Origin of the sequence: Streptomyces sp. NPDC085927, from assembly GCF_044540975.1 — a bacterium.
GTDB lineage: Bacteria > Actinomycetota > Actinomycetes > Streptomycetales > Streptomycetaceae > Streptomyces > Streptomyces hirsutus.
In genome coordinates, this window is record NZ_JBITSN010000017.1 from 1 (window position 1) to 57,671 (window position 57,671).

Below are 57,671 nucleotides of genomic sequence, written 5' to 3' on the forward strand. Positions count from 1 at the left end.
TTATTTCCCGCGGGGGGCCCCGGGGGGGGGCGCTCCCCCCCCCGGGGCCGGGGGTGGGGGCCCCCCCCCCCCCCCGCGGGCCGCCCCCCCCCCCCCCGCCGGGGGGGGGGGGCCGGCGCCCCCGCCGCCCGGCACACACCGTGGGGTGTTACACCCGCGGCTTCTCGCGCATCTCGTAGGTCGCGATGACGTCGTCGGCCTTGATGTCGTTGAAGTTCCCGAGGTTGATACCGCCCTCGAAGCCTTCGCGGATCTCGGTGACGTCGTCCTTGAAGCGACGCAGACCGACGATGTTGAGGTTCTCCGCGATGACCTTGCCGTCGCGGATGAGGCGCGCCTTGGTGTTGCGCTTGACCTCGCCGGAGCGGATGAGAACACCCGCGATGTTGCCCAGCTTGGACGAGCGGAAGACCTCGCGGATCTCCGCCGTGCCGAGCTCGACCTCTTCGTACTCCGGCTTGAGCATGCCCTTGAGGGCCGCCTCGATCTCCTCGATCGCCTGGTAGATGACCGAGTAGTACCGGACATCCACGCCTTCGCGCTCGGCCATCTGCTGTGCCCGCCCAGCGGCGCGCACGTTGAAGCCGATCACGATGGCGTCCGAGCCCATCGCCAGGTCGATGTCGGACTCCGTGACCGCACCGACGCCGCGGTGCAGGACGCGGATGTCGACCTCTTCGCCGACGTCCAGCTGGAGCAGCGAGGACTCGAGGGCCTCGACCGATCCGGACGCGTCACCCTTGATGATCAGGTTCAGCTGCTGGATCTCGCCGGCCTTGAGCACCTTGTCCAGGTCCTCCAGCGACACGCGGCGCGTGCGCTTGGCGAACGCGGCGTTGCGCTCACGGGCGGCGCGCTTCTCGGCGATCTGACGGGCCGTACGGTCCTCGTCGACGACGATGAAGTTGTCGCCCGCACCCGGGACGTTGGTCAGGCCCAGGACCTGGACCGGCGTCGACGGGCCGGCCTCGGCGACGTTGTTGCCGTTGTCGTCGAGCATGGCGCGCACGCGGCCGTAGGCGTCGCCCACCACCATCGTGTCGCCGACCCGCAGGGTGCCTCGCTGGACGAGGACGGTCGCCACGGCACCGCGGCCGCGGTCGAGCCGGGACTCGATCGAGATGCCCTGCGCGTCCTGCGTCGGGTTGGCCCGCAGGTCGAGCGAGGCGTCGGCGGTGAGGACGACGGCCTCCAGGAGGCTGTCGATGTGCAGACCCTGCTTGGCGGAGATGTCGACGAACATGGTGTCGCCGCCGTACTCCTCGGCCACGAGGCCGTACTCGGTCAGCTGACCGCGCACCTTGGTCGGGTCGGCACCCTCGACGTCGATCTTGTTGACCGCGACGACGATCGGAACCTCGGCCGCCTTCGCGTGGTTGAGCGCCTCGACCGTCTGCGGCATGACGCCGTCGTTGGCCGCGACGACCAGGATCGCGATGTCGGTCGACCGCGCACCACGGGCACGCATGGCGGTGAACGCCTCGTGACCCGGGGTGTCGATGAAGGTGATCCTGCGCTCTTCGTCGTTGACCTCGGTCGCGACCTGGTAGGCACCGATGTGCTGGGTGATGCCGCCGGCCTCGCCCGCGATGACGTTCGTCTTGCGGATGGCGTCGAGGAGGCGGGTCTTGCCGTGGTCGACGTGACCCATGACGGTGACGACCGGCGGACGGACCACCAGGTCGTCCTCGCCGCCCTCGTCCTCGCCGAACTCCAGGTCGAAGGACTCGAGCAGCTCGCGGTCCTCCTCCTCCGGGCTGACGATCTGAACCGTGTAGTTCATCTCGCCGGCGAGGAGCTGGAGCGTCTCGTCGGAGACGGACTGGGTCGCGGTGACCATCTCGCCGAGGTTCATCATGACCGCGACGAGCGACGCCGGGTTGGCGTTGATCTTCTCCGCGAAGTCGGTGAGCGAGGCACCGCGCGACAGGCGAATGCTCTCGCCGTTGCCGCGAGGCAGCATCACGCCGCCGACCGACGGGGCCTGCATGGCCTCGTACTCCTGGCGCCTCTGCCGCTTCGACTTGCGGCCACGACGGGCCGGACCGCCGGGACGACCGAAGGCGCCCTGCGTGCCACCACGGCCACCGGGACCGCCGGGACGGCCACCGAAGCCGGGACGGCCACCGCCGCCACCGAAGCCACCGCCGCCACCGGGACGACCGGCGAAACCGCCGCCGCCACCGGGACGACCGGGAGCACCGCCGCCGCCACCCGGGCGACCGGCGAAGCCACCGCCGCCGCCGGGACGACCGCCGCCGGGACGACCGGCACCGGCCGGACCACGGCCACCGCCGGGACCGCCACCGGGACGGGGGCCGGCAGCCGGACGCTGCGGCATCATGCCGGGGTTGGGACGCGGACCGCCGGGGCCGCCACCGGGACGGGGACCGCCCTGCGGACGCGGCATCGAGCCCGGGGAGGGACGCTGCCCGCCCGGAGCCTGCGGACGCGGACCGCCACCGCCCTGGCCACCGGGGGCCTGGGGACGGGGACCGGCGCCGGGGGCACCGGGACCGCCGGGACGCGCGCCCTGCGGGCGGGGGGCCTGCGGGCGGGCCATACCGGTGGAGCCACCGGAGGTGAAGGGGTTGTTACCCGGACGCGGACCGGCCGGGCGTCCACCCGGACGCTGACCGCCGCCACCGGGGCGCTGGCCCTGACCGGCCGGACGGCCGCCCTGACCACCCTGGCTGCCCTGACCGCCCTGGCCGGCGGGACGACCGCCGGGCTTGGGGGCGCCGGGGCGCGCGCCGCCGGGCTTCGGTCCGGCCGGAGCCGGAGCCTGAGCCTGGGACGGAGCCTGAGCGGCGGCCGGCGGGGCCTGAGCGGCGGCCGGCGGGGCCTGGAACTCCGGGGCCGCCGGTGCCGGACGCGGCGCGGGGCGCGGCCCCGGCGTCGGACGCGGACCGGAGGTCGTCGGAGCGGGCGCCGACGGGGCCGCGGGCTGCTGCGCCGCGGGGGGCTTGGGTGCGGCCGGCGGCCGCGGTGCTGCCGGACGTGCCTGCGCCGGGGACGGCGCGGGCCTGGGCGCGGCCTTCCTGGGCGCGCCGGGCTTGGCACCGGACTTGCCGTTGCCCCCGCCCTGCTGGAACGCGTCGGTCAGCTTGCGTACTACAGGCGCTTCGATCGTCGAAGACGCCGAACGGACGAATTCACCGAGCTCTTGGAGCTTGGCCATGACGACCTTGCTCTCGACACCGAACTCCTTGGCGAGTTCGTAGACCCGGACCTTAGCCACTTCGCTCCTCTGAGGTCCGGGTTGCGTCCGGACCGTCGCTAGTTCATGGGCGTACTCATCGCGTACTCATCGAGTGCTCATCGCAATCTCGACCTGCTTTCGACTCGCGAGGTACCAGACCGCACGGGGGGTTCCGCACGGCATGTCTTCTTACGGATTGCTGTCGCAACCCTGTGCCTGCTCGACGTAGTGGCGCAACGCCTTTACGTCGAGCGGTCCCGGGACGCGGAGCGCCCGCGGAAACGCCCTTCGGCGCACCGCCTGGTCAAGACAGACCGGGGCGGGATGCACATACGCACCCCGGCCGGGCAGCGTACCGCGTGGATCGGGGACGCACGCATCCTCGATCGTCACGATCCGCAGCAGCTCGTTCTTGACCGCTCGCTCCCGGCAGCCCACGCAGGTGCGCTCGGGGCGCGCGTGGGTAGGTGTCCGGCCAGACACTCCTAAGTCTACCTCCCCGGACCGACCTCACCCCTTTGGGGCAAGTATCGAACACGTGCCGCACACAAGACTGTCGTGATCTCAGCGAACGGCGGCTTGGATCTATTCCCCGGGCTGTTCCGTGTCCGGCCGGATGTCGATGCGCCAGCCGGTCAGACGGGCGGCCAGGCGGGCGTTCTGCCCCTCCTTGCCGATCGCCAGGGAAAGCTGGTAGTCCGGCACGATCACCCGGGCGGACCGGGCCGCCAGGTCCACGACCTCCACCTTGGTGACGCGGGCCGGGGAGAGCGCGTTGGCCACCATCTCGGCCGGGTCGTCCGACCAGTCGACGATGTCGATCTTCTCGCCGTTCAGCTCGCCCATCACGTTGCGCACGCGGCCGCCCATGGGGCCGATGCAGGCGCCCTTGGCGTTCAGCCCGGACCGGGTGGAGCGGACGGCGATCTTCGTACGGTGGCCGGCCTCGCGGGCGATGGCGGAGATCTCCACCGAGCCGTCGGCGATCTCCGGCACCTCCAGGGCGAAGAGTTTCTTCACCAGATTGGGATGTGTGCGCGACAGGGTGACGGACGGGCCGCGCACTCCCTTCGCCACCCGGACGACGTAACTGCGCAGCCGCAGTCCGTGCGAGTAGGTCTCGCCGGGCACCTGCTCCTGCACCGGCAGGATGGCCTCGAGCTTGCCGATGTCGACCAGGACGTTCTTCGGGTCGCGGCCCTGCTGGACCACGCCCGTGACGATGTCGCCCTCACGGCCGGCGTACTCGCCGAGCGTCGCGTCGTCCTCGGCGTCGCGCAGGCGCTGCAGGATGACCTGCTTGGCCGTGGTGGCGGCGATGCGGCCGAAGTCGGACGGGGTGTCGTCGAACTCACGGGCCTCCTGGCCCTCGTCGAGGTCCTCGGGGTCCTCCTTCGCCCACACCGTCACATGCCCGGTCTCCCGGTCGAGCTTCACGCGCGCGTGGCGGCGGCTTCCCTCGGTGCGGTGGTAGGCGATGAGGAGGGCCGACTCGATGGCCTCGACCAGCAGGTCGAAGGAGATCTCCTTCTCCCGTACCAAACCCCGCAGGGCGCTCATGTCGATGTCCACGGCTACGCCTCCTCTTCCGTCTCGTCGTTCGTGTCGTCGGTTCCGGTCACGTCCTGCGCGGCGGACTTGTCGTCCTTGCGGCTGAACTCGACCTGGACGCGCGCCCTGTCGATCTCGTCGAAGGCGAGCCGGCGCGCGGTGGGCTTGCGGCCCTTGACCCCGGGCACCTCGAGGTCGAGGCCGTCGTCGTCGGTCCGCAGGATCCGGGCGACCAGTTCGTCGCCCGCCGTCAGCCGGAAGCCCACCAGGCGGCCCGTGGCGCGCACGTAGTGCCGGTGCTCGGTGAGGGGACGTTCGGCGCCCGGGGTTCCGACCTCGAGGGTGTACTCACCGCTGCCCATCGCGTCGGTCTCGTCGAGCTTCGCCGAGAGCTCGCGGCTCACATCGGCGATGCGGTCCAGATCCGCGCCGGTGTCCGAATCGACCACGACGCGCAGCACCCGCTTGCGGCCGACCGTGTCCACGGCGATCTCCTCGAGATCGAGGCCCTGCGAGCTGACGAGCGGTTCCAGAAGTTCTCGAAGCCTCTCGCTCTGGGTGCTGCTCATCCGGGTGACTCCTCGGCCGCGTGTGCTGTTGTGGGATGGGGCGCGTGTCTGGTCAAAGGGTATCCGGTCGCGGGGGGTGATGCCGTCCACCCGGTGCCGGAGGGTGCCGCTGAGCGCCGGCGGGGAGATGCACGGGTACCGTGATCACGGGCCTAGGCCCTGTCGTCGAACTCCCCTCGTCCGCCGAAGGGCGGGCCGGACGGCGTCAGGTGCGTGTTCCCGGCGCCCCGGGTCCTGAACCTCGTACCGGGTGTACTCGGGTCAGGGTCCGGCGCGGTGGGAGCGCGTGCGTGGCGTCGCCCGGCGGACGGGGGTCCGGCGGCAGGGCCCGGGGGCCCTTCTCACGTTTCCGTCGCCACGTTCCGTACGAGCCCCCGAGGACGTCTGCCGTGCCGTTTCCCCCTGCTCCGCGCGCCCGTACGGGGCCGCGCAGAAGGAGCCTGTTCGCCGTCGTCCCGACGGCCCTGCTCGCGGCGGGCTGTTCCGCCGGGTCCCGGGATGCCGGTCCCGCTGCCGGCAGCCCTCCTCCTCCCCCGGCCGCCGAACGGGCACGCGCGCGTGCGGCGCGCGACAGCCGCGAGCTGGCCGAGCGGTACGACGCCGTGATCGCGGCGCACGCCGGGCTCGCGCGGCGGCTGGGTCCGTTGCGCGAGAACGCCGTGCGGCACGCCAAGGCCTTCGAGAGTCTCGGGACCGCGGCGGGTTCGGCCCCGGAGTCGCCGGAGTCGCCGGTGCCCACCGGGGCGGTGCCGTCCGCCTCGTCGCCGGTGCCGTCCGCCTCGTCGCCGGTGCCGGTGCCCACGAAGGAGAAGGACGCCCTCTCCGGGCTCGCCGCCGTCGAGCGGGAGATCGCCGACCGGCGCCTGGAGGCACTGCTCGATGCGCCGGCCGAGCTGGCCAGGCTGCTGGCGTCGGTGGCGGCGGCCGGCGCGGCACATGTGTTTCTGCTGACGGAGGGCTGACGGGTGAGCGAGGCGAAGGACCGGGAGTTGCGGGCGCTCCAGGCGGCTCTGGCGGCGGAGCACGCGGCGGTGTACGGATACGGGGTCGTCGGCGGGCGGATCGCCGCCGACCGGCGCGCGGACGCGCGCTCGGCCTACGACGCGCACCGCGCGCGCCGGGATGCGCTGGTGCGCGAGGTGAAGGACGCGGGCGCCGATCCCGTGGCCGCGGCCGCGGGGTACGCGCTGCCGTTCCAGGTACCGGACACGGCTGCGGCCGTGCGGCTCGCGGCGGAGCTGGAGAACCGGGTGGCCGGGGTGTACTCGGACCTGGTGCGTGCGAGCGGGGGCGAGCGGCGCCGTGCGGCGGCCGAGGCGCTGCGGGAGGCCACGGTGCGGGCGGTGCGCTGGAGCGGGGAGAGCGTAGCCTTCCCTGGGCTCGTCGAGCGGGCCGGGCCGTCCTCGGAGGCTCCGTCGGTACCGGCGGTGTGAGGGGACCGCACGCGAGGGCGTGCCGGAGCGGCGTGAGGGGGCGGCGGCAGGTGCCGCGTACGGCACGAAGGGAACGAAGGGAACGGCTCGCGCATGGTCTTCGAACCGCCGCAGCGTCTGGTGAGGGCGCTGGGTGAGACGGCTCCCGGCGACGGTGCGGACTGGCTGGAGAAGCTGCCCGGGGCGGCGCGCGAAGCCGTCGCACTGCGCGGGCTGACCGTGGAACGGGTGCAGGTGCCCGGAGGTCGCAGCAGCCTGGTGGTGCTGGTGCGGACGGCCGACGACACGCCCGCCGTGCTGAAACTGGCCCCCGCGCGGTCCCGGCCGGAGAGCGAGCGGGCCGCGCTGGCCCACTGGAACGGGCTGGGCACGGTCCGGTTGCTGGAGCCCTCCTCCCCGGACGGGGCGCTGCTGCTGGAGCGACTGCATCCGGATGTCTCGGTACGGTCGTTGCCGGAGGCGAAGGCGCTGCTGGAGGCTGCCGCGACGCTGCGGCGGCTGTGGGTCGAGCCGCCCGCCGGGGACGCCGCTCACGCCTTCGAGACGGTGGCCGAGCGGACCGGCCGGCAGGCCGAGGCGATGCGGGCGGGTGCCGCGGGCTCCCCCGAGGTGGCACCGCTGGTGTCCGCGGCGCTGGCGGCGCGCGAGGAGCTGCTGGCCGCGCCGCCCGAGCACCGGCTGCTGCACGGCACGTTCCGGCAGAGCAAGGTGCTCTCCGCCGGGCGGATGCCGTGGCTGGCGGTGGGCCCGGACCCGGTGGTGGGCGAGCACGCCTTCGACCTGGCCCGGCTGGTCCGCGACCGTGTGGAGGACCTCATCGCCCAGCCCTCCGGCGCGGCGACGACCCGCCGCCGGGTGAAGCGCCTCGCGGAGTCCCTGGAAGTCGACCGGGAACGCCTGCGCGGCTGGGCCCTGTTCCGCGCGGTGGAGTCGGGGGTGCGGGCCCGTCGGGTCGGCCGCGAACGGGACGCGGAACTGCTGCTGGAGTTCGCGGGCTGGCTCCAGAGGGACGTCTGACGCATCGCGGCGGACCGGCGCGCGGCGTCCGGTGCCGGGGGCACCTCCCACGCCCTCCGGGCGGTGGGGGGACACCGCAGGGCGGAGGGTCGTCCGCGTACGGGATGCAGACGGGTGGCGGGAGGGATGCAGGCGGGGACGGAAGGCGGGACGCGCTTCACCGTCGCGGGAGTTCGTGCGGCCGCGTGGTGCGGGAGGCCGTGCGGATCCGCGGAGGTGGTGGCCCGCTCATCGGCGGTCGGGCGGACGCGCCCCCTGCCGGTTGTGACGGCAAGGGGCGCGGTGGTCCGGTCGGCGTGCCTCCCGGGCTTGCTGACCGGAGTCCCGTGCACGGCCCACCCGGGACACGCCGCGGACCCGGGGCGGGTCCACGGACCGTCCACGGCCTGCCCCGGCTCTCCGAAGCCCGGCCGCGGGTCCCGTCAGTGAGCGGTCAGGCGGGCGATCGCCTCTTCGACGGTCAGTTCCTCGCGCTCGCCCGTGCGGCGGTCCTTGAGTTCCACGACGCCCTCGGCCGCGCGGCGGCCGGCGACCAGGATCTGCGGGACGCCGATCAGCTCGGAGTCGGTGAACTTCACGCCCGGCGAGACACCCGCGCGGTCGTCGACCAGGACGCGGACGCCGGCGGCGGCGAGCCGGGCGGAGACGTCGAGGGCGAGCTCGGTCTGCAGGGCCTTGCCCGCGGCGACCACGTGGACGTCGGCGGGGGCGACCTCCTTGGACCAGCACAGGCCCTTGTCGTCGGCGGTCTGCTCGGCCAGGGCCGCCACCGCGCGGGAGACGCCGATGCCGTAGGAGCCCATGGTGACGCGGACGGGCTTGCCCTGCTGCCCGAGGACGTCGAGCTTGAGGGCATCGGCGTACTTGCGGCCCAGCTGGAAGATGTGGCCGATCTCGATGGCGCGGTCGAGCCGGAGGCCGGTGCCGCACTTGGGGCAGGGGTCGTCCTCCTCGACCACCACGACGTCCACGTACGCGCCGACCTCGAAGTCACGGCCTGCGACCACGTTCTTGGCGTGGGTGTCGGCCTTGTTGGCCCCGGTGATCCAGGCCGTGCCCGGGGCCACGCGCGGGTCGGCGATGTAGCGGACCTTCTCCAGGCCCTGCGGGCCGACGTAGCCGCGCACCAGGTCGGGGCGGCCGACGAAGTCCTCGGCGGTGACCAGTTCGACGGCGGCCGGGGCGAAGTGCGCCTCGACCTTGCCCAGGTCGACCTCCCGGTCGCCGGGAACACCCACGGCGACGATCTCGCCGTCGACCTTGACCAGCAGGTTCTTCAGCGTGGCCGAGGCGGGGACGCCGAGCGAGGCGGCGAGGGTCTCGATGGTGGGGGTGTCGGGCGTCGGGATGTCCTCGGCGGCCGGGACGGCGGAGCCGTCGACGGGCTTCAGCTCGTAGGAGATCGCCTCGGTGTTCGCGGCGAAGTCGCAGTTCGGGCAGTCCGCGAAGGTGTCCTCACCGGCCTCGGCGGGGGCGAGGAACTCCTCGGACTTGGAGCCGCCCATCGCACCGGCGGTGGCGGCGCAGATGCGGTAGTCGAGGCCGAGGCGCTCGAAGATCCGCTGGTACGCCTGGCGGTGCAGACCGTAGGACCGGGTCAGGCCCTCGTCGTCGAGGTCGAAGGAGTACGAGTCCTTCATCAGGAACTCGCGGCCGCGCAGGATGCCCGCGCGGGGGCGGGCCTCGTCGCGGTACTTGCTCTGGATCTGGTAGAGGATCACCGGCAGGTCCTTGTAGGAGGACGCCTGGTCCTTCACCAGGAGGGTGAAGATCTCCTCGTGGGTGGGGCCGAGGAGGTAGTCGCCGCCCTTGCGGTCCTGGAGGCGGAACAGCTCGGGGCCGTACTCCTCCCAGCGGCCGGTCGTCTCGTAGGGCTCACGCGGCAGGATGGCGGGGAGCAGTACCTCCTGGGCGCCGATGGCGTCCATCTCCTCGCGCACGACGCGTTCGACGTTGGCGAGGACCTTCTTGCCGAGGGGCAGCCAGCTCCAGATGCCGGCGGCGGTGCGGCGCACATACCCCGCGCGGACGAGCAGCTTGTGGCTGAGGACCTCGGCGTCCGCCGGGTCGTCGCGCAGCGTTTTCGCCATCAACTGGGACATGCGCTGGACCGGTGCGTTCGCCATGGTTCTCGTACTCCTGCTGCGTCTGGGTGATGACTGGAGGTTAGCGGGGCGGGACGGGCCGGTGGAAATCGGTTACGGCCCCTGCGGCCCTACTGCCCCTTCCGGCCCTGCGCGCGCCGGAGCGGCAGGGGGGCGCCCATCACGGCGTACGGCTTGGCGGCGCTGGGGAAGTGGACGCGGCGGGCGAGGTCCTCGTAGCCGAGGGAGCGGTACAGGCCTCGGGCGGGGCTCTCGATGTCGATGGCGGAGAGGATCGAACGGGGTTCGTCGGCGCCGTCGGTGATCGTGGTGATCAGGGAGCGGCCGATGCCGTGCTTCTGGTAGCGCGGGTGGACGTGCAGTTCGGTGATGACGAAGGAGCCGTCGAGCCAGTCGTCGAGGCCCCGGGCACGCAGGTGGGGTTCGACGACCGTGGACCACCAGTGGGCGCGGTCGTTGGGCATGCCGTAGACGAAGCCGACGAGACGGCCGGTGACGGTGGCACCGAAGGCTCTGGCTCCCGGCAGGGTCATGTGGCGCAGCACGATCTGCCGGCGTACGGCGACCTCGTCGGGGCCGAGGCCGAACGCCTTCGCCTGGACCGCCAGCGCCTCGTCGACGTGGGCGGCGAGGTCGAGGGGGCCGATCACGATGTCGTCGGGACGGAAGTGCCCGTGACCGGGAAAGCGCAGCATGCCGGGGAGACTACAGGGGGCGGTGGGAGACCGTGAGGTCAGAACAGGATGCTCATGAACTCGCCGACCTCCTGGAACCCCACTCGCTGGTAGGTCCGGCGTGCGGCGGTGTTGAAGTCGTTGACGTAGAGGCTCGTCACGGGGGCGACGTCCGCGAGGGCGTAGCGGAGCACTGCCGCCATGCCGGGGGCGGCGACGCCCCTGCCCCGGTGTTCGGGTGCCACCCATACGCCCTGGATCTGGCAGGTGCGGTCGGTGGCGGCGCCGATCTCGGCTTTGAAGACGACCTTGCCCTCGGCGTCGAAGCGGGCGAAGGCTCGCCCGGCGCCGACGAGTTCGGCGACCCGGGCCTGGTAGAGCAGGCCGCCGTCGCCGGCCAGCGGGGAGATTCCGACCTCCTCGGTGAACATCGCCACGCAGGCCGGCATGATCTTTTCCATCTCGTCCTTGCGGACGCGGCGGACGTAGGGGTCCGGGGTGATGTTCTCGGGCAGGCGGTCGGCGACCATCAGGGGCTGGTGGGCGCGGACCTCGCGGGCGGGGCCCCACTGGGGTTCGAGCAGCCGCCACAGTGCGGCGGTGGGGGTCGCGGGGCCGACGACGGAGGAGCAGCGGCGGCCGGCCCGGCGGGCACGGTCGGCGAAGGCGCGGACGGCCCGGGGGGTGGCGCAGATGGGGACCAGGTTGGCGCCCGCGTAGCACAGGGACGTGAGCATGCCGTCCTCGTACCAGCCCCACATCTCGCCGCCGAGCCGCCACGGGTCCAGGCCTGCGACCTGCACCCGGGATGCCACGAAAGCGTTCGCCACCGGCTCGCGGTCGAGGATGGCGAGGGCGGCGTCCAGGTCGCTCGGTTCGAGGACCCGGGAGGTGGTCTGCGTCAACACGTGCGGGGGGCCTCACACACTTGGGTCTGCTGGTTTCCGCACTGTACCCGTCGAATTTGTGTGCTGCCGCTCCGCGGGAGGGAAACGGTCCTGCCCGGAGGTTCTCCGGGCAGGACGGGCCGGGCGACCGGCCCGAGCGGGCAGACGGGCCTGACGGGTCCGACGGGCTTCGTCAGCCGGCGACCGAGATCTGGGGTTCGCCGGAGGCCACGCCGTCGGCTTCCATCTGCTCGGCGATCTTCATGGCCTCCTCGATGAGGGTCTCCACGATCTTCGACTCCGGAACGGTCTTGATCACCTCACCCTTCACGAAGATCTGCCCCTTGCCGTTGCCCGAGGCCACCCCCAGATCCGCCTCCCGCGCCTCCCCCGGACCGTTCACCACACAGCCCATCACCGCGACCCGCAACGGCACGTCCATCCCCTCCAGACCCGCCGTCACCTCGTCCGCCAGCTTGTACACATCGACCTGCGCCCGGCCACAGGAGGGACACGACACGATCTCCAGACCCCGCTGCTTCAAATTCAGCGACTCCAGGATCTGCAGCCCCACCTTGACCTCCTCCACCGGCGGCGCCGACAGCGAGACCCGGATCGTGTCACCGATCCCCTGCGAGAGCAGCGCCCCGAACGCCACCGCCGACTTGATCGTGCCCTGGAACGCCGGACCCGCCTCGGTCACCCCCAGATGCAGCGGATAGTCGCACTGCGCGGCCAGCTGCCGGTAGGCCTCCACCATCACCACCGGATCGTTGTGCTTGACCGAGATCTTGATGTCCCGAAAGCCGTGCTCCTCGAACAGCGACGCCTCCCACAGCGCCGACTCCGCCAGCGCCTCCGGCGTCGCCCTGCCGTACTTCTTCAGCAGCCGCCGGTCCAGCGAGCCCGCGTTCACCCCGATCCGGATCGGCGTGCCGTGCTCCCCGGCCGCCTGCGCGATCTCCCTGACCTTGTCGTCGAACTGCTTGATGTTGCCCGGGTTGACCCGCACCGCCGCACAGCCCGCCTCGATCGCCGCGAACACGTACTTCGGCTGGAAGTGAATGTCCGCGATCACCGGAATCTGCGACTTGCGCGCGATCGTCGCCAGCGCATCGGCGTCGTCCTGGGTGGGACACGCCACCCGCACGATCTGACAGCCCGACGCCGTCAGCTCCGCGATCTGCTGCAGCGTCGCCCCGATGTCCGAGGTCCGCGTCGTCGTCATCGACTGCACCGACACCGGCGCGTCCCCACCCACCGCCACCGACCCGACCTGGATCTGCCGGCTCCTGCGCCGCGGAGCGAGTGTGGTCGGAACGGACGGCATGCCGAGAGAAATCGCAGTCATCTGCTGTGCAACCCCAAGTCGTGGATCAAGGTCCGGCTCCCGGTGAGCAGCGGGCTCCGCGCTCCGAGATTACGGCACGGCCATCGGCCCCGGCACATCCCGGTCGTAAACCCACCCAAAGGGCGATGGCCCGGAACGAAAGGGTTCCAGGCCATCGTGAACGGCAGGTGTCCGGCGGATGCCCACCGGACAGGCCCTACGAGATCCGTATCGGGTTCACCACGTCCGCGACGAGGACGAGGAGGGTGAAGCAGACGAAGACACCGGCCACCACATAGGCCACCGGCATCAGTTTCGCCACGTCGAACGGGCCCGGGTCGGGGCGGCGCAGCACCCTGGCGAGGTTGCGGCGCAGCGATTCCCACAGGGCGCCCGCGATGTGCCCGCCGTCGAGGGGCAGCAGCGGGAGCATGTTGAACAGGAACAGGGAGAGGTTGAAGCCCGCGAGCAGCATCACGAACATGGCCATCTGCTGCGAGGCCGGGATGTCGAGCGTGGCGATCTCGCCGCCGACCCGGGCCGCTCCGACGACGCCCATCGGGGAGTCCTGCTCGCGCGGGCCGTCGCCGAAGGCGGCGTCCCACAGGGCGGGTACCTTGGACGGCAGGGCGGCCAGGGAGTCGACCGCGTCGCCGACCCGGTCGGTCATCCAGACCACGGAGTCGCCGAAGTCCTGCTTGACGACGCCGGTGGCCGCGCTGAAACCGAGGAAGCCGGCTTTGACGTACTCGCCCTCGACGTAGAGCCCGTCGGAGTCCTTCTTGGCGACCAGGTTGGTGGCGATGTCCGCCTGGAGGGTGACCTCCTGGCCGTCACGGTCGACGACGATCGGCACGGCCTTTCCGGCGCTGTCGCGGATGAGGTCGGAGAGCGTGCCCCAGTCGTCGGTCCGGACGCCGTTGAACGCGACGATCCTGTCGCCCGCCTTCATCCCGGCCGCCTCGGCCGGGGACCGGGGGTCGGACTTCTCGCACGTGTCGCGGTTCTCGCTCTGCGAGATGACGCAGGGGGAGACCGAGCTGACGGTGGTGGTCTGCTGCTGGACGCCGAAGCCCATCAGCACGGTGAGGAACAGCGCGACCGCGAGGATCAGGTTCATGAACGGGCCCGCGAACATCACGATCACCCGTTTCCAGGGTTTCCGTGTGTAGAACAGGCGCTTCTCGTCGCCGGGCTGCAGTTCCTCGAAGGCGGCGGAGCGGGCGTCCTCGATCATGCCGCGCCACGGTGAGGTGGAGCGGGCTTCCAGGCGTCCGTCCGCGCCGGGCGGGAACATGCCGATCATGCGGATGTAGCCGCCGAACGGGATCGCCTTGATGCCGTACTCGGTCTCGCCCCTGTGCCGGGACCAGATGGTCGGGCCGAAGCCGACCATGTACTGGGGCACACGGATGCCGAACATCTTGGCCGTGGACAGGTGGCCCAGCTCGTGCCAGGCGATCGAGACCAGCAGGCCGACCGCGAAGACGACTATGCCGAGGATGAACATCAGGGTCGTCATGCACGCGCCTCCGCGCTCGCCGTACGGGCTGTCAGTTCCCGGGTCCTCGCTCGCGCCCAGGTCTCCGCTTCGAGGACGTCCGGGACCGTCAAAGAGGTTCCCGGCCGGGGGGTGCCGTGCTCCTCCACCACCCGGATGACCGTATCGATGATCCCGTTGAACGGCAGCGCGCCGGCGCGGAACGCCTCCACGCACTCCTCGTTCGCCGCATTGAACACCGCCGGGGCGGTTCCCGCGAGCCCGCCCACGTGCCGGGCCAGGTTCACCGAGGGGAAGGCCTCGTTGTCGAGGGGGTGGAACTCCCAGGTGGACGCCTTGCTCCAGTCGAAGACCGGGGCGGCGTCGGGGACCCTTTCGGGCCAGCCGAGGCCGATGGCGATGGGCCCGCGCATGTCGGGGGGCGTCGCCTGGGCCAGTGTCGATCCGTCCGTGAACTCAACCATCGAGTGGACATACGACTGCGGGTGTACGACCACCTCAATGCGATCGAAGGGAATGTCGTACAGGAGGTGTGCCTCGATGACTTCGAGGCCCTTGTTGACGAGGGTCGCGGAGTTGATCGTGATCACCGGGCCCATGGCCCAGGTGGGGTGGGCCAGGGCGTCCTCGACGGTGACGTTCGCCAGTTCGTCCCTGGTGCGGCCGCGGAAGGGGCCGCCGGACGCGGTGACGACGAGCTTTCGGACGTCCGCGCGGGTTCCGGCGGCCAGCGCCTGGAACAGCGCGGCGTGCTCGGAGTCGACCGGGATGATCTGTCCCGGCTTCGCCAGCGCCTTGACCAGCGGGCCGCCGACGATCAGCGACTCCTTGTTCGCGAGCGCGAGGGTGCGGCCCGCCTCCAGGGCGGCGAGGGTCGGGGCCAGTCCGATGGAGCCGGTGATGCCGTTGAGGACGGTGTGGCAGTCGGAGGCGGCGAGCCGTGTGGCCGCGTCCGCTCCGGCCAGGATCTCGGGCAGCGGCTCCCCCGCGCCGTACCGCGCGGCCAGCGCGTCGCGCAGCGCGCCGACGACGTCCTCGCGGGCGACGGCGACCGTGCGCACCCGCAGCCGGTGGGCCTGTTCGGCGAGGAGCGCGACGCGGCCGCCGTTGGCTGACAGGCCGGTGACGCGGAAGCGGTCGGGGTTGCGCAGTACGAGATCGATGGCCTGGGTGCCGATCGACCCGGTGGAGCCGAGGATCACCACGTCCTTGGGGCCGTCCCCCGCCACGGGGTCGTACACCAGGTGCGGGTCGGCGAGCGGAGCTGGAGCGTCGGTCATGGACTCCATTGTGTCCGGTCGCGGGGACTGCCGGGGCCCCGCCCCGGCAGCTTGTGCGCCGTGGTCCGTGCCGGGGTCCCGCCGTCGGGGCCGCCCCCTCCGGCCCTGTTCCTTCCCTTCTTCCTCCCGGCTCCTCCCGGCCTCCCCGGCATCACCCGCGCCGGCCGCCACGGGCCACCGCGGCCGGCCGCCTCAGCGGATCGGCCGGTGCTGGTTCTTCCGGGCGCTCGGGCCGGGCGCGGCGTCCGCGATCCAGGGGCCGTCGCCCGAGGGGTCGACGACGCCCTGCTCCAGCCAGGTGTACGTGCCGGAGAGCACGCCCTTGACGACCCGGCGGTCGATGTCGTCGGTGTTGGTCCACAGCCGGCCGAAGAGTTCCTCGACGCGGACACGGGACTGGCGGCAGAAGGCGTCGGCGAGCTGGTAGGCCTCGCGGCCGTTCTCGCCGCGGGTGCGCAGGAGCTCGGCGCGGACGCAGGCGGCGCTCATCGCGAACAGTTCGGCGCCGATGTCGACGATCCGGCCCAGGAAGCCCTGCTTGGTCTCCATCCGGCCCTGCCAGCGGGACATGGCGTAGAAGGTGGAGCGGGCGAGCCTGCGGGCCGCGCGCTCGACGTACCGCAGATGCGGCGACAGGTCGATGCCGTGCTTGAACTCGCCGTAGGTCCCAGGGAGCTGTCCGGGGCCCGTGACGAGCCTGGGCAGCCACTTCGCGTAGAAGAGGCCGGCGTTCGCCCCTGCCCTCGCCTTGTCGCCCAGGGTCTTCTCGGGGTCGATGAGGTCACCGGCGACCGACAGGTGGGCGTCGACGGCCTCCCGCGCGATCAGCAGGTGCATGATCTCGGTGGAGCCCTCGAAGATGCGGTTGATGCGCAGGTCGCGCAGGATCTGCTCGGCGGGGACCGCCCGTTCTCCGCGCTCCCCGAGGGAGTCGGCGGTCTCGAAGCCGCGTCCGCCGCGGATCTGGACCAGTTCGTCGGCCATCAGCCAGGCCATCTCCGAGCCGTACAGCTTGGCGAGCGCGGCCTCGATGCGGATGTCGTTGCGGTTCTCGTCGGCCATCTGCGAAGAGAGGTCGAGCACGGCCTCCAGGGCGAAGGTGGTCGCCGCGATGAACGCGATCTTCGAGCCGACGGCTTCGTGCAGCGCCACCGGCTTGCCCCACTGCTCGCGGGCCGCCGACCATTCGCGGGCGATCTTCAGGCACCATTTCCCGGCGCCGACGCACATCGCGGGCAGGGACAGCCGTCCGGTGTTCAGCGTGGTGAGCGCGATCTTCAGGCCCTGCCCCTCCTCGCCGATGCGGTGGGCGGCGGGGACCCGGACGCGGTGGAAGCGGGTGACGCCGTTCTCCAGGCCGCGCAGGCCCATGAAGGCGTTGCGGTTCTCGACGGTGATGCCCTCGGAGTCCGCTTCCACGACGAACGCGGTGATGCCGCCCCGGTGGCCCTCGGACTTCGGCACGCGGGCCATGACGACGAGGAGATCGGCGACCACGCCGTTGGTCGTCCACAGCTTCACGCCGTCGAGGACGTAAGCGTCGCCGTCCGGCACGGCGGTGGTGGCGAGCCGTGCCGGGTCGGATCCGACGTCGGGCTCGGTGAGCAGGAAGGCCGAGATGTCGGTGCGGGCGCAGCGCGGCAGGAAGGTGTCCTTCTGCTCCTGGCTGCCGAACATCTTCAGCGGCTGCGGGACGCCGATCGACTGGTGGGCGGAGAGCAGGGCGCCGATCGCGGGGCTGGCGGAGCCGACCAGGGCGAGGGCCTTGTTGTAGTAGACCTGCGTCAGGCCGAGGCCGCCGTACTTGGTGTCGATCTTCATGCCGAAGGCGCCGAGTTCCTTGAGGCCGGTGACCACCTCGTCGGGGATGCGCGCCTCGCGGTCGATCAGGGCTCCGTCGATCCGCGTCTCGCAGAAGTCGCGGAGCTTGGCCAGGAACTCCTCGCCGCGTTCGGCGTCCTCGCCGGCCGGGAGGGGGTGGGGGTGGATGAGGTCGAGCCGGAAGCGGCCGAGGAACAGTTCCTTGGCGAAGCTGGGCTTGCGCCAGTCCTGCTCCCGGGCGGCTTCCGCGACCTGGCGGGCCTCACGTTCGGTGACGGTGGGTCGGGACGGAGACTCGGGTGTTGCGGACATGAGGCTCACCTCGCCGCGTATCGGAGGGTATGGGGAATGTAAGGGGTTCGGCACCGGCCCCGGGGATCGTTTCGTGCGATCTTGGGGGTGTACGTTACCGACTGGTGCTACTCGTACGTATGTACCTGATTCGTAGCGACCTCGCCACCCTTCGTGCACCCGTTCGGCGGACCCGCCGCGGCCCCCGGGCCCTGCCGGGCCCCGTGGGAGTGACGGCGGCGCGGTCGTGGCAACCTGGGTGCCACGGGGTCCGGCCCGCACCCCGCCCACGTCGCGACGGGCACATCGGCACCCTCTTCTGTCGAAGCGCTTCGACAGCGGTATGGACACGCACCCGTGCTGGTATTAGGGTCGAGTCACCGGTCGAACCACCCTCAACCGCCCCATCGTCCTGGCGCACTGTCGAAGCGCTTCACAACAATTGGAGAGCTGGATGGTCACCCTCGCTGAGGTCGCCCAGCACGCCGGAGTCTCGGCGAGCACGGTGAGTTATGTCCTCAGCGGCAAGAGGTCCATCTCCGCGAACACCCGGCAGCGGGTCGAGGAGAGCATCCGCGAGCTCGGGTACCACCCGAACGCCGGGGCCCGCGCCCTGGCCAGCAGCAGGTCGAACATCATCGCGCTGATGGTCCCGCTGCGGACGGACATGTACGTGCCCGTGATGATGGAGATCGCCATCGCCGTGGCCACCACGGCCCGTGCCCACGGGTACGACGTCCTGCTGCTCACCGGCGAGGAGGGCCCCGACGCGGTGCGCCGCGTCGCGGGCAGCGGACTCGCCGACGGGATGATCCTGATGGACGTCGAACTCGAGGACGAGCGGCTGCCGCTGCTGCGCGGCGGGGACACCCCCGGTGGAGCGCGGCCGGGCGTACGCGCCGACCAGCCGGCGGTGCTGATCGGACTGCCCGCCGACACCTCCGGCCTGACCTGCGTCGACCTCGACTTCCGGGCCACCGGTGCGCTCTGCGTGGAGCATCTGGCGAAGCTGGGGCACCGCGACATCGCCGTCATCGGCGAGGCCCCCGCCGTGTACGAACGGCACACCGGCTTCGCCGAGCGCACCCTGGACGGCCTGCGCTCCGGTGCACGGGAGCTGGGGGTGCGGCTGCTGCACCGGCCGTGCGAGGGCGGGTACGACGCGATGGCCCTGACACTCGCCCGGATCCTGGACGAGCGTCCGGGCACCACCGGGTTCGTCGTGCAGAACGAGTCGGCGGTCGAGCCGCTGCTCGCCCTGTTGCGGCAGCAGGGGCGGGCCGTGCCGGAGGATGTCTCGGTGGTCGCCGTCTGCCCCGAACAGGTCGCCGTCCAGGCCTCGGTGCGGCTGACGTCGGTCGCCATTCCCGCGCAGGAGATGGGCCGGTACGCCGTGGAGCACCTGGTCGCCAAGCTCGACGGGCGGGACGGGGACGAGGTCGTCCTGATCGCTCCCGAGCTGACGGTCCGGGCGAGCTCGGGTCCGGCGCCCGCCCGCGCGTGACCCGCGCCGCCCGGTTCCCGCCCCGCCGCGCCGTCGCTCCTCCGTGGGGCGGGCGCCCGGTCGGCCGCCCACCCCACGGAGGCCTGGTTCAACTGCTGCTGACCGTCAGGTTGTCGGTCCGGAAGTCCAGTCCGCCGGACGACGAGGTGATCTCGTAGCCGAACTGCACGTCGCCGATGGTCTCGTTGCCCATCCAGCCCTTGGTGTCCTTGATCCAGTCGAGGATCGGCAGGATGTTGACGGTCCCGGACGTGGAGTTGGACGTGCGCAGGAACGAGAAGACCTCGTTGGCGCCGTTGTCGCCCTTGTAGACGTTCCAGGTGTGGCCGCCGAGGGCCACCGTGCCCTGCGGGCTGCCGAGCGGGCCGACGGGGCCGTACTGGTTGACCCAGAGCATGATCTCGTAGTCGTAGTCCGTGTCCCAGATGTCGTACGACGTGTTGTACGCGCCCGCGGACGGGACGGCGACGTTGTAGCTGCTGGTCAGCGAACGCAGCGAGTCGATGGGCTTGTTGATCACCTTCTTGGCGTTCGGGTACGACTTGATGCCCCCGGTGTTGGGGTGGTTGGCCCAAGCGCCCCAGTTGGTGCCGGAGTTGGCCCAGACGCACTGGCTGCCGGCGCCGGATCCCCAGATGTTGTTGTAGAGGATGTAGCCGTTCAGCGTGGTGTTGCCCCACTGGTCGCAGGAGCTCCAGACCGCGGCCTGGGCGGGGGCGGAGGCCACGCCGACGGTGAGGCCGAGGGCGACGGCGGGCACTGCCAGGACCTTGCCGATCCTGCTCGTGATGCTTGGTGCCATGGGGTTCCTTCCATGGGTGGGGGGAGATCGCCGATGTCACCGCGCCTTCAGGGTGAGGACGCGGTCTTCGTGGGCGACGAGGTCGAGCGGCTCGGCGCCGTCGGAAGTCCTCAGTTCGATGCGGACGGTGCGGGTGGGGCGCAGCACGGCGGTGGCGCCGTCCTCGCTCCAGGTGAGGTCGAGGACGGCGCCGAAGCGGGTCCGTACGCCGTGCAGCGCCCCGCGCGGGTACTCCGCGGGCGGGGCGGGCAGCAGGACCAGCCGGCCGGGGGTGGACTGCACGAGCGCCTCGATCAGCACGGCCGGGAGGGTATGGGCGGCGTCGGCGTTGTAGACGTCGCGGTGGGGGTAGTGCGCGCTCATCAGGGAGGCGTGGAAGAAGTCGCCGTCGAGGACCCTGCCGAGGGCGCTCGTGACCCGTTCGGCGTCGCGGAGACGGGCGGCGATCAGGGCGTGGTGCAGGTGGCCGTGGGCGGAGTCGTTCTCGGGGCCGCGCAGTTCGAGGGCGCGGTGGGCGGCGGCCGCCAGGTCCGGGGTGTCGTAGGGGGTGATCTCGTGCAGCGGCCAGACGGCGTAGAGGTGGCTGAGGTGGCGGTGGTCGTAGGCGTCGGTGAGGTCCGGCCGGGCCCATTCGGCCAGTGCCCCGTCCGCGTTGATCCGGTGCGGCGGGAGCCGGTCGGCGAGGGCCCGCCAGCGGTCGGCGTGCTCGGGGTGGCGGTCGGCGGCGGTGCGCAGCGCGTGCCGGGCGGCCGAGAGGTCCATGGCCGCGTTGACCGTGCCCCAGCCGGCGTTCGCGGGGCGGTTCTCGGGCGAGTAGGAGGGGACGACGACCAGCCGGCCCTCGTCGTCGGTGCGGGTGAGGAAGTCCTCGTAGAACAGGGCGACTTCGGCGAGGACGGCGGTGGTGCGGGGATCGTGCTCGCCGCGGGTCTCGTCGTGGTCGACGAGCGGTCCGAGGAGCCAGTCGGCGCCCGCCGTCCACAGGTGCAGCGGGTATGCGCGGTTGAAGTGGTAGGAGTGTCCGGACTCGCCGTCGGAGTGCGCGGGTGCGACCACGCCCCGGGTCCCGAAGACCTCACGGGCGTTGTCCCGCCAGTGGGGCAGCTGGCGTTGGACGAGTGACGCCAGTGCCTCGGTGACCTCGGGGAGGGCCGCCGCGGCGGCGGAGGCGGTCTGGAGGTTGAGGTTGGCGTCGTTGGTGAAGGCGCCGGACCAGGCGGTGTCCCAGTCGCCGGTCCACAGACCGGTGAGACGGGGCGGGAACAGGCCGCCGGAGGACAGCAGGTGGTAGCGGCCGGCTGCGAAGAGGCGTTCGAGCAGGGCGGCACTGCGCGGCCGGGCCAGCAACTCCGATCCTGGCCGGGCGCGTTCGGCCGGGTCGGCGGCCAGGTCGAGGGTGACGCGATCGTAGGCGGTGCGGTGGAGGGACAGGTGGCGGGTGAGGAGGGCCTCGTACGCCTCGGCGAGGGACCCGGGTGCCGCCGAGACCTCTTCGGTCCCGCGATTGCCTTCGTCTTCGCCTTCGCCTTCGGTGAGCAGGTCCCGCAGGGCGCGTCCCTCGGCGACCACGTCCGTCTCCCCGGTGTGCCGGCGTACCCGGGTGAGCAGGAGTACGGAGCGCGCGCCCTCGACCCGCACGCCCGGCGGGGCGAGCGTCGTCGCGCCGCCGGTGACGGCGACCAGGGTGACGCCGGTGTACGCGAGGTCGCTGTCCGGGTAACGGGCGCGCAGGCTCAGCAGGGCGCCCTCGGCGGTGAGGACGGCCCCGTGTCCGATGCCGAGCGCGCCGGGGGCGCCGGGGAGGCGGGGGTCCAGGCGGATGTCGAGGGTGAGGTCCGGCCCGGTGACGTACTGGACGATCACGTCGTCGGCGCGGGAGACGAAGACGCGGCCGGTCCGATCGGCGCGGACGGCCTCCGCCACGCCGGTGCGGAAGCCGACGGCGCGGCGGTGGAACGGCGGGGCCCCGGTGTCGTCCCGGGCGTCGCCGGGCCGGCGCAGGCGCACCTGGAAGGCCGGATGGAAGGGCCGTACCCACTGGAGCGGGCGGCCGTCGGTGAAGGTCTCGGCGGCGCGCGTGTCCCCGGCGAGCAACCGGTCCTGGAGGGCGGGGAGTTCGTCGGCCAGCCGGGGCGGCAGCCGGTCCTCGTCGGTGCCGACCGGACGGACCAGGGTGTGATGGGTGACGACGACCCGTTCGTCGTCCGGGTCACCGAACACAAGGGCGCCGTGGTGGCCGTTCCCGCTCAGGAAGGCGTCCTCCCAGCGGGCGGCGGGCCGCGGTTCCCAGGTCCCGTGGACGGGTGCGGTCCCGTTCACGGGCGTGCCCGGGGGCATGTCCAGGGGTGCGTTCACGGGTGCGTTCATGGCCGCAGCACCGCCGCGCCGTGGCGTTCGAGGGTGACCCGGTCGGTGACGTCGGTGCCGGTGAGCAGGTCGTGACGGGTGCCCGGCAGGTCGACGGCGACCGGTTCGCGGCCGTGGTTGAGCAGGAACAGCAGGTCGCCCCGGCGTACCGCCTCGACCTGGTCGGGGAGCCCGTCGAGCACGGGCCGCACGCCCGCGCCGGCGGCGATCCGGGTGAGCAGGTCGCGCAGCGCCTCGGGCTCCGGGAGCGTCGAGACGTACCAGGCACGCCCCTTGCGCAGGACGGCGGGCAGTCCGTCGAGTTCGCCGCCCTTGTAGGGCGTGGTGGCGTCCGCGGTGCCGTCGGCCTCCAGTTCCTCGGACCACAGGGTGCCGCGGAAGCCCTCGCAGGCGACGGTCTCCCCCGCGTCCAGCGGCCACCACTCGTGCAGGGTGCGGATGCCGAAGAGGTCCCTCAGCCGGGCGTCCATGCCGCCGGGCCGTACCCGGTCGTCCTCGTCGGCGACGCCGGTCAGGAAGCCGCAGACGAGGGTGCCGCCGCCGCGTACGTAAGCGAGGAGGTTGTCGACGGCCGTGTCCGTGAGCAGGTAGAGCTGGGGGACGACGACCAACGGGTAGGCCGACAGGTCGTGTTCGGGGTGGGCGAAGTCGGCGGTGAGGTGGGCCTGCCACAGGGCGCGGTGCCAGGCGCGCAGCATGCCGGGGTGGTCGACCTCGCGGGACGGCCGGGCGTCCTGGTCCCCGGCCCACCAGGAGTGCCAGTCGTGCAGTACGGCGACACCGGCGGTGCTGTGCGTGCCGGTGACGTGCGGGGCGATCCGCGCCAGGTCGGCGCCGAGCCGCGTGACCTCCTGGTACGTACGGCCCCGCTCGCCCGCGTGGCTCACCATCCCGGAGTGGAACTTCTCCGCGCCCTGCCGGGACTGGCGCCACTGGAAGTAGCAGACGGCGTCCGCGCCGCGTGCCACCGCCTGCAGGGACCACAGGCGGTTGAGGCCGCGGGGCTTGGGGTGGTTCACCCCGCGCCAGTTGACCGGTCCGGCCGCCTGTTCCATGAGCATCCAGGGTCCCCGGGCCTGGGAGCGCGTCATGTCCTGGACCAGGGCGCCCTCCTGGGCGCCGAAGGGGTCGCGCGGGTCGGGGTAGAGGTCGACGGAGACGACGTCCTCCTCCTCGGCCCAGCGCCAGGCGTCCTGCCCCACCCACAGCGGCATGAAGTTGGTGGTGACCGGGAGGTGCGGGGTGTGCCGGCGGACGATGTCGCGTTCGGCGGTGCAGCACTCCAGGAGCATGTCGGAGGTGAACCGTTTGAAGTCCAGCACCTGGGCGGGGTTCTTCAGGTAGTGCGGGTGGCGGGGCGGCATGACCTCGGCCCAGTCGCCGTAGCCCTGGCTCCAGAAGGCGGTGCCCCAGGCGGTGTTGAGGGCGTCGAGGGTGCCGTGGCGGTCGCGGAGCCAGTCGCGGAAGCGGGCGGCGGCCTCGTCGCTCCAGTCGTAGGTGCAGTACTCGTTGTTGATGTGCCACATGGTGAGGGCCGGGTGGCCGGCGTAGCGGGCGGCCAGGTCCTCGGTGATGGCGGCGGCGTAGCGGCGGTAGGTGGCGCTGGAGTGCGAGAAGTGCTGCCTGCCGCCCCACCACTCGGTACGGCCTTCCTCGTCACGGGGCAGGGTGTCCGGGTGGAGGTGCCCCATCCAGGGCGGTGGCGAGGCCGTCGGGGTGGCGAGGACGACGCCGATACCGGCCTCGTCCATCAGGTCCATGATCCGGTCCAGCCAGCCGAAGTCCCTTTCACCTGGACGGGGTTCGATCTTCGCCCACGAGAACACGCCCAGCGTCACGGTGTTGACGCCGGCCTGCCGCATCAGGCGGACGTCCTCGTGCCAGGTCTCCTCGGGCCACTGCTCGGGGTTGTAGTCGCCGCCGTAGAGAATGCGCCCGCGGGTGGCGTCGCCCAGTCCGGGCATCAGACACGCTCCCCGCGGGTGGGGAACGTACGGGATGTGCGGGACGCGTGCATGACCTACCTCGTTCTGCGGGTGTCGGGGAGCGGGACGGCCGGCGGGGAGCCGCGGCGGTCGGCCGGGCCCCCTTGGTCAGCCCTTCACGGCGCCGGTGAGCATGCCCTTCTTGAAGTGCTTCTGGACGAAGGGGGACAGCACGGCGACCGGGAGCAGAGCCATGACCATGACGGCCATCTGGACGGCCAGTCCCGACAGTTGCCCGGTCTTGATGGCCTGGCCGAGGCCGACGGGGGCCTCCTGTTTCTGGACGAGCTGGATCATGACGTTCTGCAGCGGCAGCATGTTCTGGTCGTTGAGGTACAGGGAGGCGTTGAACCAGGCGCTCCAGTAGCCGACGGCGTAGAAGAGCGTGATGACGGCGATCACCGCGCGGGACAGCGGCATGACGATCTGCCACAGGATCCGGAAGTCGCCCGCGCCGTCGATGCGGGCGCTGTCGATGAGTTCCTGCGAGATGTTCATGAAGAAGCCGCGCAGGACCAGGATGTTGAAGACGCTGATCGCGCTGGGCAGGATCAGCGCGAGGTAGGTGTCGGTCAGGCCCAGGGACTGCACCAGCAGGTAGGTGGGGATGAGTCCGGCGCTGAAGAACATGGTGGCCAGCAACGCCATCAGGATCCAGCGGTGGCCGAGGGATCCGCTGCGGGACAGGCCGTAGGCGCACAGTACGGACACCGCCATCGAGAACAGCGTGCCCATGGCCGTGATGACGATGCTGACGATCGTGGCACGGGTCACCTGGCCGCCGCTGAGCAGTTCCTGGTAGGCGATGAAGGTGATGTCCTTCGGGATCATCACCAGCCCGCCGGCCTCGTCGATGGTCTTGCGTGAGGACAGGCTGGTGACGACGACGATCCACAGGGGGAACAGGATCGCCAGGCAGGCGAAGAGCAGTACCAGCCCCTTGGCCGCGAGTCCGGCCCCGCTGGGCTTCTCCTCCCACACCGGCCGGGGCGGGGCCGCCCACCGGCTCGGGGTGCGTACGGGCTTGTCGGTCACGGCGGTCATTTCTTGTACACCCCCTGCTCGCCCATGAGGTGGGCCACCTTGTTCGCCGCGAGGACCAGGCCGAGGCTGATGACGCCCTTGACCAGCCCCGCCGCGGCGGCGTATCCGAAGTCCTGGTTGCGCACGCCGTTCCACCACACGAAGGTGTCCAGCACCTCGGCGGCGCCCGGTCCCACGGCGTCCCGTTGCAGCAGGATCTGTTCGAAGCCGACGGTCAGCGCGTCGCCGACGCGCAGCACCAGCAGCAGCGCGATCACGGGCCGCAGCGCGGGCAGCGTGACGTGCCACATCCGGCGCCGGCGGCCGGCACCGTCCATCGCCGCGGCCTCGTACAGGTCGGGGTTGACCGAGGCCAGCGCGGCGAGGAAGACGATGATGCCCCAGCCCGCGTCCTTCCACACGCTCTGCGCGGTGATCAGGAATTTGAAGGTTTCCGGGTCGGTCATGATGTCGAGCCCGTCGTACCCGTGCGCGCGCAGCAGCTGGGACAGGATTCCGGCACCGCCGAAGAGCTGCTGGAAGACGGCGATGACCAGCACCCACGAGAAGAAGTGCGGCAGGTAGAGGATGGCCTGCGAGATCGCCCGGACGCGGGGCCTGACCACGCTGTTGATGAGCAGCGCGAGCAGGATGGGGATCGGGAAGTACAGCACCAGCTGGAGGACGAACAGCACCAGCGTGTTCCGCACGGCGTTCCAGAAGGTGGAGTCCTCGATGATCCGCTGGAAGTTCTCCAGACCCACCCAGGGGCTGTGCAGGATGGAGACGATCCCGTTGTCGCTGATGTAGGGGTCGTACTCCTGGAATGCGACGACGTTGCCGAGGATCGGAACGTAGTTGAAGAGCAGTACCAGCAGCACGGCCGGCAGCGTCATCAGCAGCAGCAGGCGGTCGCGTCTGAGCCTCACCCGCAGGCTCTGCCTGCCGCTGGGTGGTTTCGGCGGGGACGCCCCGGTGGCGGTCTCCGCCACCGGGGGGTTCTCCGTCGCGTCGGCCTCGGCGTCGGTCCGAGGCACCGTGCTGTGGGACACGGCGGTTCTCCTTGCCTCAGTACCCGGTCAGCCGGCCGCCGGACCGTTCTCGTCGAGGATCTCCCGGTACCAGTCGCGCAGCTTGTCCCCGCCCTTGCTCTTCCAGTCGGAGACGGCCTGCTGCATGTCGCCGATCTTCTTGCGGCCGCGGATGATGTCGTCCTCCAGCTGCTCGAAGTCGTTGGAGAGGTTGGTGTAGCGGGAGGGCTCGGTGATCTGCATGCCGTAGAAGGCGGACTTCTTGGTGAACGCGCCCATCCGCTGCTGCCACTCGACCTGTCCCTTGGCGACCTCGGGGAAGTCGGGGTGGGCGATGGTCGCGGCGGGGCTCGCCACCATCACGAAGGCGTTCATCACGTCGATGTTGCCCTGATCCGTCTTGGTGGGCACCCCGTCCTTGACGGTGTAGTGGGTGCCCTCCACCCCGTAGTTGGTGGCCATGTACTCCTTGGTGCCGTACGGCGCGGCGGTGACGTTGGCGACGGCCAGCACGTCGCGGATCACTGCCTCGGAGGCCTTCTTGTTGACGAAGGCGAAGATGCCGGCCGGGTTCTTCGCCCACAGCGTGGGGTCACCGCCGTCGTGGCCGAAGACGTCCATGCCCCAGATCTTGAAATCGGGGTTCTGGGTGGCCTGTTCGGCGGTACGGCTCCACCACTGCGAGGAGTCCTGGTTGTAGATCAGGAACTCGCCGGCGGCGAACTTGGGCCCGGGGTCGGTGGCGTTGCTCTTGCCCATGTTGGCGTCGGGGTGCACGACGCCGGCGGCGAACAGCTTGCGCGTCCACTCCAGGGCCTCGAGGTACTCGTCGGTCTCTATGCGGTAGAGCAGCTTGCCGTCGGCCTGGTTCCAGCCGAGCGACTTCTCCTCGCCGGAGAGCACACCGAAGGCGTTGAAGGCGGTCCACTTCATGTCCAGGCAGGCCCAGCGCTTGGCCTTGGCGTTGGTGGCGTCCTTGGCCAGCGCCATGAACTCGTCGCAGGAACGGGGGACCTCGTAGCCCTCCTTCTCGAAGATGTCCTGGCGGTAGAGGGGCACGATGCCGGTGACGTACGAGGACGGCATGGGCAGACCGCGCAGTCTGCCGCCGAATATGGACCGCTGCCAGGCGTCGGTGGGGATCGCCGCGAGGTTCGGGTAGTCCTTGACGGCGTCGCCGGAGAGGTACGGGCCGAGGTCGGTGAACTTGCCGATGATGGCGCTGGGGATCTTGCCCGTCATGTTCCAGCCGGGCACGACCACCACGTCGGGCACGTCGCTGGAGGCGAGGACCGCGCCGAGCTTCTGGTCGTAGGTGTTGCCGTCCTGGTTCTGCCAGACCACGTCGACGCCGATGAGGTCGTTCATCGTCCTGTAGTAGGCGTTGCCGTCCTTGGGCGGGGAGCCCCAGAACGGCGACATGACGGTGACCTCGTTGCCCTTGCCGAGCTTCTCGGGCACCGACGTCTTCAGGTCCGCGAGGTCGAGCTTGCCGGTGAAGCCGACCGCGGAGCCGTTCTTGCTGGGGATGTCGGGTGTGACGACGTTGCTGGCGACGTACGTCGGCAGCAGCTTCCTGGCCTCCTTGCCCGACGTGGTGCCGTCCCGCGAGCCGCCGTCGTCCGCACCCCCGCACGCGGCGAGCAGCGGCATTCCCCCCGCCACCGCTGCGGTGGCGACCGCCGTGGAGGCGAGGAAGCTTCTCCGGCTGGGCCCGGAGGAGGTGGAGGCGTTCGGCGTCATTGCGTCAACCCTTCATGGCGCACCAGGACACCCGGCGGCGGCCGTCGGCTGCGGTGTCTTCACTGGAACTGGCTGAGCCGAAGCGGTCGTTCGGAGGGAACGTGCCGGGGAGGCGGCCTCGCAGTCGAAGCGCTTCGATGTTGCTGCGAGGTTAAGTGAACACCCAGGGACGCACAAGAGTTGCTCACAAGATTCCTCGGAGGTGCGCCGAGGAACCGCACGAGCACCACGCACGCGCAATGTGCGCGCAGTCTTCAAGGAAATGTCCGCGAGATTCCGCCGGGCGTCCGATCGCCCGCACCCATGTCCTTGACACCCGCCCCTCCCCGGAATCAGCATCGAAGCGCTTCGAAAGCGCTTCGTCGTTCCACCACAAGGGGATGCCCACGTGACCGCACCAACGCCGCCCACGCCGCCTTTCCGCGATCCGCACCTGCCGTTCGCGAAGCGCATCGACGACCTTCTGTCGCGGCTGACCCTCGAGGAGAGGATCGGAGCTCTGCACCAGTTCACGCCCGCCGTCGAGCGGCTGGGCATCGCCGCCTTCCGCACCGGTCAGGAGGCACTGCACGGTGTGGCCTGGATGGGTCCGGCGACGGTGTTCCCGCAGGCCGTCGGGCTGGGGGCGACCTGGAACCCGGAGCTGGTGCGCCGGGTCGGCGAGGCGGTGTCCAGGGAGACCCGCGCGATGCGCGCCCGGGACGAGCGGGTCGGTCTCAACGTCTGGGCACCGACCGTCAACCTGCTGCGCCACCCCCTGTGGGGCCGCAACGAGGAGGGCTACTCGGAGGACCCCCGGCTCACCTCGGCGATCGCCACCGCCTACACCCGCGGCCTGCGCGGTGACCATCCGGTGTACTGGCGGACGGCACCGGTGCTCAAGCACTGGCTCGCGCACAACAACGAGACGGCCCGGGACACCACGTCCAGCTCGGTCCGCCCGCGGGTGCTGCACGAGTACGATCTGCGCGCCTTCCGGGACGCCGTCGAGGCCGGTGCGGTGGCCGGCGTGATGCCCGCGTACAACCTGGTCAACGGCCGCCCGAACCATGTCTCGCCGTATCTGCGCGAGCAGTTGCGCACCTGGACCGAGGAGGAGCTGCTGGTCTGCTCGGACGCCGGCGCGCCGTCCAACCTGGTCGATTCCGAGCACTACTTCGACACCCACGAGGAGGCCGTCGCGGCCTCGCTGCGGGCCGGGGTCGACAGTTTCACGGACCACGGCACGGACAGCTCGGTCATCGTGGGGCGCCTCGAAGAGGCGCTGCGGCAGGGGCTGCTGACGGAGGCCGAGATCAACGGCGCTGTCCGCCGGCAGCTCTCGGTGCGCTTCAGGCTCGGCGAGTTCGACCCGGGCGCGGACCCGTACGGGGACGCCGGTGCCCCGCAGGCGGAGGGGGCGGCCGACGAGCACGCCTTCGACACCCCGGAGCACCGGGCGCTGGCGCGGGAGGCCGCCGAGCAGGCGGTCGTCCTGCTGAAGAACGACGGCCTGCTGCCCCTGTCCCCGGCGCACACCCGTGTCGCCGTGGTCGGCCTGCTGGCCGACGAATGCAAGCTCGACTGGTACAGCGGCACCCTGATCCACCGCTCCACTCCCCTGGAGGGGCTCTACGAGCGGTTCGGCGCCGAGCGGGTGGAGTTCACGGAGGGCGTGGACCGCGTTCTGCTGAAGACCTCCGCCGGCGCCTTCCTGCACGTCCCGCCGGCGCCCGACACCCCTGACACGGCGCGCGGCGCCGAGGGCGCGCTGGATCCGGCGCTGCTCGCCGGCCGTACCGACCTGGCCCCGCTCACCGCCGGGCCGGAGGGCACCGAACTCGCCCTGGTCGACTGGGGTGAGGGCGTGCTGACCCTGCGCGCCCCGGACGGCCGGTATCTGTCGGTCGCCGAGGACGGCTGCCTCCGCGCCTCCGCCGACCAGCCGGGCGGCTGGGTCGTGCAGGAGACGTTCCGGCTGGAACCGCACGGTGGCGGTCACCTCCTCAGGCACGTGGGAACAGGGCTCCCCGTGCAGGTCGCCGCCGACGGCGTGAAGGTTGCCCCGGAGAACCCCTCTGCCGGGGAGGGCGCCGCCGCCGGGCAGGACGCGGCGGCCGGGGCGGGTCCCGAGGTGTTCGAGCTGATCGTCACCGAGCACGGTGAGGAGGCGGTGGCGCGGGCCGCGGCACGGGCCGACGTGGTCGTGGTGGTCGCCGGCAACGACCCGCACATCAACGGCCGGGAGACCGAGGACCGGACGACGCTCCGGCTGCCCGTCCAGCAGGAGCTGCTGCTGCGCGCGGCCCGCGCCGCCAACCCGAGCACCGTGCTGGCGCTGGTCTCCGCCTACCCGTACGCGGTCGATCCGACGGACCTGCCGGCGATGCTCTGGACCGCGCACGGCGGGCAGGCCGCGGGCACCGCGCTGGCCCGGGTGCTCGCCGGCGACGTCTCCCCCGCCGGCCGGCTTCCGCAGACCTGGTACGCCGACGACGCCGACCTCCCCGGCCTGCTCGACTACGACGTGATCGGCTCCCGCCAGACCTACCTGTACTTCGGGGGCACTCCGCTGTTCCCCTTCGGCCACGGCCTGTCGTACGCGGCCTTCGCCTACGGCGACCTGACGGCGCGGGCCGGGGAGCAGGGGGTGCGCGTCTCGTTCACGGTCACCCACACCGGTGCCGTCACGGCCGACGAGGTCGTCCAGCTCTACACGCGGGCCGTGGACCCGTCGGTGCCGCGTCCGCTGCGCGAGCTGGTGGCCCACCGGCGGCTGACCCTCGCACCCGGCGAGACGGCGGACATAGTCTTCGAACTCCCCCTGTCCGCCTTCGCGTTCTGGGACGTGACGGCGGGCCGGTGGCGGGTGGAGCCGGGCCGGTACGAGCTGCTGGCCGGCGCGTCCAGCGCGGACGTCCGGCAGCGGACCACCATCACGCTCGACGGCGAGACCGCCGTCCCCCGCGCGGTGCTCGAACACGGCCTGGACGCGGCCGGCTTCGACGAGCAGAGCGGCACCGAGATCGTCGACCGGACCAGGGAGTCGGGCGACGCGGTGACACCGGTGGCCGGACAGGAGGGCGAACTGGTCTTTGGGCACTGTGACTTCGGGAACGGGGCGAGGGAGGTGACCGTCGAGGTGTCCGGCGGGGGCACCGTCGAACTCTCCCTCGACGACGGCCCGGTGCTCGCCGCGCTGTCCCCGTCGGCCCCGACGTCGGGCCCGTACGACTACGTCACGCTCGGCGCGCCCCTCGCTTCCGCCGGGGCCCCGGTGCCCACCGCCGGGGTGCACGAGGTGCGCCTGCGGCTGCGCGGCGCGCTGCGGCTCGCGCGGGTCGGCTTCTCCGGCTGAGGACACGAAGAAGCACGAAGAGGTACGAAGAGGTACGAAGAGGTACGCACAGCCACGGAAACGAAGGGGCCCGGCACCGGAAACCGGTGCCGGGCCCCTTCGCGGGCGGCGTTCCCGCGTCATCCGCGAGGCCGCCCGGAAACGGTTCCCGGAAAGCGGGAGCCGGCCGCCCGTCTCAGAGGGCGAGGCCGGTCAGGACCATCACCCGCTCATAGGTGTAGTCGTCCATCGCGAACTTCACGCCCTCGCGGCCCACACCGGACTGCTTGACACCGCCGTACGGCATCTGGTCGGCACGGTAGGAGGGCACGTCGCCGATGACGACGCCGCCGACCTCCAGGGCGCGGTGGGCCCGGAAGGCGGCCTGGAGGTCGTGGGTGAACACTCCTGCCTGGAGGCCGTACTTGGAGTCGTTGACGGCGGCGAAGGCTGCCGCCTCGCCGTCCGCCTTCGTCACCGTCAGGACGGGGCCGAAGACCTCCTCGCGGGCGATCGTCACCCCGGCCGGTACGTCGGCGAGCACGGTCGGCGCGTAGGAGGCGCCGTCGCGCTTGCCGCCGGTGAGGACGGTGGCGCCGGCCTCGACGGCCTCCTGCACCCACGTCTCGACGCGTTCGGCGGCGTCCTGGCTGACCAGCGGGCCGACGTCGGTCGCGTCGTCGGCCGGGTCGCCGGTGACCTGGGCCTCCACGGCGGCGACGATGCGCGGCAGCAGCCTGTCGTACACGGCGGTGTCGGCGATGACCCGCTGCACGGAGATGCAGGACTGGCCGCCCTGGTAGTTGGAGAACGCGGCGATGCGCTGCGCGGCCCGGTCCAGGTCCTCGTCGCTCGCCCAGTCGGCGAGGACGACAGCCGCGCCGTTGCCGCCGAGCTCCAGGGTGCAGTGCTTGCGCGGCACCGAGTCCATGATCGCGTAGCCGACCTTCTCGGAACCGGTGAAGGAGATCACCGGCAGCCGCTCGTCCTGCACCAGGGCGGGCATGCGCTCGTTGGGCACCGGGAGGATGCTCCAGGAACCGGCCGGCAGCTCGGTCTCGGCGAGCAGCTCACCGATGACCAGCCCGGACAGCGGGGTCGCCGGGGCGGGCTTGAGGACGATGGGGACGCCGGCGGCGATGGCCGGGGCGATCTTGTGGGCGCACAGGTTCAGCGGGAAGTTGAACGGCGCGATGCCCAGGACGACGCCCTTGGGGAACCGCCGGGTGAGGGCGAGCCGCCCCTGGCCGCCGGCGTCGGTGTCGAGCCGCTGGCCCTCTCCGCCGTTGAACCGGCGGGCCTCCTCTGCGGCGAACCGGAACACGGACACGGCCCGGCCGACCTCGCCGCGCGCCCACTTGATCGGCTTGCCGTTCTCGGCGGAGATCAGCCGGGCGATGTCCTCGGTGCGCTCGGCGAGCCGCCGGCTGACGTGGTCGAGAGCGGCGGCGCGGACATGGGCGGGGGTGGCCGCGAACGCGTCCCGTACGGCGTACGCGGCGGCCACGGCCTCCTCGACCTGGGCCTCGGTGGGCACGCTCACCGTACCGACGACCCGGCCGTCCCACGGGGAGGTGACGTCGAAGGATGCCTCGCCGGTGGCCTGGCGGCCGGCGAGCCAGAAGGCGTGGGTGGCCGCCCTATCTTTCTGGGGCATGGGGAATCCCGGCCTTTCCGCGTTGGGGTGGGTGCTTGGCCTGTCGTGTCCACCGTAGGGGCGCGCCGGCCGCGGGGCGTTTGTCCGAGTCGTAGCAGTCGGTTCCCCCGGCGCGCCGCTTTGGCGGATCGGCGGCCGTCAGTCGGACGAGGCCGCCTTCAGTGCCAGCCACAGCTCCATGCGGACGTCCGGGTCGTCCAGGGAGCGGCCGAGTATCTCCTCGACCCGGCGCATGCGGTAGCGCAGGGTGTGGCGGTGCACGCCGAGGTCGGCCGCCGCGGCGTCCCACTGCCCGTGCCGGGAGAGCCACGCGCGCAGTGAGGCGACGAGGTCGCCGCGCCCGGTCGCGTCGTGTTCGTTCAGCGGCCGCAGCAGTCCGTCGGCGAAGGCGCGGACGGCGTCGTCCGCGAGCAGCGGCACCACGGACCCGGCGGCCATCTGCTCGTGCTCCACCAGCACCCGCCCCCGCCTCCTGGCCACCGACAGCGCCTGTCCGGCCTGCTTGTAGGCGGCGGACGCGGCGATGGGGCCGGCCGGCGCGGAGAGTCCCACGACCAGTTCGTCCTCGTCGGGGCCCATGAAGGGTTCGTGGGCTCCCCCGGCGCCCCGCACGGCCTCCAGGGCGGCCGCGTGGTCGCAGCACGCGGCCACGGCCGCGCCGCCGTCGGCGGCCAGCACCACCAGCCGCTCTCCGTCCGGCACCACCAGGACCGCCTCGCCGGAGCGGGCGGCGGCGGACTCCACGGCCTCCTCGAGCGCGCCGAGGGCGTCGCCGTTCGGGTGGCCCTGGGCGCGGGCCGCGGGCGCCGTGCCCGTCTCGGCCACGATGATCCGGAAGGGCGCGTCCAGGAGACCGCCGTACAGGTGTCCGGCCACCGCGCGGGCGTGGTCCGGCTCCCCGGCGAGCAGCATGCGCAGGACGGCGGCCCCGATCCGCTGTTCGGCGGCGTGCAGGGAGCGGGAGCGTTCCGTGGTCAGGGTGAGCAGCGCGATGGCGGAGTGGACGGCGTACCGCTCGGCGGTGCCGAGTGCCGCGGCGGTGCCGACGGCGAGCGCCGCCCGGGGGCGCCGGCCGGTGCCGAGGGTGTGCAGTTCGACCCGGTCGTCGTCCTCCGGCCCGGCGGCGACCGACGAGGCGGGCGCGGCCCGCTCCCGCAGCCGCTGCACGTCGGCCGTGAGCCGTGCGGCGCGCCGCGCCGCCCATTCCGGTGCCGTGGCGACGACGGCGCCCGAGGCGTCGTACAGCGCGGCCCATCCGTCGACCTGGGTGGCGAGCGCGGTCAGCAGGCCCTCGGGCCCGCCGGTCAGCGCCTGCCGGGTCAGCTCCCGCTGGGCCGCGAAGCCCGCGGTCACCGCGCGGTACTGGTCGGCTGCGACGGCGGCGGAGACGGCCTTGCTGATCGCCAGGAAGGGCGTGCGGCGCGGCACCTCCAGGAGCGGCAGCCCCTCCTCGCGCGCGGCCTCGACCAGTGCCTCGGGGATGTCCTCGTAGTGGACCCCGACGGCGAAGCCGAGGCCGACCACCCCCGCCTCCACCAGCCGCTTCACATAGCGGCGCATCGCCACCGCGTCCTCCGCGTCCAGTTTGAGCGCGGTGATGAGCAGCAGCTCGCCGCCCTCCATGTACGGCACGGGGTCGGCCAGCTCACTGGCGTGCGCCCAGCGGACCGGCACATCGAGGCCGTCCTCGCCCGCGCGCACGGTCAGTTTGAGCGCGGAGTGGTGTGCGAGCGAAGCGAGCGTCAGGGGCATGGCGCCTTCAGGTCGGCGGGAACGGCCGGCCGGGTGTCCGAGCCGGGGAGCGATATGACGTTTTGGCCGTCACGTATGAACGACCCCTGTCGATTCTGCCTCACCGTATGCACACCGCGTCGTCACATGTGCTCCGCTCCCGGCGTTCACCCACCCGCTGCGAACCGGCCCGCCCGGACCCGCGCCACCCCGCCCGGCGCGCCCCTCAGCCCCGCAGGTCGACCAGCAGCGGCGGCGCGTGCTCGCCCCGGACGTCGGTCAGGGACAGCACCGCGTGCCCTGCCGGCATCGCGTGCGCGAGTTCGGACGCGGACCACCGCTCCCGCTCGACCTGCCGTACGGTGACCGCCCGCGCGGTCGGCGCCTTCCCGGTGATGGCCCGCCGCACCGCGTGCCAGGCCTTGCCCGCCGGGCTCTCCGCGATGATCTGCCGGTCGGTGACGTCCCGTGCCTCGGTCCACTCCTTGCCCCAGACCTCGGCGAAGTCCTGCCCGTCCCAGGGGGTGAGCCCGGCCAGCGCCATCCTGCACCCGACGGTCCCGAGCAGGGGCCCGCGCAGGGGTCTCGCCACGTCGTCCAGGGTGCGCAGGGTGAGCACGGCCCCGGCGTTGGCCGACCTCAGCCGCTGGATGCCGCGTACGGCCTCGGGGGTGACGACGCCGGTCGCGTCGTCCAGCACCAGGCAGGCGAACAGGGACCGGTCCTCGCGCTCCGTCACGCTCGCCGTGAACTGGGCGAGGACGAGCCGCGCCAGCACCCGCGACGCGTCGGCGTGGCCCCGCGCGGGCAGGTCGACCCGGACCCGTACGGGGTGGTCCAGCGCCTTGAGGGTGAAGGGCCGCGACTGCCCGGAGGTGTCGAAGAACCCCGCGAAGGCCGGCCGGTCGAGCAGCGCCACCCGGTCGGCGAGGACCCCGCCGACGTCGCCGGGGTGCGCCATCTGCCGTTCCCGGGCGTCGAGTTCGCGCAGCAGCGACTCCTGTCCCGTCTCCGTCAGGCCCCGGCGCAGCTCGGCGAGCGGGCCGGGCGAGCCGTCGAGCAGGCCGCGCAGCTCGGGGACGGAGGGGAAGCGGCCGTGTACCGCGCGGAAGGGGCCGAGCAGTTGGGCGAGGACGGTGGTGGCGCGCCGGCTGTCGCTGCCGGGGTGCGGATCGGCCAGGTCACCGACCAGCGCCTCGGCGAGGACGGCGGCGGCCTCGTCGGGGTCGGCGGTCCCGCCGTACAGGTCGAGGTCGTACACGGAGTCGGGGTTGCCGATCCGTACCACGACGTCGTACGCGTCGGCCGGGCCCGCTCCCACGCCGGCGGCGCCGACGACGACCACCGCGGCGCGTCCGGCGAGCGCGTGCAGGCACAGCGCCTCGGCGAGCGGCCGGACGACGGCGCCGGTCTTGCCGGAGCCGGCCGGTCCGACCGCGACCAGGGAGGTGCCCAGCAGTTCGGGGCTGAGGGCAAGGCCGGTGCCCCGGTAGGCGTACGGGTTGCGGGCGTCGTCGGCGGTGGTGCCGAGCCGTACCTGCCCGGTGACCAGGTCGTGCCGGGCCTGCCGGGCGGGCAGGTCGCGGGCGCCGGAGGGGTGCGGGCAGGCGGCGGCACCGTGGCTGAGCACCGTGCCGGTGAAGGTCGCGAGGGGGTGCCGGCCGCTCTGCACGCCCTGCCAGGCGCGGGTGATGCGGGCGTGGTCGACGTCCCGCATCAGCCCGGCGCGCGCGTCGGCGGCGAGCCGGTCCGCCGCGTCGGTGGCGCCGGCGGCACGCAGCGCGGGCCAGGTGGCCGGGTCGTCCTCGGGGGTCGGCGGGCGCTCGGCGGCCCGGGGGGTGCGACGCCAGGCGGGCAGCCCGTAGCGCCGCCAGATCTCGCCCCAGCGGCCGAGCCGGCCCACGCCGACCATGATGAGGCCCGCGATCAGCACGTAGTAGGCGTAGACCACCACGACGGCGGCGAAGCTGTGCGGCTCCGCCCACGAGTCGGGGATCATCGCGTAGAGCGGCAGCAGCCACCAGCTGCCGAGGTACCCGTTCCACAGCAGCGACCAGATCAGCCAGCCCACGAGGAACGCGATCAGGGCCCCGCTGAACAGCTGCCGTCCCGGAATGCGCTCCGGTTCCTCCTCCGGGCGCGGCCGGTGCCCGAACCGCCACACGCCGGGCAGTGCCTCCGGGCGGGGTGTGCGCAGCCAGGTCAGGAACGCCGACCCGTCCGGCAGGGGCGGCATGCCCGGTGCCCTGGCCGGCCTCGGGGGCGCCGAGGGCACCTCCGGTGGCCCGGCAGGGCGCGGCACCGGGTTCGCGTGCGTACCCCGCGCGTCCTGCGTCCCGTCGCCGTCCATCGCCCTTGCCCCCTGAGCAGCCGCGCCGTTCACCATCAGCGAGCCAATCTAACGCCCCCGCAGGGCGAGTTCACCGTTCACCCGGCCGGGTCGGGCCACGGGGGCACTTCGCACGGTGCCGGGCCGCGCCGAATCCCCCGCCGTGTCCCGCGCGGTTTCCGGCCGTCACCACGCGGTTTCCGGCCGTCACCGCGCGCCGCCCGCCCGCCACGCCCCGGGCCGCCGGCACACCACCGCCTTCCCCCGCCCCGGTCCCCCGCTATGTCCACACCGGACAACCCGGTCCCCCGGACAACGCCCACATGGAGCATGCCCAGTCTTCCCTTCCCGCCCTAGCCTGCGAGAAAAGAAGGCAAGTGTCCGTTACACCCCCCAGGAGCCCCTCATGACCGCACTTCCGCAGGAGCGCCGCGTCGTCACCGCCGTCCCGGGCCCGAAGTCACAGGAGCTGCAGGCCCGCCGTACCGCCGCGGTCGCCCAGGGCGTGGGCTCCGTACTGCCCGTGTTCGCCGCGCGCGCGGGCGGCGGGATCATCGAGGACGTCGACGGCAACCGGCTGATCGACTTCGGCTCGGGCATCGCGGTGACCTCGGTCGGCGCCTCCGCCGAGGCCGTCGTACGCCGCGCCACCGCCCAGCTCGCCGACTTCACGCACACCTGTTTCATGGTCACGCCGTACGAGGGGTACGTGGCCGTGGCCGAGGCGCTCGCCGAGCTGACCCCGGGCGACCACGCCAAGAAGTCGGCCCTGTTCAACAGCGGTGCCGAGGCCGTCGAGAACGCCGTCAAGATCGCGCGGGCCTACACCAAGCGGCAGGCGGTCGTGGTGTTCGACCACGGCTACCACGGCCGCACCAACCTCACCATGGCGCTGACCTCGAAGAACATGCCCTACAAGCACGGCTTCGGCCCGTTCGCGCCCGAGGTGTACCGCGTTCCGGTCGCCTACGGCTACCGCTGGCCGACCGGCGCCGAGCACGCGGGCCCGGAGGCCGCCGCCCAGGCCATCGACCAGATCTCCAAGCAGGTCGGCGCGGAGAACGTGGCCGCGATCGTCATCGAGCCGGTCCTCGGCGAAGGCGGTTTCATCGAGCCGGCCAAGGGCTTCCTGCCCGCGATCGCCGAGTTCGCCGCGGAGCACGGCATCGTGTTCGTCGCCGACGAGATCCAGTCCGGCTTCTGCCGCACCGGCCAGTGGTTCGCCTGCGAGGACGAGGGCATCGTCCCGGACCTGATCACGACCGCGAAGGGCATCGCCGGCGGACTCCCGCTCTCCGCCGTGACCGGACGCGCCGAGATCATGGACGCGGCCCACTCCGGCGGCCTCGGCGGCACCTACGGCGGCAACCCGGTGGCCTGCGCGGGCGCGCTCGGCGCCATCGAGACGATGAAGGAGCTGGACCTCAACGCCAGGGCGAAGGCGATCGAGGCGGTCATGAAGACCCGTCTGACCGCGATGGCCGAGAAGTTCGACCTCATCGGTGACATCCGCGGCCGCGGCGCCATGATCGCCATCGAGCTGGTCAAGGACCGTGCGACCAAGGAGCCGAACCCGGAGGCGACGGCGGCGCTGGCCAAGGCCTGTCAGCAGGAGGGTCTGCTGATCCTGACCTGCGGCACCTACGGCAACGTCCTGCGCTTCCTGCCGCCGCTGGTCATCGGCGAGGACCTGCTGAACGAGGGCCTGGACATCCTCGAAGAGGCGTTCACCCGCCTCTGAGCAGGCGTTCGTGCACATCTGAGCCGCCGCCGGAGCGGGTGAGCCGCCCCGGCGGTCCCGCCGGGGCACGAGCGGCAGAGCGTGTGAAGAACGTGTGCGGGGTGGATGGCAGGAGCCTGTTGGCCCTGTCGCGGGTCCACCCCCTGCCGTAGGTTCTACCGGGACAAGAGATACACCCGCTCACGGGGAACTGTGAGCGGTACGGGCCGAGGCCTCCCCAGCTTCGCCCTGGTCGTGCCCTCGCGCACACAACCGGAGCCCCCGGGTTTCGGGTCTCCTCACGATCGGACAGCCGCCCGCCCCACACCCCCCGGGGCGCGCGGCGTTCCGATCCGGATGGCAGCCCACGCGTCACGCGCGGCAGGCCGTTCCCCGAAGGGCCAGTGCTCACCCCCCCCTTGCACTGGCCCTTCGGCGTGCCCCGGGACCTGCCGCTGCGAACGGCCGCGCGTCCGCGAATGCGAAGCTGTGCACCATGCTGCTGCTCGGACCCCCCGTTCTCGTCTTCGCGCTGATCACCTGGCAGGTCGTCACCGACGGCCCCCTGGTGGATCTGGACGAACGGCTGAGCAGGGCGCTCGTCCGGCCGGACCGGGCCTCCGAACTGCTCGCCGACCTCGGCAACATCGAGGTGGCCGTGCCCGTCCTGGTGGCCGCTCTGGCGTACGTCGCGTGGCAGGGACGTGCCGCGGGCCGGGACCGCTGGTGGCTGCCGCCGGCGGCCGGAGCCGTGGCGATGGCGCTGGTGCCGGTGCTCGTCGTGCCCCTGAAGGCCTGGACCGATCGCCCCGGCACCCCGGCCGTGCCCCCGGCCGTCGGCTACTACCCCTCCGGCCACACCGCCACCGCCGTCGTCGCGTACGGTGCGGCGGTCCTCCTCCTCGTCCCGCTGCTGCGCTCACCGGCGGTCCGCCGCGCGCTCCTGCTGCTCTGCGCCGCCCTGGTCGCCGGCGCCTCCTACGGCCTGGTGCGCCGGGGCTACCACTGGCCGCTGGACGTGGCGGCCGGCTGGTGCCTGGGGGCGGTACTGCTGATCTGCCTGTGGCTGCCGGCCGGCCGGAGCAGCCGTCCGGCAGCCGCCGGCCGGCAGCCGGCCGGTCGGCCGAAGTGACCGCGGGCGTCGCGGACGGGGGCGGCGGAGAGAGGGCCGGATGGCTGGAACGGTCTGCGGCGATCCACGGCTGCCTCCGGGCATGGGGGGAACGAGAGGAGGAAGGCGGGGGACGGAGCGCCTTCGGGCCGATCCGGGCCACTCGGGCCGTCAAAGTCTCTGTCACTGGTCCGTCCTCCCGCCGGCTACGCCTCCTCCCGCCCGGCGAGCCCCGCCGCCGCCTCGTGCATGGCCAGTTCGAGCAGGGCCGGGTCGGTGAGCGTGCCCGAGCCGTCCGGCGGGAACAGCCAGCGCGTCCCGCCGGCCGACGCGCGGCCCGGATACGGCACCACGATCCAGGTGCCGTCACCCGCCGTACGGATGCCGGTGCCGACCCAGCGGGCCGCGGTGCCCGGCGGCACGAGGAAGCCCATCCGCGCGTCACCGAAGTCGACCAGCACCGGGCCGGGCCGGGCGAGGACGCGGGTGAGCACGTCGAGCGTGGGGTAGCCGAGCCTGCCCGGCAGGATCAGCACGTCCCACGCCTTGCCGGCCGGCAGCAGCGCCACCCCGTGCGGGTTGCGCTGCCACTCCCAGCGGCACGCCTCGGGGTCGGGTGCGACCGAGGAGAGCCACTCGACCGCCGGCTTCGTCCCTGTCATCACAAACGCCTGCCTCTCTGTCGTGGACGCGGGAAAGTCGCGTCCCGAGGAGGAGAGGAAGCTTTCCGCCGGGCATTACGCGGGTTTCGGCACCCGATGGGAGTGAACCGGATCACGCCCGCCGGAATCCGGTCATCAGTGCCGAAACCCGGCAACCCGGCCACGCCGCCGAGAACCGCTCTCAGCTGTCGAAGCCCAGTCCCAGCCTGTCCATCGTCCGCAGCCACAGGTTCCGGTGCCCGTCGTGGGTGTCGGCGTGCGCCAGCGACCACTTGGTGAGCGCGATGCCGGTCCAGGCGAAGGGCTCGGGCGGGAACGGCAGCGGCTTCCTGCGCACCATCTCCAGCTCCGTGCGCTCGGTGCGCTCCCCCGCCAGCAGGTCCAGCATCACCTCGGCGCCGAAGCGGGTGGCGCCGACGCCGAGTCCCGTGAAGCCGGCCGCGTAGGCGACCCTGCCCCGGTGGGCGGTGCCGTAGAACGCCGAGAAGCGGGAGCAGGTGTCGATCGCGCCGCCCCAGGCGTGGGTGAAACGGACGCCCTCCAACTGCGGGAAACAGGTGAAGAAGTGGCCGGCGAGCTTCGCGTACGTCCGGGGCCGGTCGTCGTACTCGGCCCGCACCCGCCCGCCGTACGGGTAGACCGCGTCGTAGCCGCCCCACAGGATGCGCTGGTCGGCGGTCAGCCGGAAGTAGTGGAACCGGTTGGCACTGTCGCCGAGTCCCTGCCGGTTCCTCCAGCCCACGGACGCCAGTTGTCCGTCGGTGAGCGGCTCGGTCATCAGCGCGTAGTCGTAGACCGGGACGGTGTAGGCGCGGGTCCGTTTGACCAGGCTGGGGAAGACGTTGGTGCCGAGGGCGGCCGTGCGGGCGCGGATCTGCCCGTAGGGGGTGCGGACGGACATCCCGGCGCCGTACGGACGCAGGGTGAGGGCGGGGGTGTGCTCGTACACGCGGACGCCGAGGTCGAGGCAGGCCCGTTTGAGCCCCCAGGCGAGTTTCGCCGGGTGGAGCATGGCCACGCCCCGGCGGTCCCAGAGGCCGGCCAGGAAGGTGGGCGAGTCGACCTGGGCGCGGACCGCGTCGGTGTCGAGGAGGTCGACGCCGTCGGCGAGGCCCCGGCGGTCGATCTCCTGGTACCAGTCGCGCAGTTCGCGTGCCTGGTAGGGCTCGGTGGCGACGTCGAGTTCGCCGGTGCGTTCGAATTCGCAGTCGATGGTGTGGCGGGCGACCGTCGCCTCGATGGCGTCGAGGTTGCGGGCGCCCAGCCGCTCCAGCCGGTGGATCTCGTCCGGCCAGCGGGCCAGGCCGTTGGCCAGGCCGTGGGTGAGGGAGGCGGCGCAGAATCCGCCGTTGCGGCCCGAGGCGGCCCAGCCCACCTCACGTCCCTCCACCAGGACGACGTCCCGGTCCGGGTCGCGTTCCTTGGCGATCAGCGCCGTCCACAGTCCGCTGTATCCGCCGCCCACCACCAGCAGGTCGCAGGTCTCGGCGCCGGGGAGGGCGGGCCGGGGCTCCGGCCGGCCGGGGTCGTCCAGCCAGTACGCGGTCGGCCGGGCATCGGCGAGGGATGTCGTCCAACGGCTCATGGTCTTCACGCCTTCTGCCGCTTGCGGCGGTTGCCGACGGCCATCGAGACCAGCACCAGCAGGACGGCGACGACGAACATGGCCGTACCGACGACGTTGATCTGCACCGGGGTTCCGCGCTGCGCGGAGCCCCAGACGAACATCGGGAAGGTGACGGTGGAACCCGAGGTGAAGTTGGTGATGATGAAGTCGTCGAAGGACAGGGCGAAGGCGAGGAGCGCGCCCGCCGCGATGCCGGGGGCGGCGATCGGCAGGGTGACCCGGATGAACGTCTGGACCGGACCGGCGTACAGGTCCTGGGCGGCCTGTTCCAGGCGCGGGTCCATCGACATCACGCGCGCCTTGACGGCGACCACGACGAAGCTGAGGCAGAACATGACGTGGGCGATGAGAATCGTCCAGAAGCCGAGCCGGACGCCCATGTTGAGGAACAGGGTCAGCAGCGATGCCGCCATGACCACCTCGGGCATCGCCATCGGCAGGAAGACCAGCGAGTTCACGACGCCGCGGGCACGGAAGCGGTAGCGGACCAGCGCGAAGGCGATCATGGCGCCGAGCACGGTGGCGCCGAGAGTGGCCCACAGCGCGATCCGGAGGCTGAGCGACAGCGAGCCGCACAGGCCGGAGACCCCGCACGGATCCTTCCAGGCGTCCGTGGAGAACTGCTGCCACTCGTAGTTGAAGCGGCCCTTGGGCTTGTTGAACGAGAACACGGCCACCACCACGACCGGCAGCAGCAGGTACCCGAGCGTCAGCAGTCCCGCGATGACGACGAGACGGCGCTTGAGCCAGTTGACGAAGGTCATCACACCAGATCCTCCGTGCCGGACTTGCGGATGTAGAAGGTGACCGCGAACAGGATCGCGGCCATCAGGATGAACGAGAGCGCCGCGGCCGTCGGATAGTCCAGGATGCGCAGGAACTGCGTCTGGATCACGTTGCCGATCATGCGGGTGTCGGTGGAGCCGAGCAGGTCCGCGTTGATGTAGTCGCCGGTGGCCGGGATGAAGGTCAGCAGCGTGCCGGAGACGACGCCCGGCATCGACAGCGGGAGGGTGACCCTGCGGAAGGTGGTCGAGGGCCTGGCGTACAGGTCGTTCGCCGCCTCGTGCAGCCGGGGATCGATGCGCTCCAGGGAGGTGTAGAGCGGAAGGACCATGAACGGCAGGAAGTTGTACGTCAGACCGCAGACGACGGCGAGCGGTGTGGCCAGCACCCGGTCGCCGGCGGTCCAGCCGAGCCAGGAGGTGACGTCCAGGACGTGCAGCGCGTTGAGGATCTCGACCACGGGGCCGCTGTCGGCCAGGATCGTCTTCCAGGCGAGGGTGCGGATCAGGAAGCTGGCGAAGAACGGCGCGATCACCAGGATCATGATCAGGTTCCGCCAGCGTCCCGCGCGAAAGGCGATCAGATACGCCAGCGGGTAGCCGAGCACGAGGCACAGCACGGTCGCGGAGGCCGCGTAGAGCACCGAGCGGACGAACTGCGGCCAGTACGCGGACAGCGCGTCCCAGTAGGTGGCGAAGTGCCAGGTGACCTCGTAACCCTGCTCCAGGGAGCCCGTCTGGACGGAGGTGGAGGCCTGGTAGATCACCGGCAGCGCGAAGAAGACGAACAGCCACAGCAGGCCGGGCAGCAGGAGCAGGTACGGCGTCCAGCGGCCCCGCCTCCGCGGCGGCTTCGCCCGCGGGGCCGGGGCGGGCGCCGGGGCCGGCGGCCGGGGCGGTGGCGACTGGGTGACGGTGGCCATCAGACGGCCTCCTCCCCGACGGTTTCCACACCGGCGTCCGCATCCTGTGCGGCGTCGAGACCGAAGGTGTGCGCCGGGTTCCAGTGCAGGACGACCTCGGCGCCGGGTGCCAGCCGGTGGTCGCGGTCGATGTTCTGGACGTAGACCTCGAACGCGGTGCAGACCGGGCTGTCGACGACGAACTGGGTGGAGACGCCGAGGTAACTGGAGTCGGAGATCCGGCCGGTGATCCGGTTGCGGCCCTCGGGTATGCGTCCGGCGTCGTCGGCGTGGACGAGGGAGATCTTCTCCGGGCGCACCCCGAGCAGCACCTTGCCGCCGGCCGCCGTGGGGCCGCTGTTGCGCGCCGAGGGCAGGACGAGCTTGCCGCCGCCCGCCTTCAGCACGAGGTCGTCGCCCGACCTGGTGTCGACGTCGGCCTCGATGAAGTTGGACGTGCCGAGGAAGTTGGCGACGAACGTGGTGCGCGGGTTCTCGTACAGCTCACTGGGCGGGCCGAGCTGCTCGACGCGGCCCCCGTTCATCACGGCGACCGTGTCGGCCATGGTCATGGCCTCCTCCTGGTCGTGCGTGACGTGGACGAAGGTGATGCCGACCTCGGTCTGGATGCGTTTGAGCTCCAGCTGCATCTGACGGCGCAGTTTCAGGTCGAGGGCGCCGAGCGGCTCGTCGAGCAGCAGCACCTTCGGATGGTTGATCAGGGCGCGGGCCACGGCGACCCGCTGCTGCTGGCCGCCGGAGAGCTGGTGCGGCTTCTTGCGGGCCTGCTCGCCGAGCTGGACGAGTTCCAGCATCTCCCCGACCTGCTTCTTCACGCTCTTGATGCCGCGCCGGCGCAGACCGAAGGCGACGTTCTCGAAGATGTCGAGGTGCGGGAAGAGGGCGTAGGACTGGAAGACGGTGTTCACCGGCCGCTTGTACGGCGGGAGCGCGGTGACGTCCTGGTCGCCGAGGTGGACGGTACCGGCGGTGGGTTCCTCCAGGCCGGCGATCATCCTGAGGGTGGTGGTCTTGCCGCAGCCGGACGCGCCGAGCAGGGCGAAGAAGGAACCCTCGGGCACGGTCAGGTCGAGGGGGTGGACCGCGGTGAACGCGCCGTAGGTCTTGCCGAGGCCGGTGAGGCGGACGTCCCCGCCGTGGGCGGCCGTGTCGTGCGTCGTCTTCATCTCGTCACGCCCCCGTGAGCTTCGCGAACTTCGCTTCGCATGCCGTCTCTTCCTCGGTGCTCAGGGAGCGGAAGGAACGGGACTTGGCCTGCATGGCCCGGTCGGGGAGGATCAGCGGGTTGTTCGCCGCGTCCTCGTCGATCTTCGCTAGTTCGTCCTTCACCCCGTCGACCGGACAGACGAAGTTGATGTAGGCGGCGAGCTCGGCGGCCGGACGCGGCTCGAAGTAGTAGTCGATGAGCCGCTCGGCGTTGGTCTTGTGCCGGGCCTTGTTCGGGATCATCAGGTTGTCGCTGGACGTCATGTAGCCGCTGTCCGGGATCAGGAAGTCGATGTCCGGGTTGTCCGCCTTCAGCTGGACGATGTCGCCGGCCCAGGCGACGCACGCGGCGAAGTCGCCCTTGCTGAGGTCGGAGGTGTAGTCGTTGCCGGTGAAGCGGCGGACCTGCCCCTTGTCGACGGCCTTCTGGAGGCGGGCTATCCCCGCGTCGTAGTCGTCGGCGGTGAACTTCTCCGGGGCCTTGTCCATGTCGAGCAGGGCCAGGCCCATGGTGTCGCGCATCTCGGTGAGGAGGCCGACACGTCCCTTGAGCTTCGGGTTGTCCAGCAGGTCGGAGAGGGTCTTCACCTCGACGCCGTCGAGCGCCTTCTTGTTGTAGGCGATGACGGCCGCGATGCCCTGCCAGGGGTAGGAGTAGGCACGGCCCGGGTCCCAGTCGGGGCTGCGGAACTGCGACGACAGGTTGGCGTAGGCGTGCGGCAGGTGGGACGGATCCAGCTTCTGCACCCAGCCGAGCCGGATCAGGCGGGCGGCCAGCCAGTCGGTGAGGACGATGATGTCGCGGCCGGTGTCCTGGCCGGCGGCGAGCTGCGGCTTGATCTTGCCGAAGAACTCGGTGTTGTCGTTGATGTCCTCGGTGTACGTGACCTTGATGCCGGTCCGCTCGGTGAACGCGTCCAGTGTGGGGTGTTCGCGCCCGCTGTCGTCGACGTCCATGTACTCGGTCCAGTTGGAGAAGGCGACGCTCTTCTCCTTCTCCGAGTGGTCCTCGGCCGGTACGCCGCCCCGGGTGCTGCCCGCCGGGGGGATGCCGCAGGCGCTCAGCGCCCCGACGCCGCCGAACGCGAGCGCGCCGCCCGCGGAGGCGCGCAGCAGGGACCGGCGCGACAGGGCCGCCCTGCCGTTGCGGAAGCTGCGCCGCATGGCGGCCACCTGGGCCGGGGAAAGGCGGTCGGGCTCGTACTGCTCCATACGCGTGGTGCCTTTCGGAGTGGGGCCGTCGGTCGGTCGGCCCGGCTGCTATCGGTCCCCGAAGATCGTGCGGTGCCAGTCCTTGCGGACCGCCGCCGTATTGTCGAACATGACGTGCTTGAGCTGGGTGTACTCCTCGAACGAGTACGCGGACATGTCCTTGCCGGAGCCGGACGCCTTGTAACCGCCGTGCGGCATCTCGCTGATGATCGGGATGTGGTCGTTGATCCACACGCAGCCGGCCCTGATCTCGCGCGTGGCGCGGCCGGTCCGGTACACGTCCCGGCTCCAGGCGGAGGCGGCGAGTCCGTACGGCGTGTCGTTGGCGAGCGCGATGCCCTCGTCGTCGGTGTCGAAGGGCAGGACGACCAGCACCGGTCCGAAGATCTCGGCCTGCACGACCTCGCTGTCCTGCGGGGCACCGGCGATCAGGGTGGGCCGGTAGTACGCACCGGCGGCGAGTTCCCCGCCCGGGGCCCGACCGCCGGTCACCACGCGCGCGTAGGCACGCGCCCGGTCGACGAAGCCGGCCACCCTGTCGCGCTGCGCGTGCGAGACCAGCGGGCCGAGGTCGGTCCCGGCGGCGAAGGGGTCGCCGAGCCGCACGGTCTCCATGAGCGTGGCGGTGCGCTCCACGAACGCCTCGTAGAGGGGGCGTTGCACATACGCGCGGGTGGCGGCCGTGCAGTCCTGGCCGGTGTTGATGAGCGCGCCCGCGACCGCTCCGTTGACGGCGGCGTCGAGGTCGGCGTCGTCGAAGACGACGAAGGGCGCCTTGCCGCCGAGTTCGAGGTGGACGCGCTTGACGGTGGCGGTGGCGACGGCGGCGACCCGCCTGCCCACGGCGGTGGAACCGGTGAAGGAGGTCATGGCCACGTCGGGATGGCCGACGAGGTGCTCGCCCGCCTCCTGGCCGGTGCCGGTGACGATGTTGATCACGCCGTCCGGAATGCCGGCGTCGGTGGCGGCCCGGGCGAGCAGGAGTGAGGTCAGCGGGGTGATCTCGGCGGGCTTGAGGACGATCGTGTTGCCCGCGGCGATCGCCGGGAGGATCTTCCACGCGGCCATCTGGAGGGGGTAGTTCCAGGGAGCGATCGAGCCGACGACGCCGATGGGTTCGCGGCGCACGTAGGAGGTGTGGTCGCCGGAGTACTCACCGGCCGACTGACCCTGGAGGTGCCGGGCGGCGCCGGCGAAGAAGGCGATGTTGTCGATGCTCCCGGGGACGTCGAACTCCCGGCTCAGCTTCAGGGGTTTGCCGCACTGCAGGGACTCGGCGCGGGCGAAGTCCTCGGCACGCTCGGCGACCACGGCGGCGAACCGGTGCATCGCGTCGGACCGCTCGCCCGGGGTGGCACCGGCCCATGCCCCGAACGCCTTCCGCGCGGCGGCGACGGCCGCGTCCACGTCGTCGGTGCCGGCGAGTTCGTAGGCGTACACGTCCTCGCCGGTGGCCGGGTCGACGACCGTGTGCGTACGGCCCGAGGTGCCCTTCGTCAGTCGTCCCGCGACGAACTGCGCCCCGTCGGCGAATCGTTCCTCGGCCGGAAACCGTTCCGGGGTGGCGTTGCCGGGGTGCTGCATGTCGCTCTCCTCCGTTTCCCGAGGGGGCGGCGTGGCGCCAGCTCGATTTGAGTGCCGATCCTGACAGAGGCATGCGATGCCAACAAGTGATTCCGTTGTTTCCATTTGGTTAAGCAACGAAATCTGTCGACGGAGCGTCGCACGAACACGGAAAGGACAGGCCGATTGTCAGTACTGCCTGCGAAACTCGCGCGCATGGGGATGAACACGGAGGCGGACAAGGTCGTGGAGAGGGCTGGAACTGCGGGAGGGGTCGGGGCGATCGATTCCCGGGAGGCCCTGATCGAGGCGCTGAGCGCCGGGGAGCGGATCAAGTTCCTGCACTTCTGGGGGCACCGGCCACTGCCCGACGGCCGGATCGGGGCGAGCTGCCTGAGCCAGTGGTGGCCGTCGCCGTTCACGGTGGACGGCGTGACCTACGCGACCGCCGAGCACTGGATGATGGCGGCCAAGGCCCGGATATTCGCAGATCCGGAGGCGGAACGGAAGATCCTGGCCGCAGGGCACCCCGCCGACGCGAAGAAGGAGGGCCGCCTCGTCCGGCACTTCGACGAGGCGGTCTGGCGGCGCGAGCGGTTCCGTGTCGTCGTCGAGGGCAGCACGCACAAGTTCGCCGCCCACGCGGACCTGCGTGCCTTCCTGCTGAACACGGGCGACCGCGTCCTGGTCGAGGCGAGCCCCAGGGACCGCGTCTGGGGCATCGGGCTCGGGGCGAAGAACGAGAGGGCGGCGGACCCCGTCCAGTGGCGCGGCGCGAATCTCCTGGGCTTCGCCCTGATGCAGGCCCGCGCCCGCCTCCGGGAGGCCGGGGCCGAGACCGGGGCGGACGCCTGAGCGGCCTGGGTTCGGCCGCCGGGGTAAGGGGCCCGGCGGTCGGGCGGCCGGGCCGGCGCACCGGGACCGCGCCCGGCCACGTGACCGGGTGAGAGCCCCCCGGATGCGGGCCGACGCGACGCCACGGGCATCCGGGCACGGACGGTGGCCGGGGCCGGCCCGGGCCGGGCGGACCGGGCGAGGTCCGTCCCGCGGGTCCCGACGGAGGTCATGCGTGCCGGCCGGACCCGGTCTTCGGCTCGGGTGAGGGGCCGGGGCACGGGCCAAGGTCCTTCGTCGGGATCGGGCCAGGTCGAGCCGGGGCGGACCGGCTCGGGTCAGGCACCCGGGGCCCGCGGACCCCGCGTGGTCCGGACGAGAGGTCCTACCAGTAAGGCGTGGTGAGGGTGAGAATGCCTATGCAGGCGCCCAGGAGGATGCCGGCCCAGCCGCAGATGAGACCGGCCAGGGCGTGGCCCGGGTTCGTGGCTTCGCCGCGGGCGGCCTTGCCCCGGCCCAGGGCACTGAAGATCACGGCGAGGACACCGAGCCCGACGGCCAGTGGCCAGAAGCAGAAGACGACGGCCGAGATGATCCCGAGCACGAGTCCGGTGACACCCATGCCGTTGGCGGGCTGCGGAGGCATGCCGGTCCAGCCGTAGTAACCCTGGCCGGGCATACCGGCGTAACCGGGTGACTGCGCGGCCGCGTGGGTGTAACCGCCCTGGGGGCCGCCCGGATAGCCGTACGGCGCCTGCCCGGGGCCGCCGGGTGCGAGGGGCGGCGGGACCGGCTCGGCGGCCGGGGGCGCGAAGGGGTTGGGGGCCGCGGTGCCGTGGCCGGCGGGCGTCGCATGGGCGGACGGGGTGGACGGGGTGGACGGGGTGGAGGGGGTGGAGGGGTCGGCCCAGGGCTGGGCGGACGGCGAGGCCGGTCCGGCGGCCGGGGCGCCCGTCGCGGGGAAGGACGTGACCGTCCGCTGGTCGTGCGCCGAGGGAGCGGACGGGGTGCCGGAGGCGGGGGGCGTGCCGGCCGCGGCGGGCGCACTCGGGGCGGGTGCCGGCGGGTCGAACTCCGGGAGGGCGAACGGGTCGGTGACTCCGGCGGAGCCCGACGGTCCGGTCGTGCTCCGACTGCCGAGGTCCACCTGGGTCGGCTCGGGCGGCGCCACGTCCCGCGGCGGGCTCTGGGGCGGCTGGGCCTGCGCGGCCCTGCTGTCGGCCGGCTCCGCCCAGACGTCGTCATGAGCATGCGGGTCCCGGGGCGGAGTGCCGCCCGCCGGGTTCCCCCGCGCTTCCGGCGCCTGCGCGTCGTCGGACATACGCTGGGCCCCCTCCGTCGAACGTCCCGTCATCGTACGGCCCGCCCCCGCCCCGTGCGTGCCCGGCCTACGATGATCCCCGATCCACCGATCACCCGCGTCCCGCCGCACCCCGGCCGGGGACGCCGCTCCCGGGGAGGGACCATGACCGAACGCCTCGCCGCGTCCGCCGAGGCGGGCAGCGGCCCGCACGACTTCATCGCCGGACTGCCCAAGGCCGAACTGCACGTGCACCACATCGGTTCCGCCTCCCCCCGCATCGTCTCGGAGCTGGCCGCCCGCCATCCCGACTCCCGGGTCCCCGCCGACCCCGAGGCGCTCGCCGACTACTTCACCTTCACGGACTTCGCCCACTTCATCGACGTGTACCTGTCCGTCGTCGACCTGATCCGCACGCCCGAGGACGTCCGGCTGCTCACCTACGAGGTGGCGCGTGAGCTGGCCCGGCAGCAGGTGCGGTACGCCGAGCTGACGATCACCCCGTTCTCGTCGACCCGCCGCGGGATCGACGAGCGGGCCTTCATGGAGGCGATCGAGGACGTCCGCAAGGCGGCCGAGTCCGAGTTCGGGACCGTGCTCCGCTGGTGCTTCGACATCCCCGGCGAGGCCGGCCTGGAGTCCGCCGAGGAGACCACCCGGCTCGCCACCGACGACCGGCTGCGCCCGGAGGGCCTGGTCTCCTTCGGCCTGGGCGGACCCGAGATCGGGGTGCCCCGGCCGCAGTTCAAGCCGTACTTCGACCGGGCCATCGCCGCGGGCCTGCGCTCGGTGCCGCACGCCGGTGAGACCACCGGCCCCGGCACGGTGTGGGACGCCCTGATCGACCTGCGCGCGGAGCGGATCGGGCACGGCACCAGCGCCGCCCAGGACCCCGAACTGCTCGCGCACCTCGCCGAGCGGCGCATCGCGCTGGAGGTGTGCCCCACCTCCAACATCGCCACCCGCGCGGTCGCCGACCTGGACGAGCACCCGATCAAGGAGTTCGTCCGCGCCGGTGTGCTGGTCACCGTCAACTCCGACGACCCTCCGATGTTCGGCACCGACCTCAACACCGAGTACGCGATCGCCGCGCGGCTGCTGGACCTCGACGAGCGGGGCCTGGCGGCGCTGGCCGGGAACGCGGTGGAGGCCTCGTTCCTGGACGAGCCGGCCAAGGCACGGCTGGCGGCCGAGATCGACGCCTACACCACCTCCTGGCTCGCCTCCCGGCCGCTGCGGTGAACCCGTCCTCCGCCGCGGTGGACCCGTCCCGTGAACCGGCAGGCGAACCGACCCCGCGAAGGGCCGCCATGCACAACGTGACCGCCGTGGCCCACCGCGGCGACCCGTACCACGTCCGCGAGAACACGCTCGCCTCGCTGCGTTCCGCGCTCGACAAGGGCGCGGACGCGGTGGAGTTCGACGTACGCCTCACCCGGGACGGCGTACCGGTCCTGCTGCACGACGAGACGCTGAAGCGGCTCTGGGGGCACGACCGCCCGCTGCGGTCACTGTCCTGGGAGGAGGTGCGCGGTCTGACCGGCGATGGTGTGCCCACGCTCCCGGACGCGCTGTCGGCGACGGGGAGCAGCGGGGTCATGCTGGACCTGCCGGGCGATCCCGCCCCTCGCGCGGTGCGCCGGATCGTGGACGCCGTACGGGAGCACGGCGCCCAGGACCGCGTCCACTACTGTGCGGGCGCCGCCGCCATGCTCGCCGTGCGCGCGGCGGACCCGTCCGCCGAGATCGCCCTCACCCGTACGTCGCTGGCCCCGCCGCGCGCCGGTCTCCTGGAGGCGATCCGGCCGCGCTGGCTGAACTACCGCTTCAGCCTGGTCGACCGGGCCCTCGCCGACCGGGTCCACGCGGACGGCTACCTGCTCTCCGTGTGGACCCCGGACACCCGCCGCTCCCTGCGCCGCCTGCTGGCGCTGGGCGCCGACTCGATCACCACCAACCGCATCGACGTCCTGTGCGCCCTGCGCACCCCCCGGCAGGGCCGGTAGGGGCCCGTCCGGCGGATCATGCCGAAGCGGCGGGGGCCGGCACGGCGTACGGGGCGACCGCCTCCAGCCGCTTGATCTTCTTCCGTACGGCGTACAGCGGGATCACGCCGAACACCCCGAACGCCATGTCGATGACGCTCCACCAGAAGGGGATGCCGCGGACCGGGCCGCAGACGAGGGCGAGCGGAATGACGCCGGCGCAGGCGATCATGCCGAACTCGACGACCCAGATGTTGCGGACCGGGTCGCGGTAGGGGCCGTAGAAGGCGACGGCGATCACCAGGTGGGCGAAGGCCAGCCAGTCGGTGCCGTAGAGGAGGAACGGATACTCGGCGTCGGCGGCGTCGAGTCCGTCCCGGACCCGCTCGATCCACTCCATGAGGGCGGGAAGGTACTCCGGTGCCCCCAGGGAGCGGAGCACCTCCTCGGTCCAGCGCAGTTCGTGCACCAGGGGGAAGGCCGTGGCGCCGCTGAGCACCAGGCAGACGACGAAGAAGACCAGCCAGGCGCGAATGCCCTTGAGCAGGGCGGCTCTGTCGCTCATGGCGGCAACATACGCCCTTGTTGAACGTGTTCAAAAACCGGGGTCGAGTGAACTCCCTCCGCACTCCGCGCACTTCTCGTGCTCACCTCTCACCGGCGGGCGCACCGGCGGGCGCACGCGAGAAGCCCCGCGCCCGGAAGGGGCGCGGGGCTGAACCGGCGTGCGGCTCCGCCGCCCGGGCGGGGCCGGTCGCGAACGCCTACGCGTCGAGCGAGGTCATCACGTGCTTGATGCGCGTGTAGTCGTCGAAGCCATAGGCGCTGAGGTCCTTGCCGTAGCCGGACTTCTTGAAGCCGCCGTGCGGCATCTCCGCGACCAGCGGGATGTGGGTGTTGATCCACACGCAGCCGAAGTCGAGCTTCTTGGACATGCGCATGGCGCGGGAGTGGTCCTTGGTCCACACCGAGGAGGCCAGCGCGTACTCGACGCCGTTGGCGTACGCGACGGCCTGGTCCTCGTCGGTGAAGGTCTGGACGGTGATGACCGGGCCGAAGACCTCCTTCTGGACGATCTCGTCCTCCTGCTTCAGGCCCGAGACCACGGTGGGCGCGTAGAAGAAGCCCTTGTCGCCGACGCGCTTGCCGCCGGCCTCCACGCGCGCGTGCGCGGGCAGCCGGTCGACGAAGCCCTCGACCTGGGCCAGCTGGTGGGCGTTGTTGAGCGGGCCGAAGAGGACGTCCTCGTCGTCGGGGGCGCCCGTCTTCGTGTCGGCGGCGGCCTTGGCGAGGGCGGTGACGAACTCGTCGTGGATCGACTCGTGGACGAGGACACGCGTGGCGGCCGTACAGTCCTGCCCGGCGTTGAAGAAGCCCGCGACGGAGATGTCCTCCACGGCCTTGGCGATGTCGGTGTCCTCGAAGACGACGACCGGCGCCTTGCCGCCCAGCTCCAGGTGGACGCGCTTGAGGTCCTTGGACGCGGACTCGGCGACCTGCATGCCGGCCCGCACCGAACCGGTGATGGACGCCATCGCCGGGGTCTCGTGCTCGACCATCATGCGGCCGGTGTCGCGGTCGCCGCAGACGACGTTGAAGACGCCCGTCGGCAGGACCGAGCCGAGGATCTCGGCGAGCAGGACCGTGGAGGCCGGGGTGGTGTCCGAGGGCTTGAGGACGACCGTGTTGCCCGCCGCGATCGCCGGGGCGAACTTCCACACGGCCATCATCATCGGGTAGTTCCAGGGGGCGACCTGGGCGCAGACGCCGACCGGCTCACGGCGCACGATGGAGGTCAGGCCCTCCATGTACTCACCGGCCGAGCGGCCCTCCAGCATCCGCGCCGCGCCCGCGAAGAAGCGGATCTGGTCGACCATCGGCGGGATCTCCTCGGTGCGGGTCAGCCCGATGGGCTTGCCCGTGTTCTCCACCTCGGCCGCGATGAGTTCCTCGGCGCGCTCCTCGATGGCGTCCGCGACCTTCAGCAGGGCCTTCTGCCGCTCGGCCGGCGTGGCGTCGCGCCAGCCGGGGAATGCCTCGGCGGCGGCCGCCATCGCGGCGTCCACGTCGGCCTGCCCGGACAGCGGCGCGGTCGCGTACGCCTCGCCGGTCACGGGGTTGACCACCTCGGTGGTCCGTCCGTCGGCGGCGTCACGGAACGCGCCGCCGATGTAGTTGCGCAGACGTCGCAGCTCGGTGCTCACTGCAGGGCCTCCCGGTGTTCCTCGTGGGTGTCCGAGGTGTCCAACCTCTGAGACACCCACCCTAGACGGACCCCTGACGCATTCAACACCCCCGACCACCCCAGGTCTGCGAAATCCGCAAACATTAACCCTCGCAACAACGGATTTCATCGAATGCGCCTTGCGGAACGATCGAGACCTCGTGCACAGTGACCGTGTGGCCAGTCGAAGCGCAGAACCCAGGGACTCCCGCGAGTCCAGGAACGGCGGCGGTCCCCACCTGGACGCCGTCTCCCTCGCCATCATCGAGCAGCTCCAGGAGGACGGCCGCAGGCCCTACGCCGCCATCGGCAAGGCCGTCGGCCTGTCCGAGGCGGCCGTGCGCCAGCGCGTCCAGAAACTGCTCGACCAGGGCGTGATGCAGATCGTCGCCGTCACGGACCCGCTCACGGTGGGCTTCCGCCGGCAGGCGATGGTCGGCGTCAATGTCGAGGGCGACGTGGAGTCCGTGGCCGACGCGCTGAGCGCCATGGACGAGTGCGAGTACGTGGTGATGACCGCGGGCTCCTTCGACCTCATGGTCGAGATCGTCTGCGAGGACGACGACCACCTTCTGGAGGTCATCAACCGACGCATCCGGGCCGTGCCCGGCGTGCGCTCCACCGAGAGTTTCGTCTACCTCAAGCTCAAGAAGCAGACCTACATGTGGGGAACCCGATAATCGTGAGCACCGACAGCCCCAAGGACCTCAGCAAGGCCGCGTACGACCACCTGTGGATGCACTTCACCCGCATGTCCTCGTACGAGAACTCCCCCGTGCCCACCATCGTCCGGGGCGAGGGCACCCACATCTACGACGACCGGGGCAAGCGGTACCTCGACGGTCTCGCCGGCCTGTTCGTCGTCCAGGCGGGGCACGGCAGGGTCGAGCTCGCCGAGACCGCCTTCAAGCAGGCGCAGGAACTGTCCTTCTTCCCGGTGTGGTCCTACGCCCACCCCAAGGCCGTGGAACTGGCGGAGCGGCTGGCCCACGAGGCGCCGGGCGACCTGAACAAGGTCTTCTTCACGACCGGCGGCGGCGAGGCGGTGGAGACCGCCTGGAAGCTCGCCAAGCAGTACTTCAAGCTGACCGGCAAGCCGACCAAGTACAAGGTCATCTCCCGCGCGGTGGCCTATCACGGCACCCCGCAGGGGGCCCTGTCGATCACCGGCCTGCCGGCTCTGAAGGCCCCGTTCGAGCCGCTGGTGCCGGGCGCCCGCAAGGTGCCGAACACCAACATCTACCGGGCCCCGATCCACGGCGACGACCCCGAGGCGTTCGGCCGCTGGGCCGCCGACCAGATCGAGCAGCAGATCCTCTTCGAGGGCCCGGACACGGTCGCCGCGGTCTTCCTCGAGCCGGTGCAGAACGCCGGCGGCTGCTTCCCGCCGCCGCCCGGCTACTTCCAGCGGGTCCGCGAGATCTGCGACCAGTACGACGTCCTGCTCGTCTCCGACGAGGTCATCTGCGCCTTCGGCCGCCTGGGCACGACGTTCGCCTGCGACAAGTTCGGCTACGTCCCGGACATGATCACCTGCGCCAAGGGCATGACCTCCGGCTACTCCCCCATCGGCGCCTGCATAGTCTCCGACCGCCTCGCCGAGCCGTTCTACCAGGGGGACAACGTCTTCCTGCACGGCTACACCTTCGGCGGCCACCCCGTCTCGGCCGCGGTGGGCGTCGCCAACCTCGACCTGTTCGAGCGCGAGGGCCTCAACCAGCACGTACTGGACCACGAGGGCGCCTTCCGCTCCACGCTGGAGAAGCTGTACGACCTGCCGATCGTCGGCGACATCCGCGGCAACGGCTTCTTCTACGGCATCGAGCTGGTCAAGGACAAGCACACCAAGGAGACCTTCGACGACGCCGAGACCGAGCGCGTCCTGTACGGCTTCCTGTCCAAGAAGCTGTACGAGAACGGCCTGTACTGCCGTGCCGACGACCGCGGCGACCCGGTCGTCCAGCTCGCCCCGCCGCTGATCTCCGACCAGGAGACGTTCGACGAGATCGAGCAGATCCTGCGCGCCACCCTGGAGGAGGCATGGACGAAGCTGTGACCCCGCACTCGCACTGCGCTCTTCAGCCGTGAGCCCCAGTCGTGGGCTTCCGCTGTGATCTTCGGCTGGAATGATCGAATACGGCCCCGGTGCCGCCCGTTCGAGTGAGAAACGGCGGTTCGGGGCCGCGTGCTGTCCGGCGTCCCGTCGCGTGCTGCCTAGCGTGCCCAGTGACCGATCGGCTCTGCTTTCGTTCCCCCGCATGGGGGATTCACGAATCTCGCACGGCATTTCTGATCCGAACCGAGGTGTACGCCATGGTGGCCCCACCGGACAACGACGTGCTCTGGGCACGCGCCCTGCACTTCCGGCACAACGACGGCTCACCCGGGCTGAGCGGGGTCTCGCTCGGTGTCGGGGAGGGCGAGATCCTCGCCGTCGGCGGACCACGAGGCAGCGGCAAGACGACCCTGCTGCGGTGCCTGTCCGGCCTGGTGCCCGTGGCGGGCGGCGAGGTCTGGTTCAACAGCGTGCCCGTGCACACCATGAGCCCGGCCGCCCGCGAGCGGCTGCGCCGGGAGCGCTTCGGCTGGATCGACCCGGTGCCGGTGCTCGTCCCCGAGCTGAACGTCTGGGAGAACGCCGCCCTCCCCCTGATGCTGCGCGGCATCGCCCGCCGCCCGGCCAGGGCGACGGCCCTGGAGTGGCTGGAGCGGCTCGACATCGGCGACAAGGCCCGCAAGCGCCCCGGGGACCTGGTGCACGCGGAGCGCCAGCGGGTCTGCATCGCCCGCGCACTCGCCCCGGCCCCCTCGGTGCTGTTCGCCGACGAGCCGACCGCCCCGCTGCACCGCGCCGACCGGCGGCACGTCCTGCGCACGCTGACCACGGCGGCCCGTTCGCACGGCATCACGGTCCTCCTCGCCACCGCCGACGCGAACACCGCCGCCCTCGCCGACCGCACGGTGTCGCTGCTCGACGGGCGCCAGGTGCGCACCGTGCATCTGCCTCCGGTCCCCGGGACCGCCGAGACGGAGGACCGGGCCGCGTGCTCGCTCTCCGTCTGACCCGAGGTGCCCGACCGGCCGTCCAGCTGCGCCGCTTCCTGGTCGTCGCGGCCTCGGCGGGCACGGGCTTTCTGCTGCTGTGCGCCCTCGGCCACGCGATCGGCCACCCGGGCGCACCGTCCGCCTCGCTGCTCCGGCTGGTCTGGTGCGCGGCCCCGCTGGCAGCCACGGTGTACTTCGCGGTCGCGGTGGCGCGGACCGACCCGGGGACCAGGCCCCGGCCCGGGCTCTCGGCGCTCGGCCTCGGCCCGGTCCGGCTGATGGCGATCTCCGCGACGACCACGGCCCTGACCTCCGCGCTGGGGTC

General features: G+C 71.9%; 43 protein-coding genes and 1 pseudogene (1 of these 44 running past the window's edge). 14 read left to right on the top strand and 30 right to left on the bottom strand.

Annotated elements, in window-relative coordinates:
• Positions 1 to 148: 148 nt before the first annotated feature.
• From infB to rimP, 4 genes are all read right to left on the bottom strand, one after another.
• Positions 149 to 3,241: a translation initiation factor IF-2 gene (gene infB / locus ACIF80_RS31595; protein WP_399810863.1), complete on the bottom strand. Its 3,093-nt coding sequence runs from the start codon at positions 3,239 to 3,241 to the stop codon at positions 149 to 151.
• Between the two features lie 150 nt (positions 3,242 to 3,391).
• Positions 3,392 to 3,685 carry a YlxR family protein gene (locus tag ACIF80_RS31600; RefSeq protein WP_399810866.1) on the bottom strand — a complete coding sequence of 98 codons (294 nt, stop codon included), beginning with the start codon at positions 3,683 to 3,685 and terminating at the stop codon, positions 3,392 to 3,394.
• 102 nt (positions 3,686 to 3,787) lie between these two features.
• Positions 3,788 to 4,774, bottom strand: a complete 987-nt coding sequence (nusA, locus tag ACIF80_RS31605; protein ID WP_399810869.1) for a transcription termination factor NusA — start codon at positions 4,772 to 4,774, stop codon at positions 3,788 to 3,790.
• 2 nt (positions 4,775 to 4,776) lie between these two features.
• Entirely contained in the window at positions 4,777 to 5,322 is a 546-nt protein-coding gene (rimP, locus tag ACIF80_RS31610) for a ribosome maturation factor RimP (RefSeq protein ID WP_399810872.1), read from the bottom strand.
• Between the two features lie 389 nt (positions 5,323 to 5,711).
• On the opposite strand from rimP, the gene ACIF80_RS31615 reads away from it, so the two are divergent.
• From ACIF80_RS31615 to ACIF80_RS31625, 3 genes are all read left to right on the top strand, one after another.
• A complete protein-coding gene (locus ACIF80_RS31615) occupies positions 5,712 to 6,284 on the top strand; it encodes a hypothetical protein (protein WP_399810875.1) in 573 nt (190 codons plus the stop codon).
• A 3-nt stretch (positions 6,285 to 6,287) separates the two neighbouring features.
• Positions 6,288 to 6,755, top strand: a complete 468-nt coding sequence (locus ACIF80_RS31620) for a ferritin-like domain-containing protein (protein ID WP_399810877.1) — start codon at positions 6,288 to 6,290, stop codon at positions 6,753 to 6,755.
• A 93-nt stretch (positions 6,756 to 6,848) separates the two neighbouring features.
• A complete protein-coding gene (locus ACIF80_RS31625) occupies positions 6,849 to 7,772 on the top strand; it encodes an aminoglycoside phosphotransferase family protein (RefSeq protein WP_399810880.1) in 924 nt (307 codons plus the stop codon).
• Between the two features lie 422 nt (positions 7,773 to 8,194).
• Here ACIF80_RS31625 and ACIF80_RS31630 read toward each other — a convergent pair whose 3' ends face one another.
• The 7 genes from ACIF80_RS31630 to ACIF80_RS31660 all read right to left on the bottom strand — a co-directional run bounded on the left by ACIF80_RS31630 (position 8,195) and on the right by ACIF80_RS31660 (position 17,682).
• Positions 8,195 to 9,898: a proline--tRNA ligase gene (locus ACIF80_RS31630; RefSeq protein ID WP_399810882.1), complete on the bottom strand. Its 1,704-nt coding sequence runs from the start codon at positions 9,896 to 9,898 to the stop codon at positions 8,195 to 8,197.
• 89 nt (positions 9,899 to 9,987) lie between these two features.
• The gene (locus ACIF80_RS31635; protein WP_399810885.1) at positions 9,988 to 10,572 is read right to left on the bottom strand and encodes a GNAT family N-acetyltransferase; all 585 of its coding nucleotides are present in this window, start codon (positions 10,570 to 10,572) and stop codon (positions 9,988 to 9,990) included.
• Between the two features lie 38 nt (positions 10,573 to 10,610).
• Positions 10,611 to 11,459: a GNAT family N-acetyltransferase gene (locus ACIF80_RS31640; RefSeq protein ID WP_399810888.1), complete on the bottom strand. Its 849-nt coding sequence runs from the start codon at positions 11,457 to 11,459 to the stop codon at positions 10,611 to 10,613.
• A 172-nt stretch (positions 11,460 to 11,631) separates the two neighbouring features.
• A complete protein-coding gene (gene ispG / locus ACIF80_RS31645) occupies positions 11,632 to 12,789 on the bottom strand; it encodes a flavodoxin-dependent (E)-4-hydroxy-3-methylbut-2-enyl-diphosphate synthase (protein WP_399810891.1) in 1,158 nt (385 codons plus the stop codon).
• A gap of 196 nt (positions 12,790 to 12,985) precedes the next feature.
• A complete protein-coding gene (locus ACIF80_RS31650) occupies positions 12,986 to 14,278 on the bottom strand; it encodes a M50 family metallopeptidase (protein ID WP_399811178.1) in 1,293 nt (430 codons plus the stop codon).
• Positions 14,279 to 14,286: 8 nt separating this feature from the next.
• On the bottom strand, positions 14,287 to 15,549 hold the full coding sequence (gene dxr, locus ACIF80_RS31655) for a 1-deoxy-D-xylulose-5-phosphate reductoisomerase (protein ID WP_399810894.1): 1,263 nt from the start codon (positions 15,547 to 15,549) through the stop codon (positions 14,287 to 14,289).
• Between the two features lie 192 nt (positions 15,550 to 15,741).
• Positions 15,742 to 17,682: an acyl-CoA dehydrogenase family protein gene (locus ACIF80_RS31660; RefSeq protein WP_399810896.1), complete on the bottom strand. Its 1,941-nt coding sequence runs from the start codon at positions 17,680 to 17,682 to the stop codon at positions 15,742 to 15,744.
• Between the two features lie 433 nt (positions 17,683 to 18,115).
• On the opposite strand from ACIF80_RS31660, the gene ACIF80_RS31665 reads away from it, so the two are divergent.
• Positions 18,116 to 19,165: a LacI family DNA-binding transcriptional regulator gene (locus ACIF80_RS31665; protein WP_399810899.1), complete on the top strand. Its 1,050-nt coding sequence runs from the start codon at positions 18,116 to 18,118 to the stop codon at positions 19,163 to 19,165.
• An 88-nt stretch (positions 19,166 to 19,253) separates the two neighbouring features.
• Here the strand turns inward: ACIF80_RS31665 and ACIF80_RS31670 are convergent, their stop codons facing one another.
• The 6 genes from ACIF80_RS31670 to ACIF80_RS31695 all read right to left on the bottom strand — a co-directional run bounded on the left by ACIF80_RS31670 (position 19,254) and on the right by ACIF80_RS31695 (position 28,116).
• The gene (locus ACIF80_RS31670) at positions 19,254 to 19,967 is read right to left on the bottom strand and encodes a hypothetical protein (RefSeq protein WP_399810902.1); all 714 of its coding nucleotides are present in this window, start codon (positions 19,965 to 19,967) and stop codon (positions 19,254 to 19,256) included.
• A 36-nt stretch (positions 19,968 to 20,003) separates the two neighbouring features.
• The gene (locus tag ACIF80_RS31675) at positions 20,004 to 22,304 is read right to left on the bottom strand and encodes a glycosyl hydrolase family 95 catalytic domain-containing protein (RefSeq protein WP_399811180.1); all 2,301 of its coding nucleotides are present in this window, start codon (positions 22,302 to 22,304) and stop codon (positions 20,004 to 20,006) included.
• Between the two features lie 26 nt (positions 22,305 to 22,330).
• Entirely contained in the window at positions 22,331 to 24,298 is a 1,968-nt protein-coding gene (locus tag ACIF80_RS31680; RefSeq protein WP_399810904.1) for a DUF4434 domain-containing protein, read from the bottom strand.
• Between the two features lie 129 nt (positions 24,299 to 24,427).
• Positions 24,428 to 25,363: a carbohydrate ABC transporter permease gene (locus ACIF80_RS31685; RefSeq protein WP_399810907.1), complete on the bottom strand. Its 936-nt coding sequence runs from the start codon at positions 25,361 to 25,363 to the stop codon at positions 24,428 to 24,430.
• Complete coding sequence (locus ACIF80_RS31690; RefSeq protein WP_399810910.1) at positions 25,360 to 26,394, bottom strand: ABC transporter permease; 1,035 nt, start codon at positions 26,392 to 26,394, stop codon at positions 25,360 to 25,362. Before ACIF80_RS31690 ends, ACIF80_RS31685 begins: the two co-directional genes overlap by 4 nt.
• Positions 26,395 to 26,421: 27 nt before the next feature.
• Positions 26,422 to 28,116, bottom strand: coding sequence for an extracellular solute-binding protein (locus ACIF80_RS31695; RefSeq protein ID WP_399810912.1), 1,695 nt, complete (start codon positions 28,114 to 28,116; stop codon positions 26,422 to 26,424).
• Positions 28,117 to 28,504: 388 nt separating this feature from the next.
• On the opposite strand from ACIF80_RS31695, the gene ACIF80_RS31700 reads away from it, so the two are divergent.
• On the top strand, positions 28,505 to 31,453 hold the full coding sequence (locus ACIF80_RS31700; protein ID WP_399810915.1) for a glycoside hydrolase family 3 C-terminal domain-containing protein: 2,949 nt from the start codon (positions 28,505 to 28,507) through the stop codon (positions 31,451 to 31,453).
• Positions 31,454 to 31,628: 175 nt separating this feature from the next.
• Here ACIF80_RS31700 and ACIF80_RS31705 read toward each other — a convergent pair whose 3' ends face one another.
• The 3 genes from ACIF80_RS31705 to ACIF80_RS31715 all read right to left on the bottom strand — a co-directional run bounded on the left by ACIF80_RS31705 (position 31,629) and on the right by ACIF80_RS31715 (position 37,170).
• On the bottom strand, positions 31,629 to 33,089 hold the full coding sequence (locus ACIF80_RS31705; protein WP_399810918.1) for an aldehyde dehydrogenase family protein: 1,461 nt from the start codon (positions 33,087 to 33,089) through the stop codon (positions 31,629 to 31,631).
• A 138-nt stretch (positions 33,090 to 33,227) separates the two neighbouring features.
• Entirely contained in the window at positions 33,228 to 34,841 is a 1,614-nt protein-coding gene (locus ACIF80_RS31710; RefSeq protein WP_399810920.1) for a PucR family transcriptional regulator, read from the bottom strand.
• Positions 34,842 to 35,046: 205 nt separating this feature from the next.
• Positions 35,047 to 37,170: an ATP-binding protein gene (locus ACIF80_RS31715; RefSeq protein ID WP_399810923.1), complete on the bottom strand. Its 2,124-nt coding sequence runs from the start codon at positions 37,168 to 37,170 to the stop codon at positions 35,047 to 35,049.
• A gap of 385 nt (positions 37,171 to 37,555) precedes the next feature.
• Between ACIF80_RS31715 and gabT the strand changes: the two genes are divergently transcribed.
• Together gabT and ACIF80_RS31725 are read left to right on the top strand one after the other, a co-directional pair.
• Positions 37,556 to 38,890, top strand: a complete 1,335-nt coding sequence (gene gabT, locus ACIF80_RS31720) for a 4-aminobutyrate--2-oxoglutarate transaminase (RefSeq protein ID WP_399810926.1) — start codon at positions 37,556 to 37,558, stop codon at positions 38,888 to 38,890.
• 475 nt (positions 38,891 to 39,365) lie between these two features.
• Entirely contained in the window at positions 39,366 to 40,001 is a 636-nt protein-coding gene (locus ACIF80_RS31725) for a phosphatase PAP2 family protein (protein WP_399810929.1), read from the top strand.
• Between the two features lie 185 nt (positions 40,002 to 40,186).
• Here the strand turns inward: ACIF80_RS31725 and ACIF80_RS31730 are convergent, their stop codons facing one another.
• From ACIF80_RS31730 to ACIF80_RS31760, 7 genes are all read right to left on the bottom strand, one after another.
• Entirely contained in the window at positions 40,187 to 40,642 is a 456-nt protein-coding gene (locus ACIF80_RS31730; protein ID WP_399810932.1) for a hypothetical protein, read from the bottom strand.
• Between the two features lie 181 nt (positions 40,643 to 40,823).
• The gene (locus ACIF80_RS31735) at positions 40,824 to 42,227 is read right to left on the bottom strand and encodes an NAD(P)/FAD-dependent oxidoreductase (protein ID WP_399810934.1); all 1,404 of its coding nucleotides are present in this window, start codon (positions 42,225 to 42,227) and stop codon (positions 40,824 to 40,826) included.
• 5 nt (positions 42,228 to 42,232) lie between these two features.
• Complete coding sequence (locus ACIF80_RS31740) at positions 42,233 to 43,033, bottom strand: ABC transporter permease (RefSeq protein WP_399810937.1); 801 nt, start codon at positions 43,031 to 43,033, stop codon at positions 42,233 to 42,235.
• The gene (locus tag ACIF80_RS31745; RefSeq protein ID WP_399810940.1) at positions 43,033 to 43,977 is read right to left on the bottom strand and encodes an ABC transporter permease; all 945 of its coding nucleotides are present in this window, start codon (positions 43,975 to 43,977) and stop codon (positions 43,033 to 43,035) included. Before ACIF80_RS31745 ends, ACIF80_RS31740 begins: the two co-directional genes overlap by 1 nt.
• On the bottom strand, positions 43,977 to 45,143 hold the full coding sequence (locus ACIF80_RS31750; protein ID WP_399810943.1) for an ABC transporter ATP-binding protein: 1,167 nt from the start codon (positions 45,141 to 45,143) through the stop codon (positions 43,977 to 43,979). The genes ACIF80_RS31745 and ACIF80_RS31750 overlap by 1 nt, the downstream gene beginning before the upstream one ends.
• A 4-nt stretch (positions 45,144 to 45,147) precedes the next feature.
• A complete protein-coding gene (locus tag ACIF80_RS31755) occupies positions 45,148 to 46,395 on the bottom strand; it encodes a PotD/PotF family extracellular solute-binding protein (protein WP_399810946.1) in 1,248 nt (415 codons plus the stop codon).
• Positions 46,396 to 46,443: 48 nt separating this feature from the next.
• A complete protein-coding gene (locus ACIF80_RS31760) occupies positions 46,444 to 47,979 on the bottom strand; it encodes a gamma-aminobutyraldehyde dehydrogenase (protein ID WP_399810948.1) in 1,536 nt (511 codons plus the stop codon).
• A gap of 201 nt (positions 47,980 to 48,180) precedes the next feature.
• On the opposite strand from ACIF80_RS31760, the gene ACIF80_RS31765 reads away from it, so the two are divergent.
• A complete protein-coding gene (locus ACIF80_RS31765; protein ID WP_399811182.1) occupies positions 48,181 to 48,813 on the top strand; it encodes an NADAR family protein in 633 nt (210 codons plus the stop codon).
• Between the two features lie 364 nt (positions 48,814 to 49,177).
• Here ACIF80_RS31765 and ACIF80_RS31770 read toward each other — a convergent pair whose 3' ends face one another.
• Positions 49,178 to 50,113, bottom strand: a complete 936-nt coding sequence (locus ACIF80_RS31770; protein ID WP_399810951.1) for a hypothetical protein — start codon at positions 50,111 to 50,113, stop codon at positions 49,178 to 49,180.
• 62 nt (positions 50,114 to 50,175) lie between these two features.
• Here ACIF80_RS31770 and ACIF80_RS31775 point away from each other — a divergent pair.
• A pseudogene (locus ACIF80_RS31775) lies at positions 50,176 to 51,334 on the top strand (adenosine deaminase); the annotation flags it as partial.
• A gap of 68 nt (positions 51,335 to 51,402) precedes the next feature.
• On the top strand, positions 51,403 to 52,098 hold the full coding sequence (locus tag ACIF80_RS31780) for a glycerophosphodiester phosphodiesterase (protein WP_399810953.1): 696 nt from the start codon (positions 51,403 to 51,405) through the stop codon (positions 52,096 to 52,098).
• Positions 52,099 to 52,114: 16 nt separating this feature from the next.
• Here ACIF80_RS31780 and ACIF80_RS31785 read toward each other — a convergent pair whose 3' ends face one another.
• Positions 52,115 to 52,642 (bottom strand): hypothetical protein, encoded by a 528-nt coding sequence (locus ACIF80_RS31785; protein ID WP_399810956.1) that lies wholly within the window; start codon positions 52,640 to 52,642, stop codon positions 52,115 to 52,117.
• Positions 52,643 to 52,841: 199 nt separating this feature from the next.
• On the bottom strand, positions 52,842 to 54,281 hold the full coding sequence (locus tag ACIF80_RS31790) for a gamma-aminobutyraldehyde dehydrogenase (protein ID WP_399810959.1): 1,440 nt from the start codon (positions 54,279 to 54,281) through the stop codon (positions 52,842 to 52,844).
• A 181-nt stretch (positions 54,282 to 54,462) separates the two neighbouring features.
• On the opposite strand from ACIF80_RS31790, the gene ACIF80_RS31795 reads away from it, so the two are divergent.
• The 4 genes from ACIF80_RS31795 to ACIF80_RS31810 all read left to right on the top strand — a co-directional run.
• On the top strand, positions 54,463 to 54,981 hold the full coding sequence (locus ACIF80_RS31795; protein ID WP_399810961.1) for an Lrp/AsnC family transcriptional regulator: 519 nt from the start codon (positions 54,463 to 54,465) through the stop codon (positions 54,979 to 54,981).
• Between the two features lie 2 nt (positions 54,982 to 54,983).
• Complete coding sequence (locus ACIF80_RS31800; protein ID WP_055593115.1) at positions 54,984 to 56,357, top strand: aspartate aminotransferase family protein; 1,374 nt, start codon at positions 54,984 to 54,986, stop codon at positions 56,355 to 56,357.
• Positions 56,358 to 56,614: 257 nt separating this feature from the next.
• Positions 56,615 to 57,364, top strand: coding sequence for an ABC transporter ATP-binding protein (locus ACIF80_RS31805; RefSeq protein ID WP_399810964.1), 750 nt, complete (start codon positions 56,615 to 56,617; stop codon positions 57,362 to 57,364).
• Positions 57,346 to 57,671, top strand: partial view of a hypothetical protein gene (locus ACIF80_RS31810; RefSeq protein ID WP_399810967.1) — the 5' portion only. The gene runs 1,114 nt beyond the window's last position; only the first 326 of its 1,440 coding nucleotides appear in the window; the start codon lies at positions 57,346 to 57,348; the stop codon falls past the right edge of the window. The genes ACIF80_RS31805 and ACIF80_RS31810 overlap by 19 nt, the downstream gene beginning before the upstream one ends.

Coding starts and splice junctions, on each gene's coding strand:
- rimP (WP_399810872.1), bottom strand. CDS start 5,322: ATGAGCAGCACCCAGAGCGAGAGGCTTCGAGAACTTCTGGAACCGCTC.
- ACIF80_RS31625 (WP_399810880.1), top strand. CDS start 6,849: ATGGTCTTCGAACCGCCGCAGCGTCTGGTGAGGGCGCTGGGTGAGACG.
- ACIF80_RS31630 (WP_399810882.1), bottom strand. CDS start 9,898: ATGGCGAACGCACCGGTCCAGCGCATGTCCCAGTTGATGGCGAAAACG.
- ACIF80_RS31635 (WP_399810885.1), bottom strand. CDS start 10,572: ATGCTGCGCTTTCCCGGTCACGGGCACTTCCGTCCCGACGACATCGTG.
- ispG (WP_399810891.1), bottom strand. CDS start 12,789: ATGACTGCGATTTCTCTCGGCATGCCGTCCGTTCCGACCACACTCGCT.
- ACIF80_RS31650 (WP_399811178.1), bottom strand. CDS start 14,278: ATGTTCATCCTCGGCATAGTCGTCTTCGCGGTCGGCCTGCTGGTCTCG.
- dxr (WP_399810894.1), bottom strand. CDS start 15,549: ATGACCGACGCTCCAGCTCCGCTCGCCGACCCGCACCTGGTGTACGAC.
- ACIF80_RS31660 (WP_399810896.1), bottom strand. CDS start 17,682: ATGTCCGCAACACCCGAGTCTCCGTCCCGACCCACCGTCACCGAACGT.
- ACIF80_RS31665 (WP_399810899.1), top strand. CDS start 18,116: ATGGTCACCCTCGCTGAGGTCGCCCAGCACGCCGGAGTCTCGGCGAGC.
- ACIF80_RS31670 (WP_399810902.1), bottom strand. CDS start 19,967: ATGGCACCAAGCATCACGAGCAGGATCGGCAAGGTCCTGGCAGTGCCC.
- ACIF80_RS31675 (WP_399811180.1), bottom strand. CDS start 22,304: ATGCCCCCGGGCACGCCCGTGAACGGGACCGCACCCGTCCACGGGACC.
- ACIF80_RS31680 (WP_399810904.1), bottom strand. CDS start 24,298: ATGCCCGGACTGGGCGACGCCACCCGCGGGCGCATTCTCTACGGCGGC.
- ACIF80_RS31685 (WP_399810907.1), bottom strand. CDS start 25,363: ATGACCGCCGTGACCGACAAGCCCGTACGCACCCCGAGCCGGTGGGCG.
- ACIF80_RS31695 (WP_399810912.1), bottom strand. CDS start 28,116: ATGACGCCGAACGCCTCCACCTCCTCCGGGCCCAGCCGGAGAAGCTTC.
- ACIF80_RS31705 (WP_399810918.1), bottom strand. CDS start 33,089: ATGCCCCAGAAAGATAGGGCGGCCACCCACGCCTTCTGGCTCGCCGGC.
- ACIF80_RS31710 (WP_399810920.1), bottom strand. CDS start 34,841: ATGCCCCTGACGCTCGCTTCGCTCGCACACCACTCCGCGCTCAAACTG.
- ACIF80_RS31715 (WP_399810923.1), bottom strand. CDS start 37,170: ATGGACGGCGACGGGACGCAGGACGCGCGGGGTACGCACGCGAACCCG.
- gabT (WP_399810926.1), top strand. CDS start 37,556: ATGACCGCACTTCCGCAGGAGCGCCGCGTCGTCACCGCCGTCCCGGGC.
- ACIF80_RS31725 (WP_399810929.1), top strand. CDS start 39,366: ATGCTGCTGCTCGGACCCCCCGTTCTCGTCTTCGCGCTGATCACCTGG.
- ACIF80_RS31730 (WP_399810932.1), bottom strand. CDS start 40,642: ATGACAGGGACGAAGCCGGCGGTCGAGTGGCTCTCCTCGGTCGCACCC.
- ACIF80_RS31735 (WP_399810934.1), bottom strand. CDS start 42,227: ATGAGCCGTTGGACGACATCCCTCGCCGATGCCCGGCCGACCGCGTAC.
- ACIF80_RS31740 (WP_399810937.1), bottom strand. CDS start 43,033: ATGACCTTCGTCAACTGGCTCAAGCGCCGTCTCGTCGTCATCGCGGGA.
- ACIF80_RS31745 (WP_399810940.1), bottom strand. CDS start 43,977: ATGGCCACCGTCACCCAGTCGCCACCGCCCCGGCCGCCGGCCCCGGCG.
- ACIF80_RS31750 (WP_399810943.1), bottom strand. CDS start 45,143: ATGAAGACGACGCACGACACGGCCGCCCACGGCGGGGACGTCCGCCTC.
- ACIF80_RS31755 (WP_399810946.1), bottom strand. CDS start 46,395: ATGGAGCAGTACGAGCCCGACCGCCTTTCCCCGGCCCAGGTGGCCGCC.
- ACIF80_RS31760 (WP_399810948.1), bottom strand. CDS start 47,979: ATGCAGCACCCCGGCAACGCCACCCCGGAACGGTTTCCGGCCGAGGAA.
- ACIF80_RS31765 (WP_399811182.1), top strand. CDS start 48,181: ATGAACACGGAGGCGGACAAGGTCGTGGAGAGGGCTGGAACTGCGGGA.
- ACIF80_RS31770 (WP_399810951.1), bottom strand. CDS start 50,113: ATGTCCGACGACGCGCAGGCGCCGGAAGCGCGGGGGAACCCGGCGGGC.
- ACIF80_RS31780 (WP_399810953.1), top strand. CDS start 51,403: ATGCACAACGTGACCGCCGTGGCCCACCGCGGCGACCCGTACCACGTC.
- ACIF80_RS31785 (WP_399810956.1), bottom strand. CDS start 52,642: ATGAGCGACAGAGCCGCCCTGCTCAAGGGCATTCGCGCCTGGCTGGTC.
- ACIF80_RS31805 (WP_399810964.1), top strand. CDS start 56,615: ATGGTGGCCCCACCGGACAACGACGTGCTCTGGGCACGCGCCCTGCAC.